This window comes from Nocardioides sp. YIM 152588, from assembly GCF_040191335.1.
GTDB lineage: Bacteria > Actinomycetota > Actinomycetes > Propionibacteriales > Nocardioidaceae > Nocardioides.
The window spans coordinates 1-57671 of record NZ_JBEGDJ010000025.1 but is presented as its reverse complement, the minus strand read 5'-3'; the positions used below and the strand labels follow the sequence as shown (position 1 = coordinate 57671).

The 57671-nt window shown below is 73.4% G+C and carries 44 protein-coding genes (1 of these 44 running past the window's edge); 36 read left to right on the top strand and 8 right to left on the bottom strand.

All coding sequences use genetic code 11. The annotated features are described in order from the left end of the window. The 4 genes in view from ABLM29_RS13395 to ABLM29_RS13380 are tightly spaced (each overlapping or abutting the next) and all read left to right on the top strand, a layout consistent with a single transcriptional unit that may run on beyond the window. Positions 1-445: the 3' portion of an acyl-CoA dehydrogenase family protein gene (locus tag ABLM29_RS13395; protein ID WP_349714624.1), read on the top strand. The gene continues 695 nt to the left of window position 1, outside the view; 445 of the gene's 1140 nt are visible here — the last part of the coding sequence; its start codon lies off the left edge, out of view; the stop codon is at positions 443-445. Then, complete coding sequence (locus ABLM29_RS13390; RefSeq protein WP_349714621.1) at positions 442-1554, top strand: enoyl-CoA hydratase/isomerase family protein; 1113 nt, start codon at positions 442-444, stop codon at positions 1552-1554. Before ABLM29_RS13395 ends, ABLM29_RS13390 begins: the two co-directional genes overlap by 4 nt. Continuing rightward, a complete protein-coding gene (gene mmsB, locus ABLM29_RS13385; protein ID WP_349714620.1) occupies positions 1554-2435 on the top strand; it encodes a 3-hydroxyisobutyrate dehydrogenase in 882 nt (293 codons plus the stop codon). The genes ABLM29_RS13390 and mmsB overlap by 1 nt, the downstream gene beginning before the upstream one ends. Next, on the top strand, positions 2432-3208 hold the full coding sequence (locus tag ABLM29_RS13380; RefSeq protein WP_349714619.1) for an enoyl-CoA hydratase: 777 nt from the start codon (positions 2432-2434) through the stop codon (positions 3206-3208). Before mmsB ends, ABLM29_RS13380 begins: the two co-directional genes overlap by 4 nt. 150 nt (positions 3209-3358) lie before the next feature. Here ABLM29_RS13380 and ABLM29_RS13375 read toward each other — a convergent pair whose 3' ends face one another. Continuing rightward, complete coding sequence (locus ABLM29_RS13375) at positions 3359-3889, bottom strand: MarR family winged helix-turn-helix transcriptional regulator (protein ID WP_349714618.1); 531 nt, start codon at positions 3887-3889, stop codon at positions 3359-3361. A gap of 106 nt (positions 3890-3995) precedes the next feature. On the opposite strand from ABLM29_RS13375, the gene ABLM29_RS13370 reads away from it, so the two are divergent. Then, entirely contained in the window at positions 3996-11078 is a 7083-nt protein-coding gene (locus ABLM29_RS13370) for a DUF5979 domain-containing protein (RefSeq protein ID WP_349714617.1), read from the top strand. A 137-nt stretch (positions 11079-11215) separates the two neighbouring features. Here ABLM29_RS13370 and ABLM29_RS13365 read toward each other — a convergent pair whose 3' ends face one another. Then, positions 11216-12790 carry an adenylate/guanylate cyclase domain-containing protein gene (locus ABLM29_RS13365; protein ID WP_349714616.1) on the bottom strand — a complete coding sequence of 525 codons (1575 nt, stop codon included), beginning with the start codon at positions 12788-12790 and terminating at the stop codon, positions 11216-11218. Between the two features lie 79 nt (positions 12791-12869). Here ABLM29_RS13365 and ABLM29_RS13360 point away from each other — a divergent pair, with 79 nt between their 5' ends. From ABLM29_RS13360 to ABLM29_RS13285, 16 genes are all read left to right on the top strand, one after another. Next, complete coding sequence (locus ABLM29_RS13360; RefSeq protein ID WP_349714615.1) at positions 12870-13364, top strand: nuclear transport factor 2 family protein; 495 nt, start codon at positions 12870-12872, stop codon at positions 13362-13364. A gap of 28 nt (positions 13365-13392) precedes the next feature. Further along, positions 13393-13911 (top strand): PGPGW domain-containing protein, encoded by a 519-nt coding sequence (locus ABLM29_RS13355; RefSeq protein WP_349714614.1) that lies wholly within the window; start codon positions 13393-13395, stop codon positions 13909-13911. Positions 13912-13961: 50 nt separating this feature from the next. After that, positions 13962-17348 (top strand): exodeoxyribonuclease V subunit gamma, encoded by a 3387-nt coding sequence (recC, locus tag ABLM29_RS13350; protein ID WP_349714613.1) that lies wholly within the window; start codon positions 13962-13964, stop codon positions 17346-17348. Then, positions 17345-20770, top strand: a complete 3426-nt coding sequence (locus ABLM29_RS13345; RefSeq protein WP_349714612.1) for a UvrD-helicase domain-containing protein — start codon at positions 17345-17347, stop codon at positions 20768-20770. Before recC ends, ABLM29_RS13345 begins: the two co-directional genes overlap by 4 nt. Further along, positions 20767-22593 carry an exodeoxyribonuclease V subunit alpha gene (recD, locus tag ABLM29_RS13340; RefSeq protein WP_349714611.1) on the top strand — a complete coding sequence of 609 codons (1827 nt, stop codon included), beginning with the start codon at positions 20767-20769 and terminating at the stop codon, positions 22591-22593. Before ABLM29_RS13345 ends, recD begins: the two co-directional genes overlap by 4 nt. A gap of 63 nt (positions 22594-22656) precedes the next feature. Continuing rightward, complete coding sequence (locus ABLM29_RS13335; protein WP_349714610.1) at positions 22657-23271, top strand: ACT domain-containing protein; 615 nt, start codon at positions 22657-22659, stop codon at positions 23269-23271. Positions 23272-23384: 113 nt separating this feature from the next. After that, complete coding sequence (locus tag ABLM29_RS13330) at positions 23385-23837, top strand: nitroreductase family deazaflavin-dependent oxidoreductase (RefSeq protein WP_349714609.1); 453 nt, start codon at positions 23385-23387, stop codon at positions 23835-23837. 54 nt (positions 23838-23891) lie between these two features. Further along, positions 23892-24836 (top strand): 1,4-dihydroxy-2-naphthoyl-CoA synthase, encoded by a 945-nt coding sequence (locus ABLM29_RS13325; RefSeq protein ID WP_349714608.1) that lies wholly within the window; start codon positions 23892-23894, stop codon positions 24834-24836. A 456-nt stretch (positions 24837-25292) separates the two neighbouring features. Further along, positions 25293-27389, top strand: coding sequence for a TolB-like translocation protein (locus ABLM29_RS13320; protein WP_349714607.1), 2097 nt, complete (start codon positions 25293-25295; stop codon positions 27387-27389). Positions 27390-27525: 136 nt separating this feature from the next. Then, on the top strand, positions 27526-28743 hold the full coding sequence (locus tag ABLM29_RS13315) for a 4Fe-4S dicluster domain-containing protein (protein WP_349714606.1): 1218 nt from the start codon (positions 27526-27528) through the stop codon (positions 28741-28743). Continuing rightward, entirely contained in the window at positions 28743-29201 is a 459-nt protein-coding gene (locus ABLM29_RS13310) for a Crp/Fnr family transcriptional regulator (RefSeq protein WP_349714605.1), read from the top strand. Before ABLM29_RS13315 ends, ABLM29_RS13310 begins: the two co-directional genes overlap by 1 nt. Further along, a complete protein-coding gene (locus ABLM29_RS13305) occupies positions 29198-30061 on the top strand; it encodes an FAD/NAD(P)-binding protein (protein ID WP_349714604.1) in 864 nt (287 codons plus the stop codon). The genes ABLM29_RS13310 and ABLM29_RS13305 overlap by 4 nt, the downstream gene beginning before the upstream one ends. Positions 30062-30064: 3 nt before the next feature. Continuing rightward, positions 30065-30859 carry an NADH-quinone oxidoreductase subunit B family protein gene (locus ABLM29_RS13300; RefSeq protein ID WP_349714603.1) on the top strand — a complete coding sequence of 265 codons (795 nt, stop codon included), beginning with the start codon at positions 30065-30067 and terminating at the stop codon, positions 30857-30859. After that, complete coding sequence (locus ABLM29_RS13295) at positions 30856-32190, top strand: Ni/Fe hydrogenase subunit alpha (protein WP_349714602.1); 1335 nt, start codon at positions 30856-30858, stop codon at positions 32188-32190. Before ABLM29_RS13300 ends, ABLM29_RS13295 begins: the two co-directional genes overlap by 4 nt. After that, a complete protein-coding gene (locus ABLM29_RS13290) occupies positions 32187-32681 on the top strand; it encodes a hydrogenase maturation protease (protein ID WP_349714601.1) in 495 nt (164 codons plus the stop codon). Before ABLM29_RS13295 ends, ABLM29_RS13290 begins: the two co-directional genes overlap by 4 nt. Positions 32682-32715: 34 nt before the next feature. Then, positions 32716-33378, top strand: a complete 663-nt coding sequence (locus tag ABLM29_RS13285) for an aspartate/glutamate racemase family protein (protein ID WP_349714600.1) — start codon at positions 32716-32718, stop codon at positions 33376-33378. 87 nt (positions 33379-33465) lie between these two features. On the opposite strand, the gene ABLM29_RS13280 is transcribed toward ABLM29_RS13285, so the two are convergent. Continuing rightward, the gene (locus ABLM29_RS13280) at positions 33466-34422 is read right to left on the bottom strand and encodes a LysR family transcriptional regulator (RefSeq protein WP_349714599.1); all 957 of its coding nucleotides are present in this window, start codon (positions 34420-34422) and stop codon (positions 33466-33468) included. A gap of 73 nt (positions 34423-34495) precedes the next feature. Between ABLM29_RS13280 and ABLM29_RS13275 the strand changes: the two genes are divergently transcribed. From ABLM29_RS13275 to ABLM29_RS13260, 4 genes are all read left to right on the top strand, one after another. Further along, positions 34496-36550: an oxidoreductase gene (locus ABLM29_RS13275; protein ID WP_349714598.1), complete on the top strand. Its 2055-nt coding sequence runs from the start codon at positions 34496-34498 to the stop codon at positions 36548-36550. A 13-nt stretch (positions 36551-36563) separates the two neighbouring features. Then, positions 36564-37832 (top strand): aromatic ring-hydroxylating oxygenase subunit alpha, encoded by a 1269-nt coding sequence (locus ABLM29_RS13270; RefSeq protein WP_349714597.1) that lies wholly within the window; start codon positions 36564-36566, stop codon positions 37830-37832. Beyond that, a complete protein-coding gene (locus ABLM29_RS13265; protein WP_349714596.1) occupies positions 37829-39022 on the top strand; it encodes an FAD-binding oxidoreductase in 1194 nt (397 codons plus the stop codon). Before ABLM29_RS13270 ends, ABLM29_RS13265 begins: the two co-directional genes overlap by 4 nt. A gap of 62 nt (positions 39023-39084) precedes the next feature. Then, entirely contained in the window at positions 39085-40410 is a 1326-nt protein-coding gene (locus ABLM29_RS13260; RefSeq protein ID WP_349714595.1) for an NAD(P)/FAD-dependent oxidoreductase, read from the top strand. Between the two features lie 38 nt (positions 40411-40448). Here ABLM29_RS13260 and ABLM29_RS13255 read toward each other — a convergent pair whose 3' ends face one another. Beyond that, complete coding sequence (locus ABLM29_RS13255; protein ID WP_349714594.1) at positions 40449-41390, bottom strand: CPBP family intramembrane glutamic endopeptidase; 942 nt, start codon at positions 41388-41390, stop codon at positions 40449-40451. Between the two features lie 10 nt (positions 41391-41400). Then, entirely contained in the window at positions 41401-42186 is a 786-nt protein-coding gene (locus ABLM29_RS13250; RefSeq protein ID WP_349714593.1) for a CPBP family intramembrane glutamic endopeptidase, read from the bottom strand. 135 nt (positions 42187-42321) lie between these two features. Between ABLM29_RS13250 and ABLM29_RS13245 the strand changes: the two genes are divergently transcribed. Both ABLM29_RS13245 and ABLM29_RS13240 read left to right on the top strand, forming a co-directional pair. Beyond that, positions 42322-42987 (top strand): GAP family protein, encoded by a 666-nt coding sequence (locus ABLM29_RS13245; protein ID WP_349714592.1) that lies wholly within the window; start codon positions 42322-42324, stop codon positions 42985-42987. A gap of 68 nt (positions 42988-43055) precedes the next feature. Beyond that, the gene (locus ABLM29_RS13240; RefSeq protein WP_349714591.1) at positions 43056-43325 is read left to right on the top strand and encodes a hypothetical protein; all 270 of its coding nucleotides are present in this window, start codon (positions 43056-43058) and stop codon (positions 43323-43325) included. Positions 43326-43371: 46 nt separating this feature from the next. Here the strand turns inward: ABLM29_RS13240 and ABLM29_RS13235 are convergent, their stop codons facing one another. Next, entirely contained in the window at positions 43372-44373 is a 1002-nt protein-coding gene (locus ABLM29_RS13235; RefSeq protein WP_349714590.1) for a LacI family DNA-binding transcriptional regulator, read from the bottom strand. 106 nt (positions 44374-44479) lie between these two features. Between ABLM29_RS13235 and ABLM29_RS13230 the strand changes: the two genes are divergently transcribed. From ABLM29_RS13230 to ABLM29_RS13210, 5 genes are all read left to right on the top strand, one after another. Beyond that, positions 44480-45784 (top strand): extracellular solute-binding protein, encoded by a 1305-nt coding sequence (locus ABLM29_RS13230; protein ID WP_349714589.1) that lies wholly within the window; start codon positions 44480-44482, stop codon positions 45782-45784. 221 nt (positions 45785-46005) lie between these two features. Continuing rightward, entirely contained in the window at positions 46006-46914 is a 909-nt protein-coding gene (locus ABLM29_RS13225) for a carbohydrate ABC transporter permease (protein WP_349714588.1), read from the top strand. Beyond that, complete coding sequence (locus tag ABLM29_RS13220) at positions 46914-47828, top strand: sugar ABC transporter permease (RefSeq protein WP_349714587.1); 915 nt, start codon at positions 46914-46916, stop codon at positions 47826-47828. The genes ABLM29_RS13225 and ABLM29_RS13220 overlap by 1 nt, the downstream gene beginning before the upstream one ends. Before the next feature lie 6 nt (positions 47829-47834). Then, on the top strand, positions 47835-48941 hold the full coding sequence (locus ABLM29_RS13215; protein ID WP_349714586.1) for an ABC transporter ATP-binding protein: 1107 nt from the start codon (positions 47835-47837) through the stop codon (positions 48939-48941). A 79-nt stretch (positions 48942-49020) separates the two neighbouring features. Further along, positions 49021-49713: an NAD-dependent deacylase gene (locus ABLM29_RS13210; RefSeq protein WP_349714585.1), complete on the top strand. Its 693-nt coding sequence runs from the start codon at positions 49021-49023 to the stop codon at positions 49711-49713. A gap of 3 nt (positions 49714-49716) precedes the next feature. Here ABLM29_RS13210 and ABLM29_RS13205 read toward each other — a convergent pair whose 3' ends face one another. After that, entirely contained in the window at positions 49717-50505 is a 789-nt protein-coding gene (locus ABLM29_RS13205; protein ID WP_349714584.1) for a TetR/AcrR family transcriptional regulator, read from the bottom strand. A gap of 123 nt (positions 50506-50628) precedes the next feature. On the opposite strand from ABLM29_RS13205, the gene ABLM29_RS13200 reads away from it, so the two are divergent. The 3 genes from ABLM29_RS13200 to ABLM29_RS13190 all read left to right on the top strand — a co-directional run bounded on the left by ABLM29_RS13200 (position 50629) and on the right by ABLM29_RS13190 (position 55708). Continuing rightward, positions 50629-52866 (top strand): MMPL family transporter, encoded by a 2238-nt coding sequence (locus ABLM29_RS13200; protein WP_349714583.1) that lies wholly within the window; start codon positions 50629-50631, stop codon positions 52864-52866. A gap of 164 nt (positions 52867-53030) precedes the next feature. Beyond that, a complete protein-coding gene (locus tag ABLM29_RS13195) occupies positions 53031-54467 on the top strand; it encodes an MDR family MFS transporter (protein WP_349714582.1) in 1437 nt (478 codons plus the stop codon). A 95-nt stretch (positions 54468-54562) separates the two neighbouring features. Further along, positions 54563-55708, top strand: a complete 1146-nt coding sequence (locus ABLM29_RS13190) for an acyl-CoA dehydrogenase family protein (RefSeq protein ID WP_349714581.1) — start codon at positions 54563-54565, stop codon at positions 55706-55708. A 182-nt stretch (positions 55709-55890) separates the two neighbouring features. Here the strand turns inward: ABLM29_RS13190 and ABLM29_RS13185 are convergent, their stop codons facing one another. Continuing rightward, positions 55891-56412, bottom strand: a complete 522-nt coding sequence (locus ABLM29_RS13185) for a hypothetical protein (protein ID WP_349714580.1) — start codon at positions 56410-56412, stop codon at positions 55891-55893. Positions 56413-56616: 204 nt separating this feature from the next. Between ABLM29_RS13185 and ABLM29_RS13180 the strand changes: the two genes are divergently transcribed. After that, positions 56617-57342 carry a VIT1/CCC1 transporter family protein gene (locus tag ABLM29_RS13180; protein WP_349714579.1) on the top strand — a complete coding sequence of 242 codons (726 nt, stop codon included), beginning with the start codon at positions 56617-56619 and terminating at the stop codon, positions 57340-57342. Positions 57343-57671: the final 329 nt, after the last annotated feature.

Sequence of the window (57671 nt, the reverse complement as noted above, 5' to 3'; positions counted from 1 at the left end):
GGGCGGCCTGGACGGCGGCCGGATCAACATCGCCGCCTGCTCGCTGGGCGGCGCCCAGTTCGCGCTCGCCACGGTGCTCTCCCACCTGCGCACCCGCACCGCGTTCGGCTCGCCGCTGATCGAGCAGCCGACGCTGCAGTTCCGGCTGGCCGACATGGACACCAACCTGCACGCCGCCCGCTACCTGCTGCACAACGCGGCCGCGGCGCTGGACGCCGGCGCCCCGGAGGCGACCAAGCTCTGCGCGATGGCCAAGCGGTTCGTCACCGACTCCTGCTTCGACGTCGCCAACGACGCGCTGCAGCTGCACGGCGGCTACGGCTACCTTCGCGAGTACGGCATGGAGAAGGTGGTCCGCGACCTGCGCGTCCACCAGATCCTCGAGGGCACGAACGAGATCATGCGGCTCGTGGTGGGTCGCGCACTGGTCAAGGAGGTGGCATGACCGAGGCTGCTGCGGAGGGCGCCGACGCGCCCGACGCCCCGGTTCTCGTACGACGGGCCGGCCACGCCGGCTACCTGGAGCTCAACCGGCCGCGGGCGATCAACGCCCTCACGCTGGAGATGGTCGACCTCATCTCCGCGGCGCTGGAGGAGTGGGCGAGCGACGACGAGGTGCGCGTCGTGGTGCTCACCGGCGCTGGCGAGCGCGGCCTCTGCGCCGGCGGCGACATCGTCGCGCTGTGGCGCGACGCCAAGGCCGGGGGGAGCGAGGCCGCCGAGTTCTGGGCCGCCGAGTACCGGCTCAACAACGCCATCAAGCACTATCCGAAGCCCTTCGTCGCCGTGATGGACGGCATCGTCCTCGGCGGCGGGATCGGGCTCTCGGCGCACGGGAGCTTCCGGATCGTCACCGAGCGCTCCTCGATCGGCATGCCCGAGACCGGCATCGGCTTCGTGCCCGACGTCGGCGGCACCTGGCTGCTCTCCCGGGCGCCCGGCGAGACCGGCACCCACCTGGCGCTCACCGCCGGCTCGGTCCGGGCCGGCGACGCCATCGCGATCGGGATGGCCGACTACTACATGGAGAGCGCGCAGATCCCCGCGCTGGTCGAGCTGCTGGCCACCAAGGACGCCGAGCACGCGATCGGCGAACTCGCCGAGGGGGAGCCGCCCTCCTCCGACCTGCTCGCGGCGCGGACCTGGATCGACGACGCGTACGCCGGCGACGACGTCGCCGCGATCCTCGACCGCCTGCGCGCCTCCGCCGACCCGGCGGCGCGGAAGGCGGGAGAGAAGGTCGCCGGGAAGTCGCCGACCTCGCTGGCGGTCACCCTCCGCGCGCTGCGCGAGGCGGCGTCGTACGGCGACCTGGCGGACGCCCTCGAGGTCGAGTACCGCCTCGCGCTGCGCTGCCACGGCCACCACGACTTCGTCGAGGGCATCCGCGCCCAGGTGGTCGACAAGGACCGCGACCCCCAGTGGCGCCCCGCCTCGACCGGTGACGTCACCGCCGCCGAGGTCGACGCGTTCTTCGCGCCGCTCGGCCCCGGTGAGCCGGAGCCGCTCGGCCTCTCCCGCACGTCAACGACGACCAGCAAGGAGCAGCACTGATGAAGATCGGATTCCTCGGCCTCGGCCACATGGGCGGCCCGATGGCGGCCAACCTCGTGAAGGCCGGCCACACCGTCCTCGGCTACGACCCGGTGCCGGAGTCCCAGGAGGCCGCCCGCGCGAACGGCGTGGAGGTCGTCGACTCCGCTGCCGCCGCGGCCACCGGCGTCGACGCCGTGGTCTCCTCGCTGCCCAACGGCACCATCGTGCTGGCGGCGTACGACGACGCGCTGGCGGCGGCGACGCCGGGCACCCTCTTCATCGACTCCTCGACCATCGCCGTCGACGACGCGCAGGAGGCCGCGGCCCGCGCGACCGCGGCGGGCCACCGGTTCGTCGACGCACCGGTCTCCGGCGGCGTCGTCGGCGCCGAGGCGGGGACGCTGACGTTCATGGTCGGCGCCTCCGAGGCCGACCTGGAGGCGGCGCGCCCGGTGCTGGACCCGATGGCCGGCCGCGTCGTGCACTGCGGCGCGGTGACCGCCGGCCAGGTCGCCAAGCTCTGCAACAACCTGATCCTCGCCGTCTCGATGGCGGGCGTCAGCGAGGCGCTGGTCGTCGGCGAGCGGCTCGGCCTGAGCCACCAGGCGTTCTTCGACGTCGTCTCCACCTCCTCGGGCAGCTGCTGGGCGCTCAACACCAACTGCCCGGTCCCCGGGCCGGTGCCGACGAGCCCCGCGAACCGCGACTACCAGCCGGGCTTCGCGACCGCGCTGATGAACAAGGACCTCGGGCTGGCGATGGCCGCCGTCGAGAAGACCGCCACGGACGCCCCGGTCGGCACGCTGGTCGCCGATCTGTACCGTGCCTTCGGCGAGGCCGGCGGCTCCGGTCTCGACTTCTCGGCCATCATCCAGCAGATCCGTGGGGAGAACGCGTGAGCGACTACGAGAACATCATCGTCACCCGGGAGGGCAGGGTCGGCCTGATCACCCTCAACCGCCCGAAGGCGCTCAACGCGCTCAACGCGGCGCTGATGCGCGAGGTGGTCGCGGCCGCCGAGGAGTTCGACGCCGACCGGGGGATCGGGGCGATCCTGCTGACCGGCTCCGAGCGGGCCTTCGCCGCCGGCGCGGACATCAAGGAGATGGCCGAGCAGGACTACCAGGACATGTACCTGGCCGACTGGTTCGGGCTCTGGGACCGCTTCGCGGCTGTGCGGACGCCCGTCGTCGCCGCCGTCTCCGGCTACGCCCTCGGCGGCGGCTGCGAGCTGGCGATGATGTGCGACATCCTGCTCGCCGCCGACACCGCCAAGTTCGGCCAGCCCGAGATCACCCTCGGCACCATCCCCGGCATCGGCGGCTCCCAGCGCCTCACCCGCGCCGTGGGCAAGGCCAAGGCGATGGACCTGCTCCTCACCGGCCGCCAGATGGGCGCCGAGGAGGCCGAGCGTGCCGGCCTGGTCGCCCGGATCGTGCCTTCGGGTGAGTTGATGACGGTGGCCAAGGAGGTGGCCGAGAAGGTCGCCGGCCTCTCCCTCCCCGCGGTCTACGCCGCCAAGGAGGCCGTCACCGTCGCCATGGAGTCGACGCTGGCCGAGGGCGTCCGCTTCGAGCGCCGCACGTTCTACGCGACCTTCGCGTTCGACGACCGGAGCGAGGGGATGAGCGCGTTCTCGGAGAAGCGGAAGCCGGACTGGTCGCACCGCTGAGTCGGCGGGTGCAGGGATCACCGGTCGACCGGTGATTCCTGCGCTTGTCACCCGTTGCAACGGGTGACAAGCGCACGAACTCCCTGTCCGGTGTGACCACAGCGAAGCCTGAGGCACACGACCCGGCCCGCCCGGCCGAGGCCGGCGACCTCAGAGCGGCTCGGGCGGCGCCTGCGGCTCGCGGAAGTCGCCGTGCCGCTGCCGGAACCCGGCGAGCAGGCGCGACACCGCCTGCATCCCCTCGGCGTCGAAGTCCAGCGGCGCGAAGACCTGCTCGTTGAGCGCGTCGGTCGCGGTCGCGACCAGCTCGCGTCCGGAGGGCGTGATCTCCACCAGGAACGACCGGCCGTCGCGGGGGTTCGGCGTCCGGCGTACCAGGCCGTCGGCCTCGAGTCGGTCCACCGTGTTGGTGACGCTCGTCGGGTGCACCTGGAGCAGGTCCCGCGCGCGGCTCATCGGCATCCGTCCGCTGTGGGTGAAGCCGAGTAGCCGGAGCATCTCGAACCGGGCGAACGAGAGCCCGAACGGCTTGAGCGCGGCGTCGATCCGCGCCAGCAGGATCTGGTTGACGCGGAAGACCGAGGTCACCACCGCCATCCCGTCGGCGGCCTCGGCCCAGCCGTGGTCGCGCCAGTTCTGCCGCGCCTGGGCGATCGGATCGGCGGGGAGTTGGTGCGACACCTCAGCGATCGTAGTGAACGAGCACGCCGGAATCCTTCTTCCCACCAGCAACATCCGTTGTTTCGGGTCACGTGACTTTCTGAAATAAACGGATAGTGTCCCGGCTATGACCTGGGTCACACGCCGGGGTCAATCTCGGTTCGCAGGGTCGCGACGCGCGGCCCTGCTGACGCTCGCGCTCGTGCTGACCGTGCTGGGTCTGCCCTGGGTGGCCGTCCCGCAGGCCCAGGCACTGCCGGACTCCCTGGAGATCGAGAAGACCGTCGACAACGCGACCCCGGTGCCGGGCGGCAACTTCACCTACACGATCCAGGTCAACTGCTTCGAGGAGGACTGCCTCGACACCCAGATCACCGACACCCTGCCGCCCGACCTCGTCGGGTTCCCGATCGTCAACGTCTCCTTCACCCCCGGCAGCATCCCCAACACCGTCACCTGGGACCCCGGGGGTACGGCGGACCCGCCGGCCACCGTCGGCCCGGACACCTCGCTCACCGTCGACCTCGAGCAGGTCACCGACGCGCCGGAGGGGATCGGCCTCAGCGCCGGCAGCACCTTCACCGTGCAGATCACCCTGCGGGTCCCCGACACCTACCCGCCGGGGCTGAGCCCCGACATCGTCAACGAGGCGACCGTCGACGCCTCCAACGCCGACGAGAAGAGCGACGACGCGACCATCAACATCGACTCCGAGGTCACCATCGGCGTGACCACGGACAAGACCTGGGGTCCTACGCCGCAGGACTACAACCCGGGGTCGCCCTCCACCATCGGCCAGTTCGTCCGCAACGCCTCGAACGTCCCGGTCGACGAGATCCAGCTCCAGGAGCCGGCGACCGCGCTCGACGGCGCCACCTCGCTCGACCCGAGCAACCCGTTCACGATCACCGACTTCACCGGCTTCGGCGATGTCGGGCTTCCGGTGGGCTGCGAAAGCGTGCAGGTCGACGCCTACGTCCAGTCGCCCGACGGCACCTGGAACTGGGCCAACGGGCCGCCCACGCCGACGCCCACCGACCTCGCGCTGCCGCCCGGTGTCACCAACGCCGACGTCGGCGGCATCCGCGTCACCTGCACCGGCGACCTCCAGCCCGGTGAGGGGATGGTTGTCGACCTCGACCTGGAGCAGCGCGAGACCGACCGGAACGACGGCAGCACCCTGTCCACCGAGTCCCACACCGTCGACAACACCGTCACCGGCTCGGTCACCGACGGCAACGTGGTCGAGACCGACGAGGGCGACGCCACCTACACCGTCAACCCGGTGATCCCCACGGTGGACGTCAGCAAGGACATCACCCCGGAGCGGATCACCGCCGGGCAGTCCAGCGACGCCACCATCTCCGGCACCAACGGCAGCACCTCGGTCACCGAGCTGACCCTCTCCGACCTCGACTTCTTCACCCCGCCCGACCTCGCCTTCGGCGGCTTCACGGGCCCGCTGACCTGGCCGGCCGACGCCGACCAGGCGGTCATCACCTACCAGCCCAGCGGGGACCAGGTCACGGTCGTCGAGGGCGAGACCCCGCCGGCGCCGCCCGACGGTGTCACCGGCTTCGAGATCACCTGGACCGGGGACATCCAGCCGAACGAGACCGGCGGCGCGGCGTTCACGATCGACACCACGGACACCGTCACCGGCGACGCCCCCGAGATCGAGGTGAACAACCACGTCGACGGCACGGTGGAGGCGGAGAACGGGCTGACCGACACCGACGGCGACGACGCCACGCTGCAGATCGTCAACCCCGACATCGACGTCACGCTCGACAAGACGATCCGGCCGGCCAACCCGGTCTTCCCGGGCGACAGCGTCATCTCCTCGCTGGAGTCCAACGCGACCGCGACCGGTGACGGCGCCATCGTCGACACGATCGTCATCACCGACGCCTGGGACGAGTCGTGCGACGGCTTCTGGGCGGCCTTCGACGTCAACTCGATCTCGCCCACCCAGGTGCCTGCCGACACCGTGCTCACCGTCGAGGTGCAGGACGCCGGCGGCAACTGGGTGACCATCGAGACCTACGGCCCGAACGCCGCCGCGACGATCTTCCAGATGACGCCGGCCCAGTTCGCCGCCGCGCTCTCCGCCCAGGGGCTGACCGCCGACGACGTGCGGGGCATCCGGTTCACCTTCACCGACGCCGACGGGTTCCCCGCCAACATCACCGTCACGCCGAACATCGAGTTCGTCGCGCGCGACGACCTGCGCGACCCCTGCGTCGACGACCGCACGCCGGGGGAGACCTACACCTACGACAACACCGCCACCACCGACGTCGAGGGCGAGACGGACGGCGGCCGGCCGCTGGTGGACACCGACACCGACGACGACAACGCCCAGATCACCGTCCCCGACCCCGACGGCGGTGGCGGCGGCGTCGGCCCGGGCCCGGGCGGCATCGACGTCGACAAGTCGTGGGACAACGACGTGGTCTCCCAGTCGTCGCAGACGGCCGGCTCGCGGCTCGACTGGAACGTCGGCCCGGGGCTCGACCCGGTGACGATCACCGACATGGCGGACGACCCCCCGGGCGACGTCGCCGGCAGCGTCTTCGACGCCTTCAACCTGACCTCGATCGACCCGATCGCCGGCAGCGACGACCCGTTCTCCAACGGGTGGTGGCTGCAGTACGACACCGTCACCACCGTCGAGCTCTACAACGCCGACACCGGCGCGTGGGAGGAGGTGCCGGCCCCCGGCGGCACCTGGATGACGGCCAGCGACCCCCGCGGGTTCAAGGGCTACACGCTCTCGGCGGCCGAGCAGGAGTCGACCACCGGTGTCCGGATCACCCTGGAGGAGACGCCCGCCGACACCGCCGCCCGCGAGGCCGCCCAGCAGGTCGGCGACGCCTTCGACCCGTTCGCCCCGGAGCCGGGCAGCGGCGTGGGGTCCGGCTCCAGCGACCGCTTCTTCCACCTGAACTGGGAGCTGCGCGACCAGCGCCGCTCCGACGGGTCGTTCGTGACCGGCGACCTGATCTACAACGTCGCGGGCTCGGAGGGGCTGGTCGACAACACGGTGCGGGTGACCGGCACCGACGGGGACGGCGACGAGTTCACCGACACCGCGCACGACGAGATCCTGATCACCGACACCCCGCCCGTGGTCGAGGTCGAGAAGAGCGTCACGCCCGACGACCCGGACGCCTTCCCGATGTACACACCGCCGGTGGGCACGAACCCCGCCGACTACCCGACGGCGACGTGGAGCATCGTCGCGCACAACGCGGCGGTGGCGCGGGCGTCGTACGTCCGGGTGACCGACCCGGCCACCTGCACCGACACCACGCTGGCCGACTGCCAGAGCGAGGGCACGCCGGAGGGGGCGCTCGCCGACCCGTTCGACACCTCCGGCGCCACGGACTACCTCGCCGACGACGCGAACCCGAACCCGTTCCAGCGGTTCAACGCCACCAGCATCACGATCGGCCCCAGCGGCTCCCCCGAGGTCGACCTCGACGCGACGACCGTCTGGCTCCTGCACTACGACGAGGCGACCGGCACCTACTCCACGACCGAGCACACCGCGACCGAGGTCAACGCGATGACCGCAGCGGAGCTCGAGGACGTGGTCGGGATCAGCGTCACCTACCAGGGCACCGACCCGGAGACGACCGGCGGCACGATCAGCCAGGACACCGACCTCACCATCGACATCGAGACCCAGCTGCGACCCACGCTGCGCAGCACGGGCGAGAACTTCGTGCTCGATGCCAACGAGACGTTCAACCAGGTCAACCGGGTCTTCGCCCAGTCCTACGACCCGGTCACCGCGCCCGGCCTGGTCAACGGCGACGTCGACGACGCGGTCGCACCGCTGACCGGCGGCGACGTCAACATCGAGGCGGTCAAGACGGTCGACCCGACCACGATCACCGAGCCGCAGCACGACGCCGGCAACGACACCGTGCGGGTGACGCTCGGCGCCAACCAGGGCAGTGACCCGCGCAGCACGCTCTCGCCCTCGCAGGTGGTGATCGAGGACCAGGCCGGCTCGGCGGAGTTCTGGAACGCATTCGACTTCGCCGACAACGTCACGGTGGTGCTGCCCGACGGTGCCGACCAGGTCCAGATCGACCTGTATGACGGCACGAACTGGGTCAACGGCACGCCCGGCCCGGCGCCCGGCACCCTGCCCGCCGTACCGGACGGCGAGGTCCAGGGGATCCGGGTCACCTTCTCCCGCGCCGACGGTCAGCCGTTCACGCCGACCGTCCCGGCGCCCAACTGGAACGGGTCGATCAGCTTCGACGTCGACCTCCGCGACGAGTACCGCGACGGCAGCGGCGAGGTCGAGTTCCCCTCGACGATCGACAACACCCAGACCTCGCAGTCCTTCCGGCCCGACGGGAAGGACTCCGACCCCGACGACGCCGACGCCACCGTCGAGCTGACGCCGGGCACGCACGAGCTCGCCGTCAACAAGCTCACCAACGAGGGCGACCGGCTGGCCTCGGCCGGCGACTCGGTGCCCTTCGACCTGACCATCGAGAACACCGGCACGGGCTACCTGACGATCACCGAGCTCGTCGACACCCTGCCGCCCGAGCTCGTCTACACGGGCGACCCGCCCCCGGAGTTCACCGCAGACCCGGACGGGCTGCTGTCGGAGGACGTCACCGTCACCGAGGGCGACGGCACGGTGATCTTCACCTGGCCCGAGGACGGGAACCAGATGGCGCCGGGGGAGACGTTCACGATCCGGATCTACCTGGAGCTGCAGCCCGGCCTCGCCGAGGGCGAGACGGCGACCAACACGATCGTCGCGGGGACCGAGGAGGAGCTCGACCGGTGCACCAACACCGAGGAGGGCGGCTCGACCACCGACGACTGGGCCAACGACAACACCACCTGCGGCACCACCGACTTCATCGGCACGGTGGTCGGCCCGAACCTGTTCACCGCGAAGGGCGTCATCGGCTCCCTGCCCGGCGCCATCCGGCCGAGCAACCTGGCCAACCCGTGCAACGCGAGCCTCGACGTCGGCGGCCAGTCCTACTACCGCTCCCCCTGCGCCGCCAACAGCCAGGTCGGCGGCACCGACGACTGGGTGCTGCGCAGCGTCAACTCGGGCACGGTGACCATCGACGAGATGACGGTCTTCGACCAGCTGCCGATCCCGGGTGACCTGACCCTGCTCGGGGCGGACCGCGAGTCGGTCTACCGTCCGCAGCTGGTCGCTGGTTCGCTCGCGGTCGACGCGCCGGCCGGCACCACCCAGACCATCGAGGTGACGACCAGCCCGAACGTCTGTGTCGGGACCTGGGCCGACCTGGTCAACCAGCCGGTCTGCGAGCAGTCGGGCGAGGTCTGGGCGGCCGCGGACGCCGGCACCGACTGGGCCCAGGTCACCGGCCTGCGGATCTACCTGGACTTCACCACGACGGCCGCCGGCTACCTGGCCTCCGGCGAGGGAGTCGACGTGACGTTCTCCACGCTCAACGTGCTGGAGAGCGCGACCGACCCCGACGGCTCCTCGCGGGTGGTCCCGGCGGCCGACGAGTTCGCCTGGAACCAGTTCGGCGTCAAGTACCTCGACACCGTCTCAGCCCGTGCGGCGGAGCCGTACCGCAAGACCACGCCCGGCAAGGTCGGCGTGCACCTGCGCACCGGCTCGGTCCAGGTGGACAAGCTGATCACCGGGCCCGCGTCGATGTACGCCCCCGACGAGTTCCTGGTCGACCTCACCTGCGTGGTCGCCGACCCCCTCGGCGGCGAGCTCGACCTCGGCGCCGACGCGGTGCTGGAGCTCACCTCCGGCAACGGCTTCTCCGCACGGGTCGACGGCATCCCGATCAGCGAGCAGGGCACCAGCTGCACCTTCGAGGAGCAGGGCGACGTCGGCACGTTCAGCGAGACCTCCCGGTCCGGTACGCCGGCCACGGTCGCCGTCACGGAGCCGACCGACGACACGGTGCCGGTGGAGGACCAGGAGGTCCCGGGCGCCCAGGTCGTGACGATCACCAACGACTACCAGTTCACCGGCCTGTCGGTGACCAAGCGCGTCGACACCGAGGCCACCGACGTCGACTTCGGGCCGTTCACGTTCACCCTCTCCTGCGTCACCGCCTCCGGGCAGGACGTCGTCTTCGACGACGAGGGCAGCACCGAGATCACGTTCGACATCGGCCCGGACGAGACGTTCACCGCCCCCGAGGACCGGATCCCGGTCGGCGCCGAGTGCACGCTCACCGAGACCGGCACCGACGCCGCCAACGACCTGATGTTCACCGGCGACAACGTCGTCGACAACGGCGACGGCACCGCCACCGTCACCCCCGGCGAGGACCCGGCCGAGATCGAGGTCACCAACGCCTACGACGCGGGCTCCTTCACGCTGCTGAAGGAGATCGACGGCGACGGCGCCCAGCTGTACGGCGACGGCACCTTCGTCTTCCACGTCGTCTGCACCTACCAGGACCAGACGCCGTTCGACGGCGACGTGGAGCTGCTGGCCGGTGAGAGCATCACGCTCGGCCCCTACCCGACCGGCACCGAGTGCACCGTCGAGGAGACCGGGACCGCGGGCGCGGACGCGGTCACGCTGGACCCGGAGGACGGCGTGGTCACCATCCCGGAGGCCGAGCCGAACAACCCCGACGCGCTCACCCAGGTCTCGATGACGGCGACCAACACCTTCGACGTCACGCAGCTGGAGGTCGAGAAGAAGGTGGTCGGGGACCTCGACGCCGAGGGCGCGAAGGGGCCGTTCACGGTGACGCTGGAGTGCACCCGCACGTCCGACGGCGAGCAGGTCTCCTACGACATCCCGGGCGGCGCCGACCGGATCCTGCGCCAGGGCAACGACTACCGGGCCAGCTACGACCTGCTGGCCGCGGTCTCGGAGTGCACCCTGACCGAGACCGACGCCAGCGGTGCGGCCGCCACCTCGATCGTGGCGACCGTCGACGGGGAGAAGGTCAGGATCGACGGCGACGAGGTGACGTTCGACCTGAGCGGCACCGAGGAGGACGCGATCGAGGCCAGCATCCTCGTCGTCAACCGCTTCGTGACACCCGACGTCGAGGGCACCTTCAAGCCCCGCCCGCCCCCGGGCGGGTCGCTCCCGGGCACCGGCGCCCAGTACGGGCCGGGGCTGATCGGGGTGGCCCTGCTGCTCCTGGTCGCCGGCGGCGCGGCGGTCTACGTCGGCCGGCGCCGCGCGCGAGTCGGCAGAAACTGACCGTCGAGTCGGCAGAAACTGACGAGCCGCGCCCGCCGAGTCGGCAGAAACTGGCCTCCCCCGCTGCGCTCCTCCGGTGAGTTTCTGCCGACTCGGCACGCGGTCTCAGTCGCTTCGCTCCCTCGCCCGCCCGCTCGTCAGTCCCTTGGGACGGCTACCCGGGTCGGGGCGGACCTGCCGCGCAGCCGCCGCTCGCCGGCGGTGACCCAGTGCCCGGCCTCGGCGTCCGCGCGCAGTTCGGCGGCGACCACGGTGTCCAGCGCGGCCAGCACCCGGCCGGGGGTCTCCTTGGCCAGGTCGGTGAGCCGGGAGGCGGAGTTCACCGCGTCGCCGATCACCGTGTACTCGAAGCGCTGCTCGTGGCCGACGTTGCCGGCCACCACCTGCCCGGTCGCGATGCCGACGCCGGCGCCGACCTCCGGCACCTCGGCCGCCAGCCGCCGCGCCATCACCCGGCCGCAGGAGAGCGCCAGCGCGGCGTGGTCGGGCGCCTCGACCGGGGCACCGAAGACCGCGAGCACGGCGTCGCCGAGGAACTTGTTGACCAGCCCGTGGTGCGCGGTCACCTCGTCGACGACCACGCCGAAGAAGCGATTCAGCATCGCCACCACCTCGGCCGGCGTGTGGGTCGTCGCGTAGGCGGTGGATCCGACCAGGTCGACGAAGAGCACCGACGCGGTCAGGGTCTGGCCGCCGAGCGGGATCGTCCCGGTGTCGGCCGCGGCCGCGGCGGCGGCGACCTCGTGCCCGACGTGGCGGCCGAACAGGTCGCGGATCCGCTCCCGCTCGCGCAGGCCGGCCACCATCGAGTTGAACCCGCTCTGGAGCTGCCCGAGCTCGGTGCCGTCGTACACGGCGACGTCGACGTCGAGGTCGCCCCGCTCCACCTCCTGGAGCGCGTCGCGCACCGACAGGATCGGCGCCACCACGGCCCGGGTGTTGAGGGTGGTGATCAGCGCGCCGGTGAGCAGCGCGATGGTGCACAGCACGATGGTGACGATCGCGAGCTGCTCCAGCGTCGCCTCGGTGCCGGTCAGGGCCAGCACGCCGGCGATCAGCAGGCCGGTCACGGGCGCCGCGCTGCCGGTGATCCAGAAGAGCATCATCCGCGGCCCGACGCCCACCCCGCGCAGCCGGCCGCCGGCCCGTCGGTCGGCCAGGGCCCGGGCGGCGATGGGCCGCAGCGAGAACTCGGTGACCAGGTAGGCGACGCCGGAGACGACGATCGCCCCGATCCCGACCGTCAGCCCGGTGCCCAGCGCGCGGGCGGGCTGGATCACCGACGCCAGCACGGTGAACAGCACCGTGCCGGTGGCCCAGATGCCGAACTGGATCAGGGTCAGCCACAGCGGCACCCGCAGCGCCCGCGCGCGCACGGCCGGTGTCGGGTCCGCATCGGGCTGGGTGGCCCAGCGCAGCGCCCGGAACGCGCCGGCGGTCCCGGCGAGCACGCCGACCACGACGCCGAGGACGACGTACGTCGGCACCGCGATCGCCAGCGCGATCACCATCTCCCGCGTCGGGTCGGGCGAGGGGATCGCCCACATGTTCACCACGAACACGATCAGGGCGCCGAAGACGTTGGTCACCAGCAGCAGCGCCGTGAGCAGCAGCTGGACGCGGACGCGGAGCTGGTGCGGCCCCTGGTCGCGGCTGCCGAGCACCCGGGCGCCGAACGGGGCACGACGACGCCTGCTCGCCGTACGTCCCATGCGGGGAGGGTAGTGGCTGCGCCCTCCTCGGTTCCGATAGTTGCACCCCCGGTCCACCCGGGTCTGTTTGGATGCCCGTGTGAGTCGCTTCAGCGTCGACGAGATCACCGAGGCCTACGCCGCTTTCCACGAGCGGGTCGAGGAGATGCGGGTCGCCGGCGCGTGGGAGGGGTACGCCGACCTGTTCACGCCCGACGCGGTCTACGTCGAGCACGGCATGGGCACCTTCCGCGGCCGCGAGGAGATCCGCGACTGGGCGGTGCGGACGATGACCGCCTACCCGGGCCGGCTGATGACCGGGTTCCCGCTGGCGTGGCAGGTGGTCGACGCCGACGCCGCGCGCCTGGTCTGCGAGGTCCGCAACCCGATGCCGGACCCCGGCGACGGCACGGCCATGGAGGAGCCGAACATCACGATCATGACGTACGCCGGCGACGGGCTGTTCGCGGGCGAGGAGGACGTCTACAACCCGCTCCGGTTCCACGCGATGGCGCTGCGCTGGGCCCGGATCGCGGCGGAGCACGGGCGCGCGGACGCCGACGTGGTCGCCTACCTGGACCGGTTCGGGGGTTGAGGTTGTCCCGGTTTGGGAGGCTCGTGCCATGAGCGATGCCGCCAAGCGCCTCCTGATGGAGGCGCTGGGCTGGGTGGTGCTGGTCGCCGGGATCGCGGCGCTCTTCCTGCCCGGTCCCGGCCTGCTGCTCACCTTCGCCGGCCTGGCGCTGCTCTCCCGGCAGTACGCATGGGCGGAGCGGTGGGTCGAGCCGGTGCGGCTGCGCGCCCTGCGGGGCGCGGCGGAGAGCGTGGAGACCTGGCCCCGGGTCGTCTTCTCGACGCTCGGCGCGCTGGCCATCGGCGGCTTCGGCGTGCTGTGGATCGTCGAGCCCCCAGCGCCGTCGTGGTGGCCGCTGGAGGCGTCGATGTGGCTGCTCGGCGGCGACTGGACCGGCGTCACGATGCTCGCCTCGAGCCTGATCGCGCTGGCCCTCGTCGCCTACTCCTACCGCCGTTTCCACGGGCGTCCCGACGCCGTCTCCGCGCTCGAGGGCGAGATCGACGAGGCCGACGAGGACTGGCAGGAGCACCACCCGCGCCTGCACCGGCGCGACGAGGAGGAGTGACCCGCGCCCTCCGCCGATCCGTCGGGGGCGCCCACTAACCTCGGACCACCATGGCCCTCCACCTGCACCGCGCCTGGCGCACGGACCAGCTCGCCGACGGCCTCGGCGCCCTGCTGGCCACGCCGCTGGAGGACCCCTTCGCCGAGGAGGTCGTGGTGGTGCCGGCCCGCGGGGTGGAGCGCTGGCTGACCCAGCGCCTCTCCCACCGGCTCGGCACCGGACCGCGCGGCGGCGACGGCGTCTGCGCCGGCGTCCGGTTCCTGCAGCCGGCCAGCCTGGTCGGGCTGCTGCTGGGCCGCGACGCGGACGACCCGTGGCACCCGGACCGCCTGGTCTGGCCGCTGCTGGCCACCATCGACGCGCACCTCGACGAGCCCTGGTGCGCCACCCTGGCCACGCACCTCGGCCACGGCCTGGACGGCGAGGAGGGCGAGCTGCGGCGCAGCCGCCGCTGGGGCGTCGCGCGCCGCCTGGCCGGCCTCCTCTCCTCGTACGCCGTGCAGCGGCCCACCCTGGTCACCGACTGGCGCGAGGGCCGGGACACCGACGGCGCGGGCGGCACGCTCGCACCGGACCTGACCTGGCAGCCGGAGCTGTGGCGCCGGCTGCTCGACCGGGTCGGGGTCGAGGCCCCCGACGAGCGCCACCGGCGGGTCTGCGCGCAGCTGCGCTCCGGGGCGGCGGACGGCCTGGACCTGCCGGCCCGGCTCTCGCTCTTCGGGCACACCCGGCTGCCCGCCACCGAGGTCGAGCTGCTCGGCGCGCTGGCCGAGCATCGCGACGTGCACCTGTGGCTCGCCCAGCCGTCGGCTGACCTGTGGGACGCGGTGGCGCGGGTCTCCGGCGGCACCGCCGCGGCCCGGCCCCGCGCCCAGGACACCACCGCCGAGCTGGTCGGCCACCCGCTGCTCGCCTCCCTCGGTCGGGACGCGCGCGAGCTCGCCGAGGTGCTGACCGGGCCGGGCGCCGCCGTCGCCGACGAGCCCGTCGCGGACGCGCCGGCGCTGCCCGGGACCCTGCTCGGCCGGCTCCAGTCCGACCTGCGCGACAACCGCGCGCCCGACCCGGCCGAGCGGGCCGCACGGGCCGTCGACCCGGGTGACCGGTCGGTGCAGGTGCACGCCTGCCACGGCGCCGCGCGCCAGGTCGACGTGCTGCGCGAGGTGCTGGTCGGGCTGCTCGCCGACGACCCGACGCTGGAGCCTCGCGACATCGTCGTGATGTGCCCCGACATCGAGACCTATGCGCCGCTGATCTCCGCCGGGTTCGGCCTCGGCGACATCCTTCCCGACGTGCAGGCGGACCCCGCTGGCGGCGCGGTCCCCGGCCACCCGGCGCACGGCCTCCGGGTCCGGCTCGCCGACCGCTCCGCGGCCAGCACCAACCCGCTGCTGGCCGTCGCGGTCGCCCTGGTCGAGCTGGCCGGCGGGCGGGTCAGCGCGTCGGAGGTGGTCGACCTGCTCTCCCGCGAGCCGGTCCGGCGCCGGTTCGAGCTGACCGACGACGAGCTCGCCCGGATCACCCGCTGGGTCGCCGAGGCCGGGATCCGGTGGGGCCTGGACGGCGGCCACCGGGCGTCGTACGGGCTGGCGACCTTCGAGCACAACACGTGGCGCGCGGGCCTGGACCGGCTGCTGCTCGGCGTCGCGATGGGCGGCGACGAGCACCGCCACCTCGGCCGCGGGCTGCCCGTGGACGACCTCGGCAGCGGCGAGATCGACCTCGTCGGCCGGCTGGGCGAGGCGGTGGGCCGGCTCGGCGACTGCCTCGACGGCCTGACCCGGGCGACCTGCGCCGAGGAGTGGTTCACCCTGCTCGCCGAGGGGGTCCGCGGGCTGTGCGACGTCGACGCGGACGACGCCTGGCAGCTGCCGCAGTTCGAGCGCGAGCTGGCCCGCGCCCGGGCCGGCGCCGAGGACGGCGACGTGCCGCTGCGGCTCGCCGACGTCCGCGCGCTGCTGGCCGCCCGGCTGGCGGGCCGCCCCACCCGCGCCAACTTCCGCAGCGGCACCCTGACCGTCTGCACCATGGTCCCGATGCGCTCGGTGCCGCACCGGGTGGTCTGCCTGGTCGGCCTCGACGACGGGGTCTTCCCGCGCCACCCCACGGTCGACGGCGACGACGTGCTCGCCCGCGACCCGCAGGTCGGGGAGCGCGACGCCCGCAGCGAGGACCGCCAGCTGCTGCTCGACGCGATCCTCGCCGCCCGCGAGCGGCTGGTGATCACCTACGCCGGCGCCGGCGAGCACACGGGGCAGGAGCGGCCGCCCGCCGTACCGCTCGGCGAGGTGCTCGACGCCCTCGACCGGACGGCCGCGGCGCCCGTCCGCGACCAGGTGCTGGTCCGCCACCCCCTCCAGCCCTACGACGTCCGCAACCACGAGCCGGGTGCCCTGGTGCCCGACCGGCCGTTCTCCTTCGACCGGGCGACGCTCGGCGGGGCGCGGGCCGCGGCCGGGCCACGCCACGCACGGGCCCCGTTCCTCGCCGACCCGCTGCCGGCCGCCGAGCCGCGCGACGTCACCCTGGCCGAGCTGAAGCGGTTCCTCGTCGCGCCCGTCCGGGAGTTCCTGCGGCGGCGGATGGTCGTCTCCACCCCGTTCGAGCCCGACGACCTGCTCGACGCCATCCCGATCAGCCTCAACGGCCTGGAGGTGTGGCAGGTCGGCGACCGCCTGCTCCGCGAGGTGCTGGCCGCGGACGACCCCGCCACGACCGCCCAGGCGGTGATGACCGCGGAGCAGCTGCGCGGCACGCTGCCGCCGTTCGCGCTGGGCCAGCAGGCCCTCGGCGACGTCGTGGGCGAGTGCCAGCGGCTGTTCGCCGCCACCGCCGCGCTGCGGCAGGGCGCGCCGCGCACCCTCGACGTCGACGTCGACCTGGGCGGCGGGCGCCGGCTGACCGGCACCGTGGCGCGGGTCTACGGCAACCAGGTCGTCACCCTGTCGTACTCCCGGATGAAGGCGAAGCACCGGCTCGAGGCGTGGGTCGACGCCCTCGCCCTCGCGGCGACGTACCCGGACGAGAACTGGACGACCCACGCGGTGGCCCGGGAGAAGGCCGGCCCCAAGCGGGCGCTGGCCGGCCCGCTGGACCACCGCGCGGGCGGCTGGCTGCGGGACCTGGTCGCGCTCCACGACGAGGGGATGACCCGACCGCTGCCGATCCCGGTGGCGACCGCGGCCGCCTGGGCCGAGGCCACCTTCCGCAACCGCCTCGGTGACCCGATCGACCCGCGGGCCGAGGCGTCCCGCGCCTGGGTGACCGACCCGCACCACCCCTACGGCATCGAGGGCGAGGACGCCGAGCAGGCGCACCGGCTGGTCCTCGGCCCCGGCGCGGGCCTGGACGCGCTGATCGGCCTGGGCCTGCCGGACCTGGCCTGGCGGCTGTGGGAGCCGCTGCTGACCGGCGCGGAGAAGGTGGGCCCGCTGTGACCGTGACACCGCTGCGGACCGGGCCGGGCGGCCCGATGGAGCCGTTCGACATCCGGGGGCCGCTGCCGACCGGCACGACGCTGCTGGAGGCCAGCGCCGGCACCGGCAAGACCTGGACGATCGGCGCCCTGGTCACCCGCTACGTCGCCGAGGAGGGGGTGCCGCTGGAGGCGATGTTGGTCGTCACCTTCGGCCGCGCGGCCAGCCAGGAGCTGCGCGACCAGGTACGCCGCCAGCTGGTCGAGGCCGAGCGCGCGCTGGCCGGCGACGGCGACCTGCCGGAGGAGAGGCGCACCGACCTGATCGACCTGCTGCTCGACGGCGACGCCGCGACCCGGCGGCTGCGCCACCGCCGCGTCCTGCAGGCGCTCGCCGACTTCGACGGCGCCACCATCGCGACCATCCACCAGTTCTGCTCACTGGTCCTGGACTCGCTCGGCGTCGCCGGCGACACCGACGCCCGCGCGCGGCTGGTGGAGAACCTCGACGACATGCTCGGCCAGGTCGTCGACGACCTCTACCTGCGGGCGTTCGCCGCCGGCACCGAGCCGCCGGCGTTCGACCACGCCGAGGCGATGGCGATCGCGCGCACCGTCGTCGGCGACCCGGAGTCCGCCCTCGAGCCGGCCGACGCCCCGCGGGAGGACCGGGCCGGGCGCCGGGTCGCCTTCGCCGAGGCGGTGCGCCGCGAGATGGACCGCCGCAAGCGGCGGCTCGGCGTGCTCTCCTACGACGACCTGCTGCGCCAGCTCGCCGACGCGCTCGACCACCCCGACGCCCCGGCGCGCACCCGGATGCGGGAGCGGTGGCGGATCGTCCTGGTCGACGAGTTCCAGGACACCGACCCGATCCAGTGGCAGGTCTTCGACCGCGCGTTCAGCGGGCACGCCACGATGGTGCTGATCGGCGACCCGAAGCAGGCGATCTACGCCTTCCGCGGCGGCGACGTGACGACGTACCTGGACGCCGCGGCCACCGCGACCACCCGGCAGACCCTGGCGACGAACCGCCGCAGCGACGCCCCGCTGGTGGAGGCGTGCGGCGCCCTGCTCGGCGGGGCCGAGCTCGGCGACCCGCGGATCGTGGTCCACGACGTCTCCGCGCACCACCAGGCGTCCCGGCTGGCCGGGGCGCCGGACGGCACCCCGTTCCGGATGCGGGTGGTCCGCCGCGAGCAGCTCGGCAAGCGCGGCCGCACGCTGATCCCGGTCGGCGCCGTGCGCCCGCTGATCGCCCGTGACCTCGCGCTCGACATCCGTGGCCTGCTCGCCTCCGGCGCGACGTTCGACGGGCGCCCCGTGCGGCCGAGCGACGTCGCCGTGATCTGCTACCGCCACCAGGACCTGGCCACGTCCCGGGAGGCGCTCGCCGCGGTCGGCGTGCCGGCCGTGATCGCCGGCGGCGGCAGCGTCTTCGCCACGCCCGCCGCCACCGCCTGGCTGACCCTGCTCGAGGCGCTGGAGCAGCCGCACCGCGCGGCCCGGGTCCGCGCCGCGGCGCTCACCGACTTCCTCGGGTACGACGCCGCCGAGCTCGACGCGGGCGGCGACGACCTCACCGACCGGATCGCCGACCGGCTCCGGGCGTGGGCGGAGGCGCTCGCCCGCCGCGGCGTGGCCGCCGTGCTGGAGGCCGCGAACACCGGCGGGCTGCCGGCCCGGCTGCTGGCCACCACCGGCGGCGAGCGGATGCTCACCGACCTGCGCCACATCGGCGAGGTGCTGCACGAGGTCGCGCAGACCGAGCACCTCGGCGTGGTCGCGCTGCTCGGCTGGCTGCGCCTGCAGGTCTCGGAGGCCGCCGACGGGCGCGGCGCCGAGCGGACCCGTCGCCTCGACTCCGACGCCGCCGCGGTCCAGCTGGTCACCATCCACGCGAGCAAGGGCCTGCAGTACCCGATCGTCTACCTGCCGTCGCTGGCCGACCGCTTCGTGCCCAAGCCCACCCGGCCGCTCTTCCACGACGCCGACGGTCGCCGCTGCGTCGACGTCGGCGGCTCGGGCCCGCGCTGGTCCGAGCACTGCCGGCGGTGGGCCGAGGAGGAGTCCGGGGAGTGGCTGCGGCTGCTCTACGTGGCGCTGACCCGGGCGCAGAGCCAGGTGGTGGCGTGGTGGGCGCCGACCCGCAACGCCGAGGCCTCGCCGCTGCACCGGATGCTGATGCGCGCCACCGGCGGCGACGGGCGCCCGGTCGCGACCGTCCCCGCCCAGCCGGCGGTCCCCGACGACGACGAGGTGGCGGCGCTGTTCGGCCGCTGGCGCGACGCCGGGGGCCCGCGGCCCGAGGTCGCCCACCACGCCGAGACGCCGGCGGACCTGGAACCGACCGAGCCCCCGGCGCTGGCGGTGCGCGCCTTCGACCGCTCGGTCGACGTGGCCTGGCGTCGTACCTCGTACTCGGCGCTGAGCGCGGTCGACCTCGGCACCCCGTACGCCGGCGTCGACAGCGAGCCCGAGGTGCTGGCCAAGGACGACGAGCGGGTCGACGACGAGGCGGCCGCGACGGTGCCCGACGTGCCGGAGGCGGCCGACCCCGCCGCCGACGTCGCCTCGCCGATGGCGGCGCTGCCGGTCGGCGCCACCTTCGGGTCGCTGGTGCACGCCGTGCTCGAGCACGCCGACCCGGCCGCGCCGGACCTCCGGGCGGAGATGCTGGCCCACGTCGAGGAGCAGCTGGGCTGGTGGCCCGTGCCGGACCTGGACCGCGAGGCCCTGGCCGACGCGCTGGTGGCCGCGTGCGACACCCCGCTCGGCCCGCTGCTGGGCGAGGCCACGCTGCGCTCGATCGGGGGCGGGGACCGCCTCTGCGAGCTGGACTTCGAGCTGCCCCTGGCCGGCGGGGACCTGGTGGACGGTGCCGGCAGCCCCGAGGTGCTGCTCGGCGACATCGCCGACCTGCTCCGCCGGCACCTGCCCGAGGGGGACCCGGTGCGCGGCTACGCCGACGCCCTCGGCGTACCGGCGCTGGGCGGTCAGGTGCTGCGCGGCTACCTGACCGGCTCGGTGGACGTGGTGCTGCGGCTGCCCGGCGAGGCGGGGTCGCCGGATCCCCGCTACGTGATCGTCGACTACAAGACCAACTGGCTGGGCCCGCGGGAGGAGCCGCTGACCGCGGCCAGCTACGCGCCGGCCGCCCTCGACGGCGCGATGGGGCACTCCGACTACCCGCTCCAGGCGCTGCTGTACGCCGTCGTGCTGCACCGGTTCCTGCGGTGGCGCCAGCCCGGGTACGACCCCGAGCGCCACCTCGGCGGGGTCGCCTACCTGTACCTGCGTGGGCTCTGCGGCCCCGACGCGCCGCGCGTCGACGGCGCGCCCTGCGGCGTCTTCGCGTGGCGGCCGCCGGTGGCGCTGGTGACCGACCTCTCCGACCTGCTCGACGGCGCGGGTGCGACGGCTTCGACGGGGGGAGGGGCGCGATGACGGACGCGACCGGCGCGACGACGGCGACCGCCGGGCCGGCTCCCCGCGGCACCTACGACCCGCGGCTGGCGCTCGGCGCGACCGGGCTGCTGGCCGACCTCAACCTGGCCGGGGTGCTCGACGCGGGCGACGTGCGCGTCGCCCAGCGGGTGGCCGCGCTCGGCGGCGAGGACGACGACCGGGTGCGCCTGGCCGTGGCGCTCGCGGTCCGCGCCGTCCGGCTCGGCTCGGTCGGCGTGGACCTCTCCGCCGACCTCGCCACCGGCCTCGCGCTCCCCGAGGGCGTCGCGCTGCCGCCGGCGGAGGAGTGGGCGGCGGCGATCGCCGCGTCCCCGCTGACCGCCGCGGGCGTGCTGCACCACGACCTCGGCCTGGTCAGCCTGGACCGCTACCACCGGCTCGAGCGCCAGATCGCCGACGACCTCGCCGCCCGGATCGCCGCCGACCGCCCGGCGGTGGACGAGGGTGTCCTCGTCGCCACGCTGCAGCGGGTGCGGGGCGCGCACTTCAGCGCCGAGCAGGCCGCCGCCGTCGAGCACGCGGTGCGGCACCGCACCACCGTGCTGACCGGCGGGCCCGGCACCGGCAAGACCACGACGGTGGCGCGGATCGTGGTCGCGCTCGCCGACCAGTTCCGGGCCGCCGGCCACGCGCGCCACTTCTCGGTGGCGCTGGCCGCGCCGACCGGCAAGGCCGCCACCCGGCTGCAGGAGGCGGTCGGCGCCGAGGTCGAGGCGCTCCACCTTGACCTGGCCGAGCTCGGCCGCCCCGAGGCGCGCACCCTGCACCGGCTGCTCGGCTGGCGCCCGGACAACACCACCCGGTTCGTCCACGACCGCGGCAACCGCCTCAAGCAGGACCTGATCGTGGTCGACGAGGCGTCGATGGTCGACCTCACGATGATGGCCCGGCTGCTGGAGGCCGTGCGCCCCGACACCCGGCTGGTGCTGGTCGGCGACCCCGGCCAGCTCACCTCCGTCGGGGCGGGCGCGGTGCTCTCGGACCTGGTCACCGGCTTCGAGGCCCGCGAGGACTCACCCGTCGTGGCGCTGCGGGAGAACCACCGCTCCACCGAGGAGATCAAGGCGCTCGCCCAGGCGCTGCGGGACGGCGATGCGGACGCCGTGCTGGCGGTGCTGCGCGCCGGCTCGGACGAGGTCGAGTACGTCGAGACCGACCAGCCCGCCGAGGCGCTGCGCCCTGCCTGCCTGGCCGCCGCCCGCCGCGTCCACGACGGCGCCACCGCCGGCGGCACGGGCTCCGGCACCCCGGCCGAGCGCGCCCACGCCGCGCTGGCGGCGCTGGAGGAGTTCCGGCTGCTCTGCGCGCACCGGGAGGGGCCGTTCGGCGTACGGCACTGGAACCGGCAGGTGGAGCAGTGGCTCGCCGAGGACCTGGGCCAGCCGCTCGGCTCGGCCTGGTACGCGGGGCGCCCGCTGCTGGTGACCAGCAACGACTACACGCTCGACGTCTACAACGGCGAGACCGGCGTCGTGGTCCGTGACGACGAGGGCCGCCCGCGGGCGTGGATCGCCGGGGTGGGGGAGCCGCGGGCGTTCGCGCCGGGCCGCCTCGACGCGATCGACACGATGCACGCGATGACGATCCACAAGAGCCAGGGCAGCCAGGCGGACACCATCACGGTGCTGCTGCCCGACGCCGACTCGCGGCTGCTGACCCGCGAGCTCTTCTACACCGCGGTCACCCGGGCCAAGCGCCGGCTGCGGGTGGTGGGCACCGAGGCCGCCGTGCGCGCGGCCGTCGCGACCACGGCCCAGCGCGCGACGGGGCTCGCCGCGCGGCTCTCCGGAGCCCCGGCCTGACTCTGTCCGACGAATGTTCGGACCCGCAACGCGGGCGCAACGCGGTCAGGTTAGCGTGGCCGCATGTCCTTCCTGATGCGCGTGGCGCTCCCCGACGTCCCCGGATCGCTGGGACGGGTCGCCACCGCGATCGGTGTGGCCGGGGGTGACATCGAGGCGATCGAGATCGTCGAGAAGCGGCCCGACGGCACCGCACTGGACGACGTGCTGCTGGAGATCCCGCAGGGCACGATGCCCGACACGATCGTGTCGGCCTGCAACGTGCTCGACGGCGTCCGCGTGCTGTGGATCAGCCACTACCCGTCCGGCGGCAGCCTGGTCCTGGACCTGGAGGCGGTCGAGGAGCTGACGGCCTCGCCGGGAGAGGCGCTGGACCGGCTGGTCGACCTGCTCCCCGCGACGTTCCGCGCCGACTGGGGCGCGCGGGTGCACCGCGCCAAGGGGGTCGTCTACGGCACCAGCGCGGCGCCGGAGGAGATGGACTTCCTCGAGATCGAGGCGCCGCAGCGGATGGAGCTGCCCGAGGACGAGAACACGCTGTACGCCGCCGCCCGGCTCGACGGCAACGAGGTCGTGATGATCGGGCGCCGCGGCGGCCCCGACTTCCTCGACTCCGAGCTCGCGCGCCTCGGCCACCTGGCCGGTTTGGCGGTCACGATCGCGAACGCCAACGACTGACCCACCGGTGGTTGAGGTGCGAGCGGCACGCCCGCCGGTGGTTGAGGTGCGAGCGAAGCGAGCCTCGAAACCACCTCTGGAATCAGCGCTCCGCGCGTGATGTTCTGACGAGCATGGATCTTCTCGAAGGAACCTACGAGCCGAACCAGCAGCAGTGGGTGCGTGACCAGGTCGCGGCCTACGAGGCCTCCGGTGGCGCCGAGGCGAACACGCTCCCGGGCCGCGCGGACTGGCCGATCGTCGTCATCACCTCCCGCGGCGTGAAGTCCGGCAACCTGCGCAAGAACCCGGTGATGCGGGTCGAGAAGGACGGCGTCTACGCCGCGGTCGCCTCCAAGGGCGGCACGCCGGAGAACCCCGCCTGGTACTACAACTTCGTCGCCGACCCCGTGGTCCAGCTCCAGGACGGCCCGGAGCCGGCGCTCTACCGGGCGCGGATCGCCGAGGGCGACGAGCGCGAGGAGTGGTGGGAGCGCGCGGTGGCCCAGTACGCGCCGTACGCGGAGTACCAGGAGAAGACGGACCGGAAGATCCCGGTCTTCCTGCTGGAGCGCGTCGGCTCCTGACCGGCCGGCGACCTGCCCCGTGGGGCGGGTCGGTCGGGCAGTAGCGTTCGCGTCATGAGTGCGATCGACGGCGTGAGCGAGATCTTCGACGCGAGCCAGTGGGACGTGGTGCCCGGCTTCGACGACCTCACCGACCTGACCTACCACCGCGCGAAGGCCCACGGCACCGTCCGGATCGCCTTCGACCGCCCCGACGTGCTCAACGCGTTCCGGCCGAACACCGTCGACGAGCTGCTCCGCACCCTGGAGCACGCCCGCACCTCCGCCGACGTCGGCTGCGTGATCCTGACCGGCAACGGCCCGTCGGCGAAGAACGGCAAGTGGGCCTTCTGCACCGGCGGCGACCAGCGCATCCGCGGCAAGGCGGGCTACCAGTACGAGGACAAGTCGATCGGCGCGGGCGACACCGGCGCCGAGGAGCCCAGCGCCATCGACAAGGCCAAGCTGGCCCGCCTGCACATCCTCGAGTGCCAGCGGCTGATCCGGTTCATGCCGAAGGTCGTCATCTGCGTGGTCCCCGGCTGGGCGGCCGGCGGCGGCCACTCCCTGCACGCCGTCGCCGACCTGACCCTCGCCTCCCGCGAGCACGCCCGCTTCAAGCAGACCGACGCCGACGTGGGCTCGTTCGACGGCGGCTACGGCTCGGCCTACCTGGCCCGCCAGGTCGGCCAGAAGTTCGCCCGCGAGATCTTCTTCCTCGGCGACGAGTACGACGCCGAGACCATGCACCGGATGGGCGCGGTCAACCGGGTCGTCGACCACGCCGACCTGGAGAAGGAGGCCCTGGAGTGGGGCCGCAAGATCAACGGCAAGTCGCCGACGGCCCAGCGGATGCTCAAGTACTCCTTCAACCTCCTCGACGACGGCCTGGTCGGCCAGCAGCTCTTCGCCGGCGAGACCACCCGCCTGGCGTACATGACCGACGAGGCCCAGGAGGGCCGCGACCAGTTCCTGGAGAAGCGCGACCCCGACTGGTCGCCGTACCCCTGGTACTACTGATCCGCCTGTGGGCGGGGTCGTGTGCCTGAGAACCCGCTATTCCGGGGTGAGGGGTACACGACCCGGGTCGGGCGCCGGTGCGGACGAGGCCGTGTGCCCAGGAACCCTCTATCCCGATGTCTCAGGCACACGACGACGACGCGGCGCGGGGTCGGCGGTCATGTAACACGCCGTCCACCGCACTACCCGGCCGTCTGCGTTGGTGACAGCCCGCCACAACGGGCTGGAGGCGACGCGAACGGCCGACCAGACCGGCGGACAGCGTGTTACAGCGCTTCCCCCGGCCACAGCCCCCGCCCCGCCCCCGCCCCGCCCCGCCCCGCCGACGTCCCCGGCACTCACCGGAATCGGCGGTCGGGCGTCGAAACCCGCAGCCCACCGCCGTCACGGTCCGTTCCTCGGGAGTTTCCAGCAACGGAGGTCGGCGGCGGGGGGCAGCGGATAGCGTCACGCCCCGTGCCTGCGTCCGCTCCCGCGTCCCAGCCGTCCCGCTCCCGCCGCGCCGCCGCTCTCGGCGCGGCCCTCGCCGTGGCCCTCGGGGCGGGGGCGCTCACCGCGCCGGCGCGTGCCGAGGTGAGCGGACCGATCTCGTCGGCCGGCACCACGACCCTGGTCAGCGCCGGACTCGGCGGCGCGGTCCCGAACGGCCGGTCGACGCACCCGGAGCTCTCATCGGACGGCCGGTTCGTCGTGTTCGACTCGGAGGCGAGCAACCTGGTCTCCGGTGACGACAACGGCGTGCGCGACGTCTTCTGGCGCGACCAGCTGACCGGCGAGACGCGGATCGTCAGCCGCGCGGACGGTGCCGACGGCGAGCTGGGCGACGGCACCAGCGGCGCAGGCTTCAACGCGGGGGAGCACCACACCGGGATCTCGGCGGACGGCCGGTACGTCGCGTTCCTCTCGGCGGCCAGCAACCTGGTCGCCGGGGACGACAACGGCGTGACGGACGTCTTCGTGCGCGACGTGGTCGCGGGCCGCACCCTCCTGGTCAGCGGGACCGGTGCCGGTGCCGTCGTCCCCGAGGGGGCGCAGGGCGACCTGGCCATCTCCGGCGACGGGCGCTTCGTCGCCTTCGCCTCGCGCTCGGAGGAGCTGGCCGGGGCCGAGCTCGTCGAGTCCTTCGGGCTGAACGCTCTGCAGGTCCTCCGCTGGAACCGCCGCACCGGTCGGACGGTCCTGGTCAGCCGGACCGACGACGGCACCCCCGCGGAGACCGACGCGAGCGGCCCGGTGATCTCCGACGACGGCAGCAAGGTCGGGTTCGTCACCGCCGCGGAGAACCTCGGGGGCCTGCCGAGCGTCGAGTCCCCGAGACCGGTCTTCCTGGTCCGCGACGTCGTCCGGGCGCGGACCACCGTGGAGTCGCGGGCCGTCGGCCCGGACGGGGAGGTCCAGTCGTCGGCTAGCGGGCTGATGGCCGGCGACGGCACCCACGTCGCGTGGGCGGACACCAACGCGAAGCGGCTCTTCGTGCGGGACCTGGCCACCGGCGCCACCGAGCAGGCCGCGGTGCTCACCGGCGGCGAGCTGCTGCCGGGCTTCTGCTGCTTCAACTTCGCGATCTCGGCCGACGCCCGGTTCATCGCGGCGCACGCCGAGGACGGCGACGAGAACAACACGATCTACCTACGCGACCGCGCGACCGGGATCACCGAGATCGTCAACCGCCCGACCGGCGCGGAGGCGGAACCGCTCCCCAGCAACGGGCGGGACGGCGTCGCGATCTCCGACGACGGCCGGTTCGTGGCGTTCAGCAGCGACGCGCCCGACCTGGCGCCCGACGACTTCTCCTCCGGCCAGCCCTTCCCGTTCGACGCGTTCGTGCGCGACGTCACCGGCCCTCCCGCCCTGGCGCCGGCGATCGGCCGCGGTACGCAGGACCCGACGGACCTGCTGGTCAGCGTCGGCTGCGGCGCGGCCCTGTGCGAGGGCGTGCTCACCGGCAAGGTGGTCGCGCGGCGCAGCGCCGGGGGAGCGGGCCGTCAGGTGTTCGCGCTCGAGGAGGCGGCGGCCTACGCGCCGGGCGGGCTGACGGTCGACGTGCCGCTGGACCTCGCCGGCGGCGACGCCGCGGTGGAGGAGCTCGTCGCGCTGCTGGCGGACCCGGACTTCGTGAAGCACTCCCGCCTCGTGCTGACGCTGGACGTGACCGGCGAGGCCGGCGCGGCGTCGACGACCGCGCGCCGCCGGCTCGTCCCGACGCCGGTCGTGACGCCGAAGGTCCGCCTCTCGGCCACGCCGAAACGGGACCGGACGGCCCCGTTCGCCTACCGGCTGACGGGCCGGCTCGCCGGCTCGTTCGCGAAGAACGCCGCGACCTGCGACGGGACCGTGAGGATCGCGGTCAAGCAGGGCACGCGCGCGCTCGCCAAGAAGAAGGCAGCGGTCACCGACGCCTGCCGCTTCGGCGCCGAGGTCACGATCGCGGCCGCGAAGATCGAGGGGAAGAGCCCGGTGAGGCTGAAGGTGGTCGCCCGCTACGGCGGCAACGGCGGTGGACCGGTCGTGCTCGAGGCCGCGACGAAGCGGCTCCGAGTCCGCGCGGGGTAGGTCGGCCCGTGCCTTCGTGGGCCCTGATGTGTGCTGAGCCCGCACCCGGTGCGTGCGGAGCGCACAGGAGGAGTGTCGGCACGACAGGGGACCTTGGCCCTACCCGCCCGTCCGACCGGGTGGAGACACTGCGGGCATGACCCGCGAGGGCGCGACGGCTGACCTGCCCGGATCGCCGCCGGAACCGGATCGCGTCATCGACGTCCCGGGGCTGCAGGCGCTCCTGGACCGGCTGGTCGCGCGCGGCTACACCGTGATCGGGCCGACGGTGCGGTCCGGCGCGATCGTGAACGCGCCGATCCGCAGCGTCGAGGAGCTGCCCCGCGGCTGGGGCGACGAGCAGGACGCGGGGCGGTACCGGTTGCGGCGGCGCGAGGACGAGGCGCTGTTCGGGTTCGCCGCGGGGGCGCAGTCGGCGAAGCCGGTCTTCTTCCCCGCCGAGGAGGTGCTGTGGCGCGGGCGCCGGAGCGGCGAGGGGTTCGAGGTCGCCGCCCCCGAGGCCGGGGACGGCGCCGACCTGCCGCCGTACGCCCTGCTCGGGGTCCGCTCCTGCGACCTCTCCGCGATCGGCATCCACGACGTGGTGCTCACCGGCCGCGCGCACGCCGACGTCGCGTACGCCGCCCGGCGGTCGGCCGCGTTCGTGGTCGCGGTGACCTGCTCCGACCCGTCCGGCACCTGCTTCTGCGCCTCGACCGGCACCGGGCCGCGGCCCGAGCGGGGCCGGGGCGCGTCGTACGACCTGTCGCTCACCGAGCTGCTCGGCGGGCCGCCGGGGACCGGCACCCACCGCTTCGTCGTCGAGGTGGCCAGCGACCGCGGCGCCGAGCTCCTCGACGAGATCGGTGCCCGGGCCGCCCCGGCCGACGACGTGGCTGCCGGCGACCGGGTCGCCGCCGATGCCGCCGGGTGGATGGGGCGCCACCTGGACACCGACGGGCTGAAGGAGCTGCTGTACGACGCGGCGGAGAGCCCGCTCTGGGACGACGTGGCCACCCGCTGCCTGGCCTGCGGCAACTGCACCGCGGTCTGCCCCACCTGCTTCTGCACCACCGTCGAGGACGTCACCGACCTGACCGGCGACGTGGCGGGGCGCGACCGGGTGTGGGACTCCTGCTTCGACGCCGACCACTCCTGGATCCACGGCGGGACCGTCCGGGCCTCGACGAAGGCCCGCTACCGCCAGTGGATGACCCACAAGCTGGCGTCCTGGGTCGACCAGTTCGGCACCTCCGGCTGCGTGGGGTGCGGCCGCTGCGTGACCTGGTGCCCGGCGGCCATCGACATCACCGCGGAGGCGGCGGCGCTGCGCCTGGCCGCCGAACCCGCGGACCCGACGAGTGGAGGCAGCTGATGAGGACCATCGCGGAGCTGCTCCCCGAGCACCCCTTCTTCGAGGGGCTCGACGAGCAGTGGATCGACCTGATGACCGGGTGTGCGTCCAACACCCACCTCTCGCCCGGCGCCTGGGTGTTCCGGGAGGGCGAGCCCGCGGACACCTTCTACGTCGTCCGGCGCGGCTGCGTCGCGATCGAGACGCCCACGCCGACCGGTCCCCTCGTGATCCAGACGGCCCACGAGGGGGACGTCGTCGGGTGGTCGTGGCTGGTGCCGCCGTACCGCTGGACCTTCGACGCCCGCGCCACCGAGGAGACCAGCCTGATCGCGTTCGACGGCGCCTGCCTGCGCGGCAAGTGCGAGGGGGACCCCGCGCTCGGGTACGCGCTGATGCAGCGCGTGGTCCAGGTGATGTCGGACCGGCTGCACTCGGCCCGGATGCGGATGCTGGACCTGTACGGGGCGCCGTCGTGACCGCCCGGCCGGCCCCCGCGCCCCCGTTCCCCGGCGCGGCGGCGGGAGTGATGGTGCCCCGACCGTTCGTGGTCACCGAGGTGCGCCGCGACACCCGCGACACGCGGACCGTGCGGCTGACGGCCGACGACGAGCCCCTCGCCTTCGCGCCCGGGCAGTTCACGATGCTGTCCCGCTTCGGCGTCGGCGAGGTCCCGATCTCGATCAGCGGCGACCCGGCCGGCCCCGAGGTCCTCGAGCACACGATCCGCGACGTCGGTGGCGTCACCCGCTCCCTCGCCGGTGCCGCCGTCGGCGACGTGCTCGGCGTGCGCGGCCCGTTCGGGCACGGCTGGGACGTCGCGGACGGCCGTGGCGGCGACCTCGTCATCGTCGCCGGGGGCATCGGGCTGGCCCCGCTGCGCCCCGCCGTCCTCGCGGTCTGCGCCGACCGGGCGTCGTACGGCAGGGTCAGCCTGCTCTACGGCGCGCGGACCCCCGAGGACCTCCTGTTCGAGACGGAGCTCCGCGCCTGGGCGCGCGAGCACGCGATCGACGTGGCGGTGACCGTCGACGCCGGCGGCCACGGGTGGCGGGGCCGGGTCGGCGTCGTCACCGAGCTCGTCGCGCGCGCCCGCTTCGACGGCGCGCGCACCCTGGCCCTGCTCTGCGGCCCCGAGGTGATGATGCGGTTCACCGCCCGCGCGCTGCTCGACCGCGGGGTGGCGCCGGACCGGCTCCGCCTGTCGATGGAGCGGAACATGCAGTGCGGGGTCGGCCTGTGCGGCCACTGCCAGCTCCGCGAGCTGTTCCTGTGCGTGGACGGCCCCGTGCTGTCCCACGACCGGCTCGCGCCACTGCTCACCCGGGCGGAGCTGTAGGAGATGACCGATCCCAGGCCCCGGCTCGCGGTGTGGAAGTTCGCGTCGTGCGACGGCTGTCAGCTCACGCTGCTCAACTGCGAGGACGAGCTGATCCCGCTCGCCGGCCAGGTCGAGATCGGGTACTTCCCCGAGGCGACCCGAGCGGTGGTGGAGGGCCCGTACGACGTCTCGCTGGTGGAGGGGTCGATCACCACGCCGGACGACCTGGAGCGCATCCAGCAGGTCCGCGCCGCGTCGCGCCGGTTGATCACGATCGGCGCCTGCGCCACCGCCGGCGGCATCCAGGCGCTGCGCAACTTCGCCGACGTGGCGGAGTTCCGGTCGGTGGTCTACGCCCACCCGGAGTACGTCGAGACGCTCGACCGCTCCACCCCGATCTCGGCCCACGTCGCGGTCGACTTCGAGCTGCGCGGCTGCCCGGTCGACCGGCACCAGCTGCTGGAGGTGCTGGCCGCCGAGCTCCAGGGGCGGCGGCCGCGCATCGCCCGCCACAGCGTCTGCTTCGAGTGCAAGCGGCGCGGGAACGTGTGCGTCACCGTGGCGCACGGCACCCCGTGCCTCGGCCCGGTGACCCAGGCGGGGTGCGGCGCGCTGTGCCCGTCGTACGACCGGGGCTGCTACGGCTGCTTCGGGCCCCAGGACACGCCCAACGCGGCGTCCCTCACCGTTCGGCTGCGGGAGCACGGCATGGACGACGGCCAGGTGCGGCGGGTGTTCCGGACCTTCAACGCCGCCTCCGAGGTCTTCCTGCGTGCCGCCGAGCGCGCCGGGACCAGGGAGGGAGGCGACCCGTGAGCCAGCGGACCGGCGACGGCGACCACCTGATCCACGTCGACACCCTCGCCCGCGTCGAGGGTGAGGGCGCGATGCGCATCGAGGTGCGCGACGGCCGGGTGAGCGACGTCCAGCTGCGGATCTACGAGCCGCCGCGCTTCTTCGAGGCCCTCCTCCGGGGCCGGGCGTGGACCGAGCCGCCCGACATCACCGCGCGCATCTGCGGGATCTGCCCGGTGGCCTACCAGGTGAGCGCCTGCTGGGCGATCGAGGACGCGTGCGGCGTCACCGTGCCCGAGGCCGTCCGGGCGATGCGCCGGCTGCTCTACTGCGGGGAGTGGATCGAGAGCCACGCCCTGCACGTCTACCTGCTGCACGCCCCGGACTTCCTCGGGTACGACGGCGCCATCGACCTCGCCGCCGACCACCCGTCCGTCGTGGAGACCGGGCTGCGGCTGAAGCAGGCCGGCAACCGGCTGATGACCGTGGTCGGCGGCCGCTCCATCCACCCGATCAACGTCAAGGTCGGCGGCTTCCACCGGATGCCGCGCGCGGACGAGCTGCGCGGGGTGCGGCCCGTCCTGGAGCGGGCGCTGGAGGACGCACTGGCGACGGTGCGGCTGGTGTCGGGCTTCGACTTCCCCCACCTGGAGCAGCCGCACGAGTACGTGGCGCTCCGGCCGGAGGCGGGGTACCCGATCGAGGACGGGCGGGTGGTGACCTCGTCGGGGAACGGCTTCGACGTCCGCGACTTCCCCGCCCACCTCGACGAGCTCCAGGTGCCGCACTCGCACGCGCTGCACGCCCGCCTCGACGGCGGCGTCCGCGGCCCGTACGTGGTGGGCCCGCTGGCCCGCTACACGCTCAACCACGACCGTCTCGGTGCCGTCGCCCGCGACGCCGCGCGCGAGGCGGGGCTGGGCCCGGCCTGCCGCAACCCGTTCCGGTCGATCGTCGTGCGGGCGGTGGAGATCGTCGAGGCGGTGTCGGAGGCGCTGCGCATCGTCGACGCCTGGCTCGACGGGTCGCTGGCCGCGGAGGCGCCGGCCGTGCCCGTGCCGCCGCGCGCCGGCGAGGGGTTCGGGGCGAGCGAGGCGCCCCGGGGCATCCTCTTCCACCGCTACGTGTTGGACGACGCCGGCACGATCCTCGACGCGCAGATCGTCCCGCCGACCTCGCAGAACCAGGCCGGCGTCGAGGCCGACCTGCGCGCGCTGGTGGGCTCGTGGCCCGACCTCGACGACCTCGACGAGGAGGCGCTGCGGCACCGCTGCGAGCAGGCGATCCGCAACTACGATCCGTGCATCTCCTGCGCCACCCACTTCCTCGACCTCACCGTGGACCGGTCGTGACCGGCGCGACGCTGGTGGTGGGGCTCGGCCACGGCGACCGCGGCGACGACGGCGTCGGCCCGGAGGTCGCGGACCGCGTGTCCGACCGGTTGCGCGGCGAGCCCGGCGTGCGGGTCGTCGTGGAGGAGGACCCCGCCGCGCTGCTCGACCTGTGGCGTGGCCACGACCACGTCGTGGTCGTCGACGCCGTCGTGACGGGGGTCCCCGCCGGGACGCTGCACCGGTTCGACGTCGGCTCAGCGGCGCCGCCGCTGCCGGAGCGGGCGTGGGCGCGGACCGGTACGGCGGGGACGCACGCCCTCGGGCTCGCCGACGCCGTGGGGCTCGGCCGGGCGCTGGGTCGGCTGCCCGCGCGGGTGGCCGTCGTGGGCGTGGAGGCCGGCCGCCTCGACCTCGGCGCGGGGCTCTCCGCCCCGGTCGCGGCCGCCGTGGAGGGTGCCGCCGACCTCGTGCTGTGGGAGGTGGCCCTCGGCGCGGCCGGGCACCGCTGATCGGCGGCGGCGACCGGCACGGGAGGATCGGGGCATGGTGACGCTCGGCTTCCTCCACACCGCCGAGGTCCACGTCGCGACGTTCGAGGCCCTGGTGGGCGAGGCGGCCCCGGCGTCGGCGGCCGCGACGGTGCACGCCGTGGCACCCGACCTGCTGGACCGGGCCCGCGCCGAGGGCCCGACGCCGGACCTCGCCGAGGGTGTGCGGGCGGCCGTCGCCGACGTCGTCGCCCGCGGCGCGGACGTCGTCGTCTGCACCTGCTCCACGCTCGGCCCGATCGCCGAGAGCGTCGACGCCGGCGTCGCGGTGCTGCGGGTGGACCGGCCGATGGCCGCGGCCGCGGTGGCCGCCGGTCCGCGGATCGGTGTGGTCGCCGCGCTGGAGTCCACCCTGGCCCCGACGCTGGGCCTGATCGCCGGGGAGGCCCAGCGCGCCGGGGTCGCCCCGGCGGTCGTCGACGCCTGGGTGCCCGAGGCGTGGGCCGCCTTCGAGTCGGGCGACCTGGCGGGCTACCACGCCCAGGTCGCCGCGGCCGCACGCTCGATCGCGGGCGAGGTCGACGTCGTCGTACTGGCCCAGGCGAGCATGGCCGGCGCGCAGCCGCTGCTCGCGGACCTCGGCGTACCGGTCCTGGTCAGCCCGGGCCTCGCCGTCCGTGCCGCGCTCGCGGCGGCCGGCCGTCCACGGGGCCGCTGACCCGCGTCGTCACATCCCGAATGGCCCCACATCGGCCCGAAAAGGGGCCAATCTGCATGTGACGACGCGCCATCCAGCCGGACGCGCCTACGTCGCCTCGTAGTCCACCGGCAGCGGCAACGGCCCGAGCTGCTCGGCGCGCGACATCTCGACGGCCAGCTCGCGCAGCCGCCGCAGCGCCAGGGCGATCTCGGGCTGACCCGACGTGCCGGCGCGGACGCTGGTGAGCAGGTGCCGCTCCGGCGCGCCGCGCCCGCGCAGCGGCACCCGGACCAGCAGGTCGTCGGCGGGGAGGCGGGCCAGGCGCGGGACGACGGCGACGCCGAAGCCGGCGGCGACGAGCGCGGCGCCGGTGTCCCACTCGACGACCTCGTGGGCCTGGGCCGGGGTGAACCCGGCGGCGGCGCAGGCGGTGGTGACCATCTGGTGGTGCGGTCGGCCCGGGCGGTCCATGATCCAGGGCTCGTCGGCGGCGTCGGCCAGCGATACCCACGCCCGGTCCGCGAGCCGGTGCCCGACCGGGACCAGCAGGTCGAGGGTGTCGAACATCAGCGGCTGCTGCTCGAAGCGGGCGTCGGTGGAGGGCGGCAGCACGTCCGTGGCGACCACGACGGCCAGGTCGACGTGGTCGGCCAGCAGCATCCGGAAGCAGACCTCCGGGTCGGCCTCGATGATCCGCACCGTCGAGCGCGGGAAGGCCCGCATCACGGTGGCGGCCACGTGCGGCAGCAGCGCGGAGGCGGCGGTGGAGAAGCCGGCCAGCCGCAGCTGGCCCAGGCCCGTGTCGGTCGTGCCCTGGATCTCGGCGCGGATCTCCTCCCACTGCGCGAAGAGGTCGCCGGCCCGGTCGAGCAGCAGCGTCGCGGCCGCGGTGAGGCGCACCCGGCGGCCGTCGGGCACGAGCAGCGGCGCGCCGATGTCGTGGGCGAGCGTGCGCATCTGGTGGGAGACCGCGGACGGGGTGTAGCCGAGGTGCTTCGCCGCCGCCGTGATCGTGCCCTGGTCGGCGACCACGCGGAGCACGCGCAGGCGCGAGTCGATCATGCAAAGAGATCGTACGGTTATCTCAGAAACCTTGCGCTTTTCTTGCTCCGCCGGCGAGCCGCAGCATGGTGCCGTGCACCTGTCCGACCCGCTGCTCGACGGCTACCGACTGCGTCACCTCGCGCTGCGCAACCGCGTGGTCAGCACGTCGCACGAGCCGGCGTACACCGAGGACGGGATGCCCAAGGACCGCTACCGGCTCTACCACCTGGAGAAGGCGCGCGGCGGCGTCGGGTTGACCATGATCGGCGGCTCGGCGGTCGTCTCGCCGGACAGCCCGCCGGCCTTCGGCAACATGCTGCTCTACCGCGACGAGGTCGTGCCGTGGCTGCGGCGCCTCACCGACGACGTGCACGAGGCCGGCGCCGCGGTGATGTGCCAGGTCACCCACCTGGGCCGGCGCACCAGCAACTTCACCGGCGACTGGCTGCCGCTGGTCTACCCGTCGCGGCTCCGCGAGGCCCAGCACCGCTCGTTCCCCAAGGTCGCCGAGCGGTGGGACGTCGACCGGATCGTCCGCCACTACGCGGAGGCCGCCGAGCGCTGCCGGGAGGCGGGCCTGGACGGCATCGAGATCGAGTCCTACAGCCACCTCTTCGACGCCTGGGCCTCCCCGGCGACCAACCTGCGCACCGACGCCTTCGGCGGTGACCCCGAGTCCCGGCTGGTCTTCGGCACCCGGGTGCTCAAGGCGGTCCGGGCCGCGGTCGGCCCCGACTTCCTGGTCGGCCTGCGGATGGCGATGGACGAGGACCTGCCCGACGGGCTCGGCCTCGACGACACCCTCGGCGTCGCCCGCCGCTACCTGGAGCACGGCGTCGACTTCCTCTCCGTCATCAAGGGCGGCCTCGACAGCGACGCCCGGCTCGCCGCGACCATCCCGTCGATGGGGACGCCGTCCGCGCCGTTCCTCGACTTCGCCGGCCAGGTACGACGCGCGCTCGGCGTCCCGGTCATGCACGCCGCCCGCATCGGCGACGTCGCCACCGCCCGCCACGCGATCCGCGAGGGCCTGCTCGACCTGGTCGGGATGACCCGGCCGCAGCTCGCGGACCCGCACCTGGTCGCCAAGGTGGCCCGGGGCGAGGAGGACCGGGTGCGCCCCTGCGTCGGTGCGAGCTACTGCCTGGACGCGATCTACGAGTCCGGCGACGCCAAGTGCCTGCACAACCCCGCCACCGGCCGCGAGCAGACGATGCCGCACGTGATCGCCCCGACCGTCGGGCGCCGCCGCCGCGCGGTGGTGGTCGGCGCCGGCGTGGCCGGCCTGGAGGCGGCGCGGGTCCTCGGCGAGCGCGGCCACGAGGTGGTGCTGATGGAGGCGGCCGACCGCCCCGGCGGGCAGGTCCTGCTGGCGGCCTCCACGGTGCGCCGCCGCGACCTGGTCGGCATCGTCGACTGGCGGGTCGCCGAGGCCAAGCACAGCGGCGTCGACCTGCGCTTCGGCGTCTGGGCCGACGCGGCCACCGTCGCCGCCGAGGAGCCGGACCTGGTCGTGGTGGCCACCGGCGGGATGCCGGACACCTCGGTGGTCCCGGTGGGCAGCGACCTGGTGATCGACACCTGGGACGTGCTGGGCGGCGGCGGCCCGCGCCAGGGCGAGCGGGTGCTGGTCTACGACGACCACGGCGGCGAGCCCGCCCTGGACGCCGCCGAGCACCTGGCCCGGCTCGGCGCCGAGGTGGAGCTGGCCACCCCGGAGCGCTCCGTCGGCATCTCGGTGGGCAGCATGAACAGCCCCGCCTACCTGCGCGCCTTCGCCGAGCACGACGTGAGGCTGACGGTCGCCCGGCGCCTGGTCGCCGTCCGCCGCGCCGGTCCCGACCAGCCGGGCCGGCTGGTCGCCGTGCTGGCCAGCGACTACGCCGACGCGCCGATCGAGCGGGTGGTCGACCACGTGGTGGTCGAGCACGGCACCGTGCCGAACGACGAGCTCTACCACGACCTTGTCCCCGGCTCCTCCAACCTCGGGGAGGTCGACCACGACGCGCTGCTGGCCGTCCGCCCCCAGCAGGTCGTCACCAACCCCGACGGCCGCTACCAGCTGTTCCGGATCGGCGACGCCGTCGCCAGCCGCAACGTGCACGCCGCCGTGTACGACGCCCTCCGGCTCTGCGTCACGATGTGAGAGCGAGACCCGCATGACCCTCACCGGTGCCCCCGCCGACGCCGACACCACCCGGCTGCTCGCGCTGCTCGCCGGCAGGGCGGACCGGCACTCCCTGCCCGGCCCCTGCTACACCGACTCCGCCCTCCACGAGGTCGACCTCCGGCTGATCTGGCAGCGCCAGTGGGTCTTCGTCGGCTCCGTGGCGGAGGTGCCCGAGCCCGGCGACTACGTCACCGTCGACCTCGGGTCGGCCTCGGTGCTGGTGCTGCGCGACGACGACGGCCAGGTCCGTGCCTTCCGCAACGTGTGCCGCCACCGCGGCGCCCGGCTGGTCGACGGCGGCAGCGGCTCGGTCGGCAACATCGTCTGCGCCTACCACCGGTGGACCTACGGCACCGACGGCCGGCTGCTGCACGCCCCGCAGCTCCCGGCCGGCACCGACCTCGCCTGCCTCGGCCTGCGCACCGTGCACCTGCGCGAGGTCGGCGGCCTGCTCTTCGTCTGCCTCGCCGCCGACCCGCCGGGCGACCTGGACGCGGTCGCGGCCGTCGTCGCGCCGTACCTGGAGCCGCACGCGATCGGGCGCACCAAGGTCGCCGCCCAGATCGACCTGGTCGAGGGCGGCAACTGGAAGCTCACCATGGAGAACAACCGGGAGTGCTACCACTGCGACGGGCACCCCGAGCTGCTCGGCTCGTTCTTCCCGACCTGGGGTCTGGCCGACGACCAGGTGCCCGACCGGCTGCGCGCCGACCACGACCGCTACCTGCTGGCCGAGGCCGACCTGCTCCGCCGCTGTGACCTGGGCCGGCTGCCGCACACGCTCGCCGAGGACTTGGTCGACCGGCCCGTCGGGTTCCGGATCCAGCGCGAGCCGCTGGACGGCGCTGGCGAGTCGTTCGGGCCGAGCGGCGAGCGGCTGGTCCGGCGCCTGCTCGGCGACCTCACCGACGCCCGCCTCGGCCGGCTGAGCCTGCACGTCCAGCCGAACACCTGGTTCCACGCCCAGGCCGACCACGTGGTCACCTTCGCCGTGCTGCCGGTGGCCGTCGACCGGACCCTCGTGCGGACCACCTGGCTGGTCCACGAGGACGCCGTCGAGGGCGTCGACTACGACGTGGACGCGCTGACCGCCGTCTGGCGCGCCACCAACGAGCAGGACGCCGAGTTCGTGGCGCTGACCCAGGCCGGGGTCGCCGACCCCGGCTACGAGCCCGGCCCGTACTCCGAGGCGGAGGACCAGGTCGACGCCTTCGTGCGCTGGTACACCCACCGGATCGAGGAGGAGGTCACCCGATGACGACCCAGCCGACGACCGAGCCGACGACCCAGCCGACGAGCCAGCAGGCCGCGGAGCCGGCCCCGCCCGACCTCCGCCTCGTCCCCGACCCGGACGTCACCCCGCTCGGCGCGGGGCTGCTCGCCGAGGAGGCCGCCCTCGACCAGCAGGTCGTGGTCCGCCAGCGCCTCGCGGAGACCCACGACCTGCTGACGCTGGTGCTGGAGCCGACGACGCCGGGCCCGCTCGCCTTCCGCCCGGGGCAGTACGTGAGCCTCGCGGTCGACATCGACGGCGAGTCCGTCGAGCGCTGCTACACGATCTCCTCCCCGCCGACGCGCCCCCACCTGCTGACCGTCACGGTCAAGCGGGTCCCCGGCGGGCGGGTCTCGCACTACCTCCACGACCGCCTGGCGGTGGGCGACCGGGTGCGGGTCAGCGGGCCGCTCGGCGGGTTCACGGTGACCGACCACCCCTCGTCGCGCTACCTGCTGCTCTCCGCGGGCAGCGGGATCACGCCCACGCTGTCGACCGTCCGGGCGATGGCCGACCTGGCCGCCCTCGGCCCGGGCGGCCTCGACGTGGTGGCCCTGCACAGCGCCCGTACGCCGGACGACCTGCCGTGCCGCGCCGAGCTGGAGCTGCTCGCCGCGACCCACCCCGGCCTGCGGGTGATCTGGACCTGCGACGACGACGCGCCGACCCGCCCCGGCGCGTGGACCGGCCACCGCGGCCTGCTCACGGCCGCCGTGCTGGCGGCCGCGGTCCCCGACCTCGCCGAGCGTGAGGTCCTGGTCTGCGGCCCGGCGGGCTACCGGGACGCCGTGCGCGCCATGCTCGCCGCCCTGGGCGCCGACCCCGCCCGGTGCCACGAGGAGAGCTTCTCGATCGACGAGGGGTCCGCCCCCGTGGCCCCCGCCGCGGCGGACGGCGCCGACGCGGCGCCGGTCGGCGCCCGGGTCCGTTTCGGGCGCAGCGACCGGGAGGTCGTCTGCGCCCCGGGCACCACCGTGCTCGAGGCGGCCCGCCAGGCCGGCGTACGGCTCCCGTCGTCGTGCTCCTCGGGCCTGTGCGGCACCTGCAAGTCGACCCTGCTGGAGGGGCGCATCGACATGCAGCACCAGGGCGGCATCCGGCCGCGCGAGATCGCGCAGGACCGGTTCCTGCCCTGCTGCTCCACCCCCGACGGCGACATCGTCGTCGACGCCTGACCCGATCCCACCCGATCCCACCCGATCCGACCCGCCAGCACCGCCATCACCGGAGGCACCCCGTGACCACCACCCCCCTCACCGCGGACGCCGTCGTCGTCGGCTCCGGCATCATCGGCAGCTCGGTCGCGCTCGAGCTCGCCCGCGGCGGGCGCAGCGTGCTCGTGCTCGACAAGGCCGCCGGTCCGGGGCACGGCTCGACCAGCGCCTCCAGCGCGGTGATCCGGTTCCTCTACTCGACGTTCGAGAGCGTGGCGACCGCCTGGGAGGCGAAGTTCTGCTGGGAGGAGTGGTCCGCCCACCTCGGCCTCGCCGGCCTGCCGGAGGGCGAGCGGCCGCCACTGAGCGGCTTCCACCGCACCGGCATGCTGCACCTCGACGTGCCGGCGGTGCCGCGGGAGGAGACGGCGGCGCTGCTGCGCGCGGCCGGGGTGCCGTTCGAGGACCTCGGGCCCGACGAGCTGGTCGCCCGGTTCCCGCACGTGGACGGTGGGGCGTACTGGCCCAACAAGCCCGTCGAGGACGACGCGTTCTGGGAGGAGACCTCCGCCCGGCTCGGCGCGATCTTCACCCCCGACGCCGGCTACATGGACGACCCGCGGCTGGCCGCGGACAACCTGGCCTGGGCGGCGCGCCACCGGGGCGCCCGCACCGAGTACCGCGCGGAGGTCGTCTCCGCCGAGCTCGTCGGCACCACCTGGCGGCTCGGGCTGGCGGACGGCCGCACCGTCGAGGCGCCCGTCGTGGTCAACGCAGCCGGTCCGTGGTCGGGCGCGTTCAACCGGCTCGCCGGCGTCGGCGCGGAGTTCACCATCGGCGTGCGGCCGCTGCGCCAAGAGGTGCACCAGCTGGCCCGGCCGGCGGAGTGGGACACCCCCGAGCGCCCCGGACCCGGCGTCTTCGACCTCGACCTCGGCACCTACATGCGCCCCGGCCCCGCCGGCGCCTGGGTGGTCGGCGGGACGGAGCCCGCGTGCGACCCGTTCGAGTGGATCGAGGACCCCGACGCGGTCGACGAGCACGTCACCCGGGACCGGTACGACGCCCAGGTGACCCGCGCCGCGCGGCGACTCCCCGACCTGCGGGTGCCCAACCGGCCCTCGGGCGTCGTGGGCGTCTACGACGTGGCCGACGACTGGACCGCCATCTACGACCGCACCGACGCGCCCGGCTTCTACGTCGCGATGGGCACCAGCGGCAACTCGTTCAAGAACGCCCCGGTCTCCGGGCGGCTGATGGCCGCCCTGGTGGACGCGGTGGAGGAGGGGCACGACCACGACGCCTCGCCGGTCGTGTACGTCGGCGAGCACACCGGCCTCAAGATCGACCTGGCCGCGTACTCGCGCAAGCGCGCCACCAACGCGAGCAGCCGCACGGTCCTGGGCTGACGGTCCTGGGCTGACGGGCCGGGGCGGTCCCGGCGGGGTCAGCCCGCGGTGCTCGCGTCGGCCCGTTCGTACTCGGCGGGCGGGACCGTGGTGCCGGCCCGCGCGGCCTGGGCCCGGCGGAAGTAGACGAAGGAGACAACCGCGACGGCGGCCCACAGCGCGGCCGCGACGATGCTCCCCTCGACCCCGAAGTCGCCGCCGCTCATCAGCTCGCCGGCGCCGTCGGCCGGGCCGAAGGCGAAGAGCGAGACGTCGCGCGGGTTGCCGCTGACCGGGATGCCGAACACGTTGCCCTGCGCGAAGTTCCAGCCGACGTGGAGGCCGGCGACCAGCCAGATCGACCCCTGCGCCACCGCGATGAAGGCGAACGAGAGCCCGACCAGGATGATCACGGCCAGCGGGATCGGGCTGAACTCCAGGTGGACCACCCCGAACCCGACGCTGACCAGCACGATCGCCAGCCATCCGGGCAGCTGGGTGCCGTTGTTCTGGAGCAGGTAGCCCCGGGTGACGATCTCCTCGGTCGTGCCCTGGACCAGCCACACCGGGATGACCGCGATCACCAGCAGCAGCGCCGACCAGCCGAGCTCGGTGTGCTCGGAGCCCGACGAGCTGAGGTCGCCGGTGCCCCACAGCACCAGCACCGGCACGGCGAACAGTGCGATCCCGCCGAGGAACCCCGCGACGAAGCGGGCGATGCCGGCCGTGCCGCGGAAGCCGACCGACGAGAAGGGGCGGCGCTCGTAGTAGCGCAGCCACAGGAAGAGCACCAGCACCGTGGCGGCGTTGGCCACCAGCTCGACCCACTGGCCGGCGTAGGCCTCCACCTCGGTGTCCAGGAGTGCCAGGCCGATCTGCATCACGACCGAGTAGACGAGGATGACGCCGACCGCGAAGGCGACCAGCCAGGCCAGGAGCCAGTGGGTCCTGCGGCGCGCCTCGAGGGCGCCCTGGATGAGGGGCGAGGTCCGGATGCCCATGCCGGCCGCCTCAGGCCCGCGCCGCGTCGGCCTGAGCGGCCGTGCCCGGTGGCGTCCAGCCGGCCACCGGGACCCGCAGGCCCCGTTGGGTGACGATGAAGGCGACGCCGAGGACGAGCGCCAGCAGTCCGTTGATCACCGGGAGCAGCTGGACCACCTGGCTGTCGACCTCGCCGCCGATGGTGCCGAAGTCCCACAGCGCGTGCAGCGCCATCGCCGGCAGCAGGCTGCCGGAGGCGCGCCGGAGCAGGTAGAGGGCGCTGCCGGCCATGAACGCCAGGACGACCTGGCCCACGGCGCCCGGCCCGAGGCCGAACGCCCAGTTGGGCAGGTGCAGCAGGCCGAAGAGCGCGCAGGACCAGAACCACACCACGGGCTCGGTGTACCGCCCGCGGAACCCGGTGATGAGGACGCCGCGGGTCGCCGTCTCCTCGACGAAGCCGACGCCGATGCTGCCCGCCGCGAGGAGGAGCAGGTAGGAGGCGCTGCTCTCGAAGTCGCCGGTCAGCAGGTAGGCGAGGACGGCGGCCAGCATGAAGGCGGCGGGGATCCAGCACCACCAGGGGGCGGACCGCTGGGTCTCGGAGAGGACCGGGCGCCACCAGCCGAGCACGGTGGTCGCGACCGCCAGCACCACCGCACTGGCGGCGAGCGGGGCGACGTACCACTTGGCCAGGGTGGAGGCGCTGTCGCCGATGTCGTCGTACTCGACGCCGGTGACGGCCCAGACGCCGTAGAAGGCGACCAGGTAGAGCCCGAAGACGATCAGGGCGGTCAGTGGTCGGGGGGTTCGCATGCTCAGTCCTCGATTCCGGTCCGGATTCTGGGGACGCTGCGCTCGCGTCCGGCGAGGGAGGCGACTCGTCGGTCACGCTAGCGTTGGCGGCGCCCCGGCGCATCCCTCAGCTCACGCAGATCGCGGAGGTCCACCTTGGTCCCGGAGATCGTGCTGCTCGCGCTGGCGAGCACGGTCCGCCCCACCAGCCTGGCCGCCGTCTCCGCGCTCCTGACCCGCGAGGCGCGGCGGCCGCTGATGATCGCGTACGTCGTCGGCGGGCTCGCGTTCACGATCGCCTTCGGCGTCGTGGTGGTCAGCGCGTTCCACGGCCTCCAGGTGCAGCGGCACGTGAGCGGGGCCCGGGGCGTGGTGGATGCGGTCGCCGGGGTGCTGGTGCTGCTGTTCGGCCTCGCGCTGCACCTCGGGGTCGGCCGCGGCGGCCGGTCGGGGGACCCGTCCCCGGCGGAGCCGCAGGGTCCGGGCGCGGGGTGGTTCGACCGCGAGATCGGCGCCACGACGGCCGCGGCCGCGGGCGCGCTCACCCACATCCCGGGCGTCTTCTACCTGGTCGCGCTCAACGTCATCGTCGCCCACGATCCGCGGCTGCCCGGCGGGCTGATCGCGGTCGCCATCTATGACGTGATCTGGTTCGCGGTGCCGATCGCCGCGCTGACGCTGTGCATCACCGATCCGGGGATGGCACAGCGCCTGATCCTCGGTGTGCAGGAGGGGATGCGCCGGCACGGCCGGACGATCCTCGTGGCCGCCTGCTACGTGGTCGGCGCCGCGCTCCTCGTGCGCGGCCTGCTGGCGGTGTGAGTCACGCCCGGGGCGCGATCTCGGGGTTCGCGGCGCGCGACGTCGGGGGACGCGCAACAATCGACGCCGTGCTGGACCTCCGCATCACCTCCCCGGGCCACCTCACCCCGGAGGTCGTCGACGTCCTGGCGAGCGCCCCGGCGGTCGCCGAGATCGCCGTGCTCCCGGGTGCGTCCGTGCGCCCGGACGGCGACGTGGTGATGGCCACCGTCGCGCGCGAGGCGGTCGCCGGCGTCGTCGACGCGCTCGTGGACCTGGGGGTCCCGAAGGAGGGCGCGATCCGCGTGTTCCCGGTCTACTCGTGGGACTCCTGGCCGGTGACGACCGACGGGTCGTGATCCGACCGACCGGACCGATCGCACGCGCCGTGGCGTGCGCGGCGGCTCAGCGGGCGGGCGCGGTCGATGACCGCAGGACGAGCTCGGGGCGGTACAGGTACTCGTGGCGCGGCACGGGCTGTCCCTCGATGCCGTCGATCAGGAAGCTCACCGCCGCCGCCGCCATCGCGGCGACGGGTTGCCGCACGGTGGTCAGCGGGGGATCGACGAACGGCAGCAGCGGCGAGTCGTCGAACCCGGTGACCGAGACGTCGCGGGGGACCTCGAGGCCGGCCTCACGGACCGCGCGGACGGCGCCCAGGGCCATCATGTCCGACGCGCAGACGACCGCGGTCGCTCCCCGCTCGACCAGGCGGCGGGTCGCCGCGGCGCCACCCTCGATGGTGAACAGCGCCTCCTCGACCCAGGTCTCACCGGAGCCGCCGAAGAAGCGCGGGTAGGCCTCGAGGAAGGCGGTGCGCTTCCGGTCCGCGGGCATGAACCGGGACGGCCCCACGGCCAGGCCCACGCGCTGGTGACCGAGCTGCGCGAGGTGGCTGAGCGCCAGCTCGATGGCCTCGCGGTCGTCGCTGGAGACGAACGGCGCGGTCAGCTCCTCCAGGTAGCCGTTGACGAAGACCACGGGCAGGCCGCGGTCGATCAACGAGCGGTAGCGCTCGTGGTCGGCGGACGCGTCCGCGTGCCGCCCGCTCACGAAGATGATCCCCGCGACGCCGTGGTCGAGCAGGGAGCTGACGTACTCGTCCTCGCTGATGCCGCCGGGGGACTGGGTGCACAGCACGGGCGTGTAGCGCCGGGCGACCAGTGCGTCCTCGATGAGCTGGGCGAACAGGGGGAAGATCGGGTTCACCAGCTCGGGGACCACGAGGCCGACCAGGCCGGCGGAGCGCCGGCGCAGCCTGGCGGGGCGTTCGTAGCCGAGCACGTCCAACGCCGACATCACCGCCTGCTTCGCGGCGGCGCTGACCCCGGCCTTGTCGTTCAGCACCCGGCTGACGGTCGCCTCGCTGACGCCGGCCTCGCTGGCGATCTCGGACAGGGTTGCCATGCTGACTATGAAACCTTCCTTGCAGAAATCCTGCAAGGGCTTCCATTTCTTGCAAGATCCTTGCTAGCGTCCCGTGACGTTCATCACAAGCCGCAAGGAGCACCACATGCGCCGAATCGCGTCCGGCATCGCCGGCACGGCACTGCTCGCCCTCGCCTTCGCTGCCTGTGGCAGCGACACGGGAGACAGTGACACCCCCGACGCCGATGCGTCCGTCGATCCCGCAAGCCTGAGCGCCGAGCTCACCTGGTGGGACACGTCCGACCCGACCAACGAGGGCCCCGCCTACGAGGACCTCATCGGTCAGTTCAACGAGACCTACCCGAACGTCGAGATCAACTACCAGTCCGTCCCCTTCGGCGAGGCGCAGAACAAGTTCAAGACCGCCGCGCAGTCCGGGAGCGGTGCTCCCGACATCCTGCGCGCCGAGGTCGCGTGGGTGCCCGAGTTCGCCTCGCTGGGCTACCTCTACGCCCTCGACGGCACGCCCCTGCTCGAGGACAACGACTTCATGGAGACGCCGCTGTCCAGCAACGTCTTCGACGGCAAGACCTTCGGCGTCCCGCAGGTCACCGACACCCTCGGCCTGATGTACAACAAGGCGCTCTTCGAGAAGGCGGGCCTCGACCCCGACGCGCCGCCGGCCACGTGGGACGAGGTGGCCGACGCCGCCGAGGCGCTCACGTCGAAGGCGAAGGTCGACGGCCTGTACATCAACAGCGGCGGCTACTTCCTGCTCCCGTTCATGTACGGCGAGGGCGGCGACCTGGTCGACACCGAGTCGCAGACGATCCTGGTCAACTCCGCCGAGAACGTCACCGGCATCACGACCGCGCAGGACCTGGTCAAGAGCGGCGCGGCCGTGAAGCCCGACGCCGCCGACTCCTACGGGACGATGATGGAGAAGTTCAAGGCCGGCGAGGTCGCGATGATCATCAACGGCCCGTGGGAGGTCGCGAACATCGACTCCGCTCCGGACTTCGGTGGCTTCTCGAACCTCGGCATCGCGCCGGTCCCGTCCGGCTCGGGCGAGCCGGGTGCACCGGTCGGCGGCCACAACTACGTCATCTACTCGGGCATGGACGAGGCCAAGGCCGACGCCGCGATCGCCTTCGTGAACTTCATGGCCTCCGCCGAGTCGCAGGCGTTCCTCGCCGACGAGCTGGGTGTGCTGCCCGCCAACGAGGGCGCCTACGACCTGATCGGCGGCAACGAGAAGGTCGCGGCCTGGAAGCCCGCCCTCGACGTCGCCCACGCCCGCCCGTGGATCCCCGAGGGTGGTCTGTTCTTCACCCCGCTCGACAAGATGGCGACCGAGGTGCTCATCCAGGGCAAGGACCCGCAGAAGGCGCTGGACGAGGCCGCTGCGACGTTCAAGTCCGAGGTGGTCCCGGAGTACTCCGAGCAGTGAGCCCCGGCTCGCAGCCGGCGTAGTACCCGCTCGACCCGTCCCGACCCGTCGGGGGCCGCCGCTCCGTGCGGCCCCCGACGGGCGGGACCCGGCCCCGTCCTGGAGACGTGATGACGACCCTCGACACCCCATCGCAGAGATCGCCCGAGCCCCCCGCCGAGCCGCCGCGCGGTCCCGGGCGGTTGCGGAGGAGCTTCGACCGGCACTGGTACGCCTGGGCGATGGTGCTGCCCACGGTCATCGTGCTGGGCGTGCTGGTGCTCTTCCCGCTGGCGCAGGGCATCTACCAGTCGTTCACCGACCTGACCGAGGCCAACCAGCAGGACGTCATCTGCACCAAGACCCTCGGCGGCGGCGAGGAGTGCGTCGACAACCCGAAGCAGGCCAAGTTCGTCGGCCTGGACAACTACGTCGACGTGCTCACCGGCGAGCGCGGCGACTTCTGGCTGTGGTTCACCAACACGATCGTGTGGACGACCGCCTGCGTCTTCTTCCACTACACGATCGGACTCGGCCTCGCGGTGATGCTCAACCGGAGGTTCCGGGGGCGGAGCCTCTACCGGGTGCTGCTGATCGTCCCCTGGGCGGTGCCGGGCTTCGTGAGCGCGTTCGCGTGGAAGTTCATGTTCAACAAGGATGCCGGCCTGATCAACGCCTTCCTCGGCATCTTCGGCGTCGAGCCGATCGCCTGGAACGACGAGCGCTGGACCTCGCTGTTCACCGCGATCGTCACCAACATCTGGATGGGCGTGCCGTTCATGATGGTGGCGCTCCTGGGTGGCCTCCAGTCGATCCCGCAGGACCTCTACGAGGCGGCGGAGATGGACGGCGCCTCGGCCTGGCAACGGTTCCGCAACGTGACGCTGCCCGGCCTGCGGCCGGTGAGCTCGACGGTGATCCTGCTGGGCACGATCTGGACGTTCAACATGTTCCCGGTGATCTTCTTCGTCACCGAGGGCCAGCCGGCCGGGGAGACCGAGATCCTGGTGACCGGCGCCTTCCGCGCCGCGTTCGAGGGCCTGCGCAACTACTCGCTCGCAGCCACCTACGGCGTCCTCATCCTGTCGATCCTGCTGGTCTACGCGGCGATCTACCGCCGCGTCCTGCGAGCCCAAGGAGACGTGTTCTGATGAGTGCCATCCTGCCGTCCGGCGCGCTCGACCCGGCCGACACCGCGGGCGCGACCGCGTCCGACCGGCGCCGCCCCCGACGCCGCGGGGAGCGGAGCCTGCTGGCCTCGATCGTCCTGCACGCGACGCTGCTGCTCGCCACCTTCATCGCGCTGTTCCCGGTGGTCTGGGTGGCGCTGAGCTCGCTCAAGCCGGCGAACGTGATCCGCAGCCGCGAGATCGAGCTGTTCAACAGCCCGAGCCTGGACAACTACCGCCAGGTGCTCTTCGAGACCAGCTTCCCGACCTGGTTCCTGAACTCGGTGATCGTCGCCGCGTTCACGATGGTGATCGGCATCGCGATGTCGGCCACCGCGGGCTACGCGCTGAGCAGGTTCAACTTCCCCGGGAAGCGCGGGCTGATGTGGACCTTCCTCGTCACCCAGATGTTCCCGGTCGCGATCCTGATCGTGCCGATCTACCTGATCATGGCCAACCTCGGCCTGATCGACACCAAGGCGTCGCTGGTCATCGCCTACTGCACGGTCGCGGTGCCGTTCTGCGCGTGGATGCTCCGCGGCTACTTCGACACCATCCCGCGCGAGCTCGACGAGGCGGCCGCCCTCGACGGCCTCGGCCCGTTCGGCACGTTCTGGCGGGTCATCCTCCCGCTGGCGCGGCCGGGCCTCGCGGTCACCGCGTTCTACACCTTCATCACCGCCTGGGGCGAGGTCGCCTACGCGATCGCCTTCATGCAGACCGACTCGCACCTCACCCTCGGTGCTGGGCTCCAGCAGTTCGTGCCGCAGTTCAACCAGCGGTGGGAGCTGCTCACCCCGGCCGCGGTCATGATCATGGTCCCGGCCGCCGTCGTCTTCTTCTTCGCCCAGAAGCACCTCGTCGCCGGCCTGACGGCCGGTGGCACGAAGGGATAGGAACCCATGTCAACCTCCGTCATCTTCGACCAGGCCACCCGCGTCTACCCGAACTCCACCACTCCCGCGGTGGACTCGCTCGACCTCGAGATCGAGGCGGGCGAGTTCCTGGTGCTCGTCGGCCCGTCGGGCTGTGGGAAGTCCACCTCGCTGCGCATGCTCGCCGGGCTCGAGGACGTCGACTCCGGCCGGATCCGGATCGGCGAGCGCGAGGTCACCCACCTGCGCCCCAAGGACCGGGACATCGCGATGGTGTTCCAGAACTACGCGCTCTACCCCCACATGAGCGTCGCGGAGAACATGGGCTTCGCCCTCAAGATCGCCGGGGTCGGGAAGTCCGACATCGACGCCCGGGTGCGCGAAGCGGCCAGGATCCTGGACCTGGAGCCGTTCCTCGACCGCAGGCCCAAGGCCCTCTCCGGCGGCCAGAGGCAGCGGGTCGCCATGGGCCGCGCGATCGTCCGCCAGCCGCAGGTCTTCTGCATGGACGAGCCGCTGTCGAACCTCGACGCCAAGCTGCGCGTCTCGACCCGCACCCAGATCGCGTCGCTCCAGCGTCGCCTCGGCATCACCACGGTCTACGTCACCCACGACCAGGTGGAGGCGATGACCATGGGCGACCGGGTCGCGGTGCTCAAGGACGGCGTCCTGCAGCAGGTCGACACGCCGCTGAACCTGTTCGACAAGCCGGCGAACGTCTTCGTCGCGGGGTTCATCGGTTCCCCGTCCATGAACATCGGCACCTTCCAGGTGGCCGGCGGCCACGCGACGATCGGCGCCGCCCAGGTGCCGCTGCCGCGGGTCACCAGCGATGCGCTGCGCGGCGCGGAGGTGACGCTCGGCTTCCGCCCCGAGGCGCTCGAGGTGGTCACCGAGGGCACCCCCGGCGCCTTCGCGGTCGAGGCCCTCGTCGCCGAGGAGCTGGGTTCGGACGCCTACCTCTACTCCTCGCTGGTCGCCGTCGGAACCGAGCGGCTGAACGCCGACCACATCGTCGCCCGCGTGGCTCCCCGGGGCGTGCCGGCCAAGGGCGAGACGATGTGGCTGCGCATCGCGGAGGAGAAGCTGCACGCCTTCGACCCCGGCAGCGGCGTCGTCCTCCCGACCGCCTGACCCGGCGACGCGACGGCCGGCGACCGGGCCTCGGGACGCCGGGCCCCGGTGGGCTTGCGACTCCCGTACCCTGCGTGACGTGAGTCGCATCGTGGTCCTGACCGGCGCCGGCATCTCCGCCGAGAGCGGCGTGCCCACGTTCCGCGACGCCGACGGGCTCTGGGAGGGCCACCACGTCGAGGACGTGGCCACCCCCGAGGGCTTCGAGCGGGACCCGGCGACGGTGCTGCGCTTCTACGACGAGCGCCGCGCCGCGCTCGGCGCGGTGCGCCCGAACCCCGCCCACGACGCGCTCGCCCGGCTGGAGGCGGCCGTCGGCGAGGAGCTGCTGGTGGTCACGCAGAACATCGACGACCTGCACGAGCGGGCGGGGTCGCGGCAGGTGCTGCACATGCACGGCGAGCTGCTGAAGGCCTGGTGCACGTCGTGCGACGCCCGCCACCCCTGGACCGGCACGCTGATCGAGCGCCCGGCGTGCCCGTCCTGCGGTGAGGTGGCGCTCCGCCCGGACGTGGTCTGGTTCGGCGAGATCCCCTACGAGATGGACCGGATCGTCGACGCGCTCGGCGAGGCGGAGATCTTCGTGTCGATCGGCACCTCCGGTGCCGTCTACCCGGCGGCCGGCTTCGTCCAGCACGCGCGCCGCCACGGCGCGCGGGCGATCGAGCTCAACCTCGAGCCCAGTGAGGGCACCTTCTTCTTCCACGAGGCGCGGCACGGCCGGGCCGGCGAGCTGGTGCCGGCCTGGGTCGACGAGCTGCTCGGCGCCTGACGCTCAGGGGGCGGGCCAGGCGTCCCGGTCCCGCGCCAGCTCCTCGTCGAGGATGGCGATGAGCCGCTCCCGCTCCTGCCGGCCGTCGATCCCCAGCGGCGGCAGCCAGTCGACCAGCGTCGCCTTGAACAGCGCGCCGCTGCGGATCACCCGCGGGTCGCAGTGCATCGTCGCCTCGAGCGCCACGACGCCGTACACGGCCGCCCAGGAGCGGATGTAGATCCACACCAGCCCGCGGTCCTCGGGCGCGATGTGCGAGGTCTCCGCGGGGATCCACGGGTCCTGCACCGCCTCGCGGACGACCGGGTCCAGGTCCTCCAGGGCGGGGAACGGGAACTTCGTCTTCTCCCACACCTGGTAGAGCAGGTCGGTCAGGTAGCACCCCGACGTGGCCACGGTGAGCGCCTCGCGCCGGTCGGTGACGTGACTGGCGACCGGGTTGGCGAAGACCAGCGAGAAGGCCCGCGGGTTCGCGATCGCCCACCGCCGGAACGCGCAGCAGGCGACGGTCAGCCGCGCCATCGGGTCGTCCTCGGGGTAGCGCTCGGCCTCCTTCGCCCACTCCGCCGTCGCCCGCTTGTCCAGCTCGTAGGCGACCAGGTCGACCAGAGCCTGGTAGTCGGCGACGTAGCGGTAGAGCGCCGGCGCGGTCATCCCCATCCGGGCGGCCACGGCCCGCAGCGAGAGGTCCGCGCCCTCCGCGAGCAGCTCCGCGGAGACCGTGACGATCTCGTCGTAGGTCGCCTCGCGCTGACGCTCGCGGCGGGTCGGGGGTGCCGGGATGTGGCCCACAGGTCTCCTTCGAAAGGGGGGTTGACGTGAATAGTTTACACCGTTTACCGTCGATCGAGTTAACACTGTTAACGAAGCACACGCCGTTTACTCAACCGTGGTGAATCACACCAGGAGACCATCATGATCGATCGCTGGAGCAAGGTCGTCGCGTACCACGCGCGGCTCGTGCTCGTCGCCGGCGTGCTGCTCGTCGCGGCCGCCGGCGTCTACGGGGGCGGCGTCTTCGACTCGCTCTCCCGGGGCGGCTTCGACGACTCCTCCGCCGAGGGCTACCAGCAGCTCGAGCAGGAGCGGGAGCTGTTCGGCAACCAGTCCGTCGACGTCGTCGCCATCTACTCGAGCGACGCCCTCACCGCCGACCAGCCGGCCTTCCGGACCGCGGTCGAGGCGGTCGTCGACGACCTCCCCGAGGGCACCGTCGCCCGCGTCGTCCCGTACTACGAGGCGCCCGCCGAGGCCGGCCTGGTCACCCCGGACGGCCACGCCGTCCAGGTGCTGATCTCGCTGGCCGGCGACAGCCAGGACGACTACCTCGACAACTACGAGGAGATCAGGCCGCACCTCGACGCCGCCGGTCCCGCGGACCTGCGGACCGACGTGGCCGGCGCCTACGCCTCCTTCACCGACGTCAACGAGATCACCGCCGAGGACCTGGAGCGCGCCGAGATCATCTCGATGCCGATCGTCGTCCTGCTCGCGCTGCTGATCTTCGGCAGCCTGGTCGCCGCAGCGATGCCCGCGATGGTTGGCGTGATCGCGATGATCGGCGGGCTCGCCGTGGTCCGGCTGCTCACCGAGGTCACCGACGTCTCTGTCTTCGCGGTCAACGTGATCTCGCTGCTCGGCATCGGCCTCGCGATCGACTACGCGCTCTTCATCGTCAGCCGGTTCCGCGAGGAGCTGGCGGCGCTGCCCGCCGACCGGCCGGACGCGCCGCAGGTCGCCATCCGCCGTACCCTCGCCACCGCCGGGCGCACCGTCCTCTTCTCCGGGCTCACCGTCGCCGCGGCCCTGGCCAGCCTGCTGATCTTCCCGCAGATGTTCCTGCGCAGCATGGGGTACGGCGGCATGGCCGCCGTGCTGATCGCGATGCTCGCCGCGCTGACGATCCTGCCCGCCGTCCTGGTGCTGCTCGGCCGCCGCGTCGACGCCGGCCGGCTGCCCTGGCGGCGCCACCGCCCCGTCGGCGTCTCCGACGAGCACGGCCGGTGGGCGGCGCTGGCCCGCGCGGTGATGCGGCGGCCGGTCGCCGTGCTGGCCGTGACCGCGGCCGTGCTGCTGGCCTTCGCCTCGCCGTTCCTCGGCGTCACGTGGGGCAGCGTCGACTACCGGGTGCTGCCCGACGACGCCCCCGCCCACGTCGCCGCCGTGAAGCTGACCGACTTCGGGCCGGAGACCTCCAGCGCCAACTCGCTGCTGCGCGGCGTCGACGACGCGGCGGTGACCGCCTACGTCGCCGACGTCGACGCGCTGCCCGGCGACCCGACCGCGACCGTGGTCGCCCGCGACGGCTCCGACGTGCTGGTCCGCACCACCTGGGACGGCAACGCGCAGACCGAGGCGTCGCAGCAGATGATCCGCGACCTGCGCGAGATCGAGCCGGTGACCGGCAACGTGCTGGTCGGTGGCCAGACCGCGGACGTGGTGGACCTGATCGACTCCGTCGGCGGCCACCTGCCCTGGATGGGGCTGATCGTGGTCGCGGTGATGCTGGTGCTCCTCTTCATCGCCTTCGGATCGGTGGTGCTGCCGATCAAGGCGGTCGTGATGAACGCCTTCTCCATCACCGCCTCCTTCGGCGTGGTCACCTGGATCTTCAACGACGGCCACCTCTCCGGGCTGCTCGGCTTCACCCCGCAGGGCTACCTCGACGCCACCCAGCCGATCCTGATGCTGGCGATCCTGTTCGGGCTCTCGATGGACTACGAGGTCTTCCTGCTCTCCCGGATCCGGGAGCAGTGGGACGCCGGCGACCCGAGCCAGCCGCCGGCGGCCCGCAACGAGGTCGCCGTCGCCACCGGGCTGCAGAAGACCGGCCGGATCATCACCAGCGCCGCGGTGCTGCTGGCCGTGGTCATCGGCGCCTTCGCCACCAGCGGGATCGTCTTCATGAAGATGCTCGGCATCGGCATGCTGGTCGCGATCCTGGTCGACGCCACCATCGTCCGGGCGCTGATGGTGCCGGCCACGATGAAGCTGCTCGGCGGCTGGAACTGGTACGCGCCCGGCCCGCTGCGCCGCTGGTGGGAGCGGTACGGCTTCCGCGAGGAGGCGATCGTCCACCCCACGCCGGAGGCCGACCCCGGCTCCGCGGAGGAGGGCGCCGACGGGCGCCACCGCCTCACCCCGACCGGCTAGATCCGGCCGCGCCGGCCGTGACTCCCCTCCTCGGCCGGCGGAACGGATCGACCTCCCAGGACCGGGGCGGCGGAACAACCCGCCGTCCCGGTCGGTTGTCGCCCCACGTGAGCACCCCACCGCAGGCCGCAGCAGCACCAGTCACTCCGGTCAGCAGGGCCACGGTGGGGCTGCGCAGCGAGCGCGGGCCGATCCTCGGGTCGGTGATGATCAGCATCGCGCTGGTCGCCATCGACACCACGATCCTGGCCACCGCGGTGCCCGCGATCGTCGCCGACCTCGGCGGCTTCACCCAGTTCCCCTGGATGTTCTCCGCGTTCCTGCTCGCCCAGGCGGTCACCGTCCCGATCTACGGCAAGCTCGCCGACGTGGTCGGCCGCAAGCCGCTGATGCTGGCCGGGATCGGCCTCTTCGTGCTCGGCTCGCTGCTCTGCGCGGTGGCCTGGAGCATGTCCGCGCTGATCGCCGCCCGCGCGGTGCAGGGCCTCGGCGCCGGTGCGATCCAGCCGACCGGCATGACGATCATGGGCGACATCTACTCCGTCGCCGAGCGCGCGGTCGCGCAGGCCTACGTCGCCAGCGTCTGGGCGATGTCCGCGGTGGTCGGGCCGACGCTCGGCGGCCTCTTCTCCGAGCACCTCTCGTGGCGCTGGATCTTCTGGATCAACCTGCCGCTCGGCGCGGCCGCGGCGTGGATGCTGCACCGGCGCTTCACCGAGTCCGAGGCGTCGACGGCCCGGCGTCGTACGGCGGGGGAGCGGCCGCGGTTGGACGTCCTCGGTGCCGTCGTGGTGGCGGTCGCCGCCGGCCTGCTGCTGCTCGGCCTGCTGGAGGGCGGCATCCGCTGGTCGTGGTCGTCGGGGACCAGCATCGCCATCTTCGCCGGCGCCGCCGTGCTCGCGCTCGCGCTGGTCGGCGTGGAGCGCCGCGCCGCCGACCCGGTGCTGCCGGGGTGGCTGTTCCGCGACCGGGTGCTCAACGCGGCCACGCTCGGCGCCTTCGTGGTCGGCGCGCTGACCCTCGGCGTCACCTCCTACGTGCCGGTCTACGCCCAGACGGTGCTCGGCGCCGACGCGGTCACCGCGGGCCTCGCCGTCGCGGCGCTCGCGATCGGCTGGCCCATCGCGGCCAGCACGGCCGGCCGCTTCTACGTGCGCCGCGGCTTCCGCCCGCTGCTGCTGGTCGGCTCGTGCTTCGCCGTGCTCGGCGCGGGGATCCTGGCGCTGGTCGGGCCGGGCTCCTCGGTGCTGGTGCTCGCGGCGGGCAGCCTCATCCTCGGCCTGGGGCTGGGCTACGTCGCCAGCCCGAGCATCGTGGCCGCCCAGTCGGCCGTCGACTGGGACCGGCGCGGCGTGGTCACCGGTGCCAACATGTTCTCCCGCTCGGTGGGCAGCGCCGTCGGCGTGGCGATCTTCGGTGCGATCGCCAACGGCATCGTGACCAGCCGGATGGGCCCCGGCCCGGTCGACCTCGAGTCGCTGCCGGCCGACGTGCTGCACCCCGCGCTGCACGCGGTGTTCCTCGCGGTCGCCGGCACCGCCGCGCTGCTGGTGCTGGCGTGGGTCGTGATGCCGCGGCGTACCGAGCCGGCCGGCTCCTAGGGGTCCCGGTCCCCTAGCAGACGCGGCCGCCGCGGGGCCGCATGCCGAGACTCGGCGAGTCGTCAGGGCGACTACCGGCGAGTAGTATCCGAGCCATGAAGCGTGAGATCTACAACGAGGACCACGAGGCGTTCCGCGAGTCCGTCCGCGAGTTCGTCGACCGCTCGGTCCGCCCGCACACCGAGGAGCACATCGCCGCGAAGGCGCTGCCCCGTGAGTTCTGGCTCGAGGCCGGCAAGCAGGGCCTGCTGGGCCTGGAGGTGCCGGAGGAGTTCGGCGGCTCCGAGGCCGGCGACTTCCGCTTCAACGCGGTCCTGCAGGAGGAGCTGGCCAAGGTCGGCGCCGCCTACCCGACCTGCCACGGCATCCACGCCGACATCACCGCGCCGTACATCGTCGAGCTCGGCACCGAGGAGCAGAAGCAGCGCTGGCTCCCGGGCGTCGCCTCCGGTGACATCCTGCTCGGCATCGGCATGACCGAGCCGTCCGGCGGCTCGGACCTGGCCGCCCTGAAGACCACCGCCGTCCGCGACGGCGACGAGTGGGTCATCAACGGCTCCAAGACCTTCATCACCAACGGCTACTCCGGCGACCTCTTCGTCACCGCCGTGCGCACCGACCCGGAGAAGGGCCCCAAGGGCATCACCCTCTTCGGCATCGAGGCGACGAAGGAGGGCTTCAGCCGCGGCCGGAAGCTCGACAAGGTCGGCATGGAGGAGTCCGACACCGCCGAGCTGTTCTTCGAGAACGTGCGGGTCACCGACGCCGAGATCATCGGCGAGCTCAACATGGGCTTCATCCACATGATGCAGAAGCTCCCGCAGGAGCGCCTCGGCTGCGCGATCGCCAACGTGGCGCACGCCAAGCAGATCCTCGAGGAGACCATCGACTACGCCAAGGAGCGCCAGGCGTTCGGTCAGTCGATCGGCAAGTTCCAGCACAACAAGTTCCTGCTGGCCGACCTGGTCACCCGGATCGAGGTCGCCGAGGCCTACATCGACAAGTGCGTCCTCGCGCACTCGAAGAAGGAGCTCACCGCGATCGACGCCGCCAAGGCGAAGTGGTACTCCAGCCAGGTCCAGGGCGAGGTCCTCGACCACTGCGTGCAGATGCACGGCGGCTACGGCTTCATGAACGAGTACCGCGTGGCCCGCGCCTGGCGCGACGCCCGCGTCACCAAGATCTGGGCCGGCTCCAACGAGATCATGAAGGAGCTCATCGGTCGGGATCTCGGCCTCTGAGTCGAGCCGCTGCCGACGAAGGCGCCCCGGGGATCTGGTCCCCGGGGCGCCTTCGTCTGTGTTGGTCGTCGTTGGGGCGTCGCTGGGCCGTCGTCACATGGATTCTGGCCCCCTCCACCGGCGTGTCGGGGGGGCGAGAATCCATGTGACGACGCGCGTCAGCGCCCGTCAGCCGTACGGCGTCAGCAGCCGCCGAGGATCGTGAACTCGGTCGGCTCCGCGGTGTCGTCGGCGAGCGCGCCGTGGCCGGTGATCTCCACGTTGCCGACGTCGCCGACCACCAGCGTGTCGACGCGGCCCTCGAACTGGGTGCCGCCGGAGACGACGATCCCGCCGCCGCCCCCGGAAGCGTCGACGGCCACGGTGGTGGTGCCGTCGGTGAACGTCACCGCGAGGGTGGTCTCGTCGGGGTTCGTGCAGGCGTCGGCGGTGCCGGTCAGCGCGATCGCCCCGTCGGCCGTCGCCATCTGGAACTGCAGCGCACCGGCAGGGCCGCCGTCGGTGGCGTCGGTCGGCCCGTCGGACGCCGCCGCGTCGCCGGGCGTCTCCTCGGCGGGCGCGGACGAGGCGGGCGCGGACGATGCGGGTGCGGTGGAGGCGGGTGCGGTGGAGGCGCTGACCTTCGCGGGCTCGTCGTCGCCGCATCCGGCCAGCGCGAGGGCGAGCGTGCCGAGTGCGATCGCGATCCTGCCGGGGGTCTGCATGGGGGAGCTCCTCGAGCCGAAGGGTCCGCGCGGGCGGACGCCCGGCGGTGACGGGGCGACTCTAGGGGGAGGCGGCGGCGAACCGGCGTACCCGCGCGTCGGCGGCGCGGCCCGGCGCGCCGGGCGCGCAGGGGGCGTGGCCGGCCGGGGTCAGGCCACCCTTGCCTTGCTGGTCCAGCGGCGTCCGGACCGCGATGATGAAGCGTGAGCGTCGATGAGATGGAGTCCGGGCAGCACGAGGGCGAGGCCCACCAGGGCGGCTTCAACAGCCGCCTGAACTGGCTGCGCGCGGGCGTCCTCGGCGCCAACGACGGGATCGTCAGCACCGCCGGCGTCGTGCTCGGCGTGGCCGGTGCCACCACCGACCGCACCGCGATCCTGATCGCCGGCGTCGCGGCGGTCGTGGCCGGCGCGATGAGCATGGCCGCGGGCGAGTACGTCTCGGTCAGCACCCAGCGCGACTCCGAGGACGCCCTACTGGAGAAGGAGCGCCGGGAGCTGGAGGAGATGCCGGACGACGAGCTCGACGAGCTCACCGGGTTCTACGTCGCCAAGGGGCTCGACGAGGACCTGGCCCGCCAGGTCGCCGAGCAGCTCACGGAGAACGACGCGCTCGGCGCCCACGCCGAGGTCGAGCTCGGCATCGACCCGGACGACCTGACCAGCCCCTGGCACGCGGCCTTCGCCTCGATGGTCGCCTTCACCGTCGGCGCGCTGCTGCCGCTGCTCACCATCCTGCTCGTGCCCGACGGACTGCGGGTCCCCGTGACGATGGCCGCGGTGACCGGCGCCCTCGCGATCACGGGCTGGACCAGCGCCGAGCTCGGTTACGGGCCGCGCGGGTGGGCGGTCCTCCGCAACGTGCTCGGCGGGCTCTTCGCGATGGTGCTCACCTTCGGCATCGGCTCCGCGCTCGGCACCCAGGTCTGAGCCGGGCCGTCACTCGGGGCTTCTTGCCGGGCTCGGGTGGGGGTCGTGTGCCTGAGGTCCCGCTATGCCGGTGTGTGGGGCACACGACCCGCCTCAGGCGCGCCTCGTGTGCCTGACGCCCCGCTATGAGGGTGTGTGGGGCACACGACTCGGTTCACGCCGGCTGGTGCCCGTGTCTCGCCGGGGTCGTGTGCCTGAGGCCCCGCTATGCCGATGCCTGGGGCACACGACCCGCCTCAGGCGCGCCTCGTGTGCCTGACGCCCCGCTATGAGGGTGTGTGGGGCACACGACTCGGTTCACGCCGGCTGGTGCCCGTGTCTCGCCGGGG

What these genes read in the sequence shown, in the direction of transcription:
- ABLM29_RS13300 (WP_349714603.1), top strand. Translation starts at nt 30,065, where the DNA reads ATGACCGATCCCAGGCCCCGGCTCGCGGTGTGGAAGTTCGCGTCGTGC.
- ABLM29_RS13280 (WP_349714599.1), bottom strand. Translation starts at nt 34,422, where the DNA reads ATGATCGACTCGCGCCTGCGCGTGCTCCGCGTGGTCGCCGACCAGGGC.
- ABLM29_RS13185 (WP_349714580.1), bottom strand. Translation starts at nt 56,412, where the DNA reads ATGCAGACCCCCGGCAGGATCGCGATCGCACTCGGCACGCTCGCCCTC.
- recC (WP_349714613.1), top strand. Translation starts at nt 13,962, where the DNA reads ATGGCCCTCCACCTGCACCGCGCCTGGCGCACGGACCAGCTCGCCGAC.
- ABLM29_RS13235 (WP_349714590.1), bottom strand. Translation starts at nt 44,373, where the DNA reads ATGGCAACCCTGTCCGAGATCGCCAGCGAGGCCGGCGTCAGCGAGGCG.
- ABLM29_RS13230 (WP_349714589.1), top strand. Translation starts at nt 44,480, where the DNA reads ATGCGCCGAATCGCGTCCGGCATCGCCGGCACGGCACTGCTCGCCCTC.
- ABLM29_RS13335 (WP_349714610.1), top strand. Translation starts at nt 22,657, where the DNA reads ATGTCCTTCCTGATGCGCGTGGCGCTCCCCGACGTCCCCGGATCGCTG.
- ABLM29_RS13255 (WP_349714594.1), bottom strand. Translation starts at nt 41,390, where the DNA reads ATGGGCATCCGGACCTCGCCCCTCATCCAGGGCGCCCTCGAGGCGCGC.
- ABLM29_RS13220 (WP_349714587.1), top strand. Translation starts at nt 46,914, where the DNA reads ATGAGTGCCATCCTGCCGTCCGGCGCGCTCGACCCGGCCGACACCGCG.
- ABLM29_RS13270 (WP_349714597.1), top strand. Translation starts at nt 36,564, where the DNA reads ATGACCCTCACCGGTGCCCCCGCCGACGCCGACACCACCCGGCTGCTC.
- ABLM29_RS13250 (WP_349714593.1), bottom strand. Translation starts at nt 42,186, where the DNA reads ATGCGAACCCCCCGACCACTGACCGCCCTGATCGTCTTCGGGCTCTAC.
- mmsB (WP_349714620.1), top strand. Translation starts at nt 1,554, where the DNA reads ATGAAGATCGGATTCCTCGGCCTCGGCCACATGGGCGGCCCGATGGCG.
- ABLM29_RS13310 (WP_349714605.1), top strand. Translation starts at nt 28,743, where the DNA reads ATGAGGACCATCGCGGAGCTGCTCCCCGAGCACCCCTTCTTCGAGGGG.
- ABLM29_RS13285 (WP_349714600.1), top strand. Translation starts at nt 32,716, where the DNA reads ATGGTGACGCTCGGCTTCCTCCACACCGCCGAGGTCCACGTCGCGACG.
- ABLM29_RS13390 (WP_349714621.1), top strand. Translation starts at nt 442, where the DNA reads ATGACCGAGGCTGCTGCGGAGGGCGCCGACGCGCCCGACGCCCCGGTT.
- ABLM29_RS13355 (WP_349714614.1), top strand. Translation starts at nt 13,393, where the DNA reads ATGAGCGATGCCGCCAAGCGCCTCCTGATGGAGGCGCTGGGCTGGGTG.
- ABLM29_RS13370 (WP_349714617.1), top strand. Translation starts at nt 3,996, where the DNA reads ATGACCTGGGTCACACGCCGGGGTCAATCTCGGTTCGCAGGGTCGCGA.
- recD (WP_349714611.1), top strand. Translation starts at nt 20,767, where the DNA reads ATGACGGACGCGACCGGCGCGACGACGGCGACCGCCGGGCCGGCTCCC.
- ABLM29_RS13315 (WP_349714606.1), top strand. Translation starts at nt 27,526, where the DNA reads ATGACCCGCGAGGGCGCGACGGCTGACCTGCCCGGATCGCCGCCGGAA.
- ABLM29_RS13325 (WP_349714608.1), top strand. Translation starts at nt 23,892, where the DNA reads ATGAGTGCGATCGACGGCGTGAGCGAGATCTTCGACGCGAGCCAGTGG.
- ABLM29_RS13330 (WP_349714609.1), top strand. Translation starts at nt 23,385, where the DNA reads ATGGATCTTCTCGAAGGAACCTACGAGCCGAACCAGCAGCAGTGGGTG.
- ABLM29_RS13265 (WP_349714596.1), top strand. Translation starts at nt 37,829, where the DNA reads ATGACGACCCAGCCGACGACCGAGCCGACGACCCAGCCGACGAGCCAG.
- ABLM29_RS13365 (WP_349714616.1), bottom strand. Translation starts at nt 12,790, where the DNA reads ATGGGACGTACGGCGAGCAGGCGTCGTCGTGCCCCGTTCGGCGCCCGG.
- ABLM29_RS13190 (WP_349714581.1), top strand. Translation starts at nt 54,563, where the DNA reads ATGAAGCGTGAGATCTACAACGAGGACCACGAGGCGTTCCGCGAGTCC.
- ABLM29_RS13200 (WP_349714583.1), top strand. Translation starts at nt 50,629, where the DNA reads ATGATCGATCGCTGGAGCAAGGTCGTCGCGTACCACGCGCGGCTCGTG.
- ABLM29_RS13225 (WP_349714588.1), top strand. Translation starts at nt 46,006, where the DNA reads ATGGTGCTGCCCACGGTCATCGTGCTGGGCGTGCTGGTGCTCTTCCCG.
- ABLM29_RS13215 (WP_349714586.1), top strand. Translation starts at nt 47,835, where the DNA reads ATGTCAACCTCCGTCATCTTCGACCAGGCCACCCGCGTCTACCCGAAC.